The organism is Tenacibaculum aquimarinum (assembly GCF_022478115.1).
GTDB lineage: Bacteria > Bacteroidota > Bacteroidia > Flavobacteriales > Flavobacteriaceae > Polaribacter > Polaribacter aquimarinum_A.
Genome location: NZ_JAKGSC010000006.1, coordinates 1 through 57671, shown reverse-complemented (window position 1 = coordinate 57671; position 57671 = coordinate 1). Strand labels below are relative to the sequence as shown.

Sequence of the window (57671 nt, the reverse complement as noted above, 5' to 3'; positions counted from 1 at the left end):
ATAAAAAACATAAAATCAAACGGAACAAAAACTCAACATGCTTTTTCTAAATTATTATGATTGAGAAGAAATCCATATACTGAATTATTAAAATTTAAAAATAAATATGAATACATCAAATATAATTATTGGCTGCATGTCTTGGGGAGATTGGGGCAAAAAATTAACAACAGAAGAACAAGCCGAAATGATTTATTTTTGTGCAGAAAACGGCAATACAACCTTTGACCATGCAGATATTTATGGAGATTACACAACTGAAAGAAATTTTGGAAAGGCATTAAGAGAAAGTAAAATTCAAAGAGAAGAAATTCAACTTATTTCTAAATGTGGTATTCAATACGTTGGAAAAACCAGAAATAATAAAATAAAACATTACAATTATTCGAAAGATTATATTATTTGGAGTGCTGAGGAATCTTTAAAAAACCTAAATACTGATTATTTAGATGTTTTTTTACTACATAGACCAAGTCCTTTAATGCACCCAAATGAAATTGCTGAAGCAATTAATAAATTACAAGAAAGCGGAAAAATTAGAGAATTTGGAGTGTCAAATTTTACACCATCACAAGTAGATCTTATTTCTGATAAAATTAAGATTTCAGTAAACCAAATTGAATTTTCACTTACACAACATAAAGCAATGTTAAATGGAACTTTAGACCAAATGCTACAAAATAGCATTCAACCAATGAGCTGGAGTCCATTAGGAAATGTATTTAAAGAAGAAAATGAGCAAACTACAAGAATAAAAAACGTTTTAAAAACATTCTCGAAAAAATATAGTATTTCGGAAGATGCTATTCTTTTAAGTTGGATATTAAAACATCCTGCCAATATATCACCAGTAATTGGAACCACTAATAAAGAACGAATTAAAAATGCAAATAAAGCGTTAAGTATTCAGTTAGAATTAGAAGATTGGTTTACGCTTTTAACCGAATGCCAAGGTTATAAAGTTCCATAAACAAATAAAAGTAAAATGAGCTTTATTTCAGAAAACAAAAAACTCCTTTCTAAATTATAGAAAGGAGTTTTTTAATTTGATACGAATTAATAGTTACTTAAAAAATGAATCTACAAACTCGTGTTTGTTAAAAACTTGTAAATCGTCTATTCCTTCTCCTACACCAATATATTTTACAGGTATTTGAAATTGGTCTGAAATACCAATTACAACACCACCTTTTGCGGTTCCGTCTAATTTGGTTACCGCTAAAGAAGTTACTTCTGTTGCTTTAGTAAATTGTTTTGCTTGTTCAAATGCATTTTGTCCTGTTGAGCCGTCTAAAACTAATAATACATCGTGCGGAGCATCTGCTACCACTTTTTGCATTACACGTTTTATCTTTGTAAGCTCATTCATTAAGTTTACTTTATTGTGTAAACGACCTGCTGTGTCTATAATTACAACATCGGCATTTTGCGTTACTGCAGATTGCAAGGTATCAAACGCTACAGAAGCTGGATCAGACCCCATTTCTTGGCGTACAATTGGCACATCTACTCTGTCTGCCCAAACTTGTAATTGATCTATTGCTGCTGCTCTAAATGTATCTGCTGCTCCTAAAACAACTTTTAAGCCTTTCTTTTTAAATTGTGAAGCTAACTTACCAATAGTTGTAGTTTTACCTACTCCATTTACTCCAACAACCATTAATACATATGGTTTTTTATTTTCAGGAACTGTAAAATCTGTATCGTTACCAAGATTTGTTTCTGATAATAATCCGGCTATTTCTTCACGTAGAATTCTATTTAACTCGTCGGTTCCTAAATATTTATCTTTAGCAACTCTTGCTTCTATTCTATCAATAATTTTTAAGGTGGTATTTACACCAACGTCTGATGCTACCAGAACCTCTTCTAAATTATCTAAAACATCATCATCTACTTTAGATTTACCAGCTACGGCTTTAGACATTTTATTTAGGAAATTGGTTTTAGATTTCTCTAACCCTTTATCTAAGGTTTCCTTTTTATCTTTTGAAAATATGTTTTTAAAAAAACTCATGTGTTTGGTTTGTATTCTCTAATTATACCTTAAAAATTATGCCAAGACTTAAATTTGACACTTTGTCATTATAAATACGTGCGTTAGGGATTGAAACGGCATCCTTTTTTTTGATCTTATTCTTGCCTTCGCAAGAAATAACAGCGGAAAAAAGATATAGTGTAAAGCCCGACTTGGTCCTGAATGCCTTCAGAATAAAGTAACGCCCAACCTTTTGGCTACGCACTTAATGACAAAATGCAAGATATAAAAAAAAGCTACTCTCTATTTAAGAAAGTAGCTTTATATTTTATGTAAGTAAAATGTTTACTTTTTTGCTAAAAAGGCATCTACAGCAGATGGATCCATAATAGCTTCAACAAATGTGTAAGCTCCTGTTTTTGGAGATTTTACCATTTTAATTGCTTTACTTAATCTTTTTGCTCCTGTTTGTAACGATGCTACTGATTTCTTTGCCATCTTGTATAAATTTAAAGCCGTAGCTAATTATTTAATTTCTTTATGAACTGTCATTTTCTTTAAAATTGGGTTAAATTTCTTTAACTCAACTCTATCTGGAGTGTTCTTCTTGTTTTTTGTTGTAATATAACGAGAAGTTCCTGGTTGTCCTGTTGCTTTGTGCTCAGTACATTCTAAAATAACCTGTACTCTGTTTCCTTTTTTTGCCATTGTGCTAAAATTTTAATCCTAAAAAGGAATTATTTTGTTAAGAATCCTTTTGCTCTTGCTTCTTTAATAACAGCAGCAATTCCTTTTCTATTTATGTTTTTTAATGCAGAAGCAGATACTTTTAAGGTTACCCATTTATCTTCTTCTGGAATAAAGAAACGCTTAGTCATAAGATTAGCGTTAAATCTTCTTTTTGTTCTATTCATTGCATGGGAAACATTGTTTCCAACCATTGCTTTTTTACCTGTAAGTTCACAAACTCTAGACATCTTCTTGACAGTTTTATTTTGTTATCTCTAAACGAGGTGCAAAAATACGTCAATTTTTAAATAAGAACAAAACTATTTTAATTATTTTTTTAAAATTTTTTGCTGTAATAATTCAAATGCCTTAGTTACAGTTCTATTAATTACTTTTTCTCTTGGTTGCCCAAAATTAAATTGGTGTGCTTCTACTCCATTTTTATCTGCAATAGCAATAAAAACTACTCCTACACTTTTATCAGTTTTATCTGTTGTTGGTCCTGCATTTCCTGTTACAGCAATTGCATAATCTGTTTCTGTAATTTTTCTAGCATTTTTTGCCATAACTTCAGCTACTTGAGCACTTACTACAGAATGTGTTTCTATTAACTTAGATGGCACACTTAATAATTGCTGCTTTAATGCTGCTGAATAGGTTACAAAACTTCCTTTATAATATGCTGATGATCCTGCTACAGAAACTAATGTTGCTGCTATCTTTCCTCCTGTTAAACTTTCGGCTGTTGAAAGTGTTTTGCCTTGTTTTTTTAAAAGTAAGCCAATTCTCTTTTCAATAGTTTCTCCTTCATCAAAACCAGTTATAATATCAGGAATTAATTCTTGCAGTTCTTGCAATTGCTTTTCTAAGGCAGTTTCTAAAACTTTTTTATTATCGCCTTTGGCGGATAAACGCAATCTAACTTTACCAAATGATGGTAAATAGGCTAACTTTATAAAGCTTGGCAAATTATTTTCGAAATCTTCAATTATTTCTGCAATTGTACTTTCTCCTGTTCCATAAGTCATAATTGTTTTATGAATTATAAAAGGTAGCTTAAATTGTTGTTGTATTCTTGGTAAAACTTGATTGGTAATTAAACCTTTCATTTCATAAGGAACGCCTGGAAGCGAAACAAAAACTGTATTATTTTCATAAAACCACATTCCTGGTGCTGTTCCAAAATTATTCATTAACAGGGTTGCTTTTGAAGGCAACTGCGCTTGATAACGTTGAATCTCCTTAAACGGATGGTTTATCTTACTAAATAACTCTTTTATATGTGCTATAACTTCTGGATACTCAATAAAAATTTCATCTTTAAAATACTTAGCAATTGTTTTTTTTGTGATGTCGTCTTTTGTTGGCCCTAATCCGCCAGTTAAAATAACAATATCTACGCGTTCTTGTGCTTCTTTTAACGCATTTAATATATGTTGTTCTTCATCTTGGATTGAAGTTATCTGATACACAGAAACTCCTATTTTATTTAATTCTTTCCCAATAAATTGCGAATTTGTATCTACAATTTGACCGATAAGAATCTCGTCTCCAATTGTTATTATTTCTGCGTTCATTATTTTTATATTGAAACTTACTTCACTCTAATATTAAAAGCTTCTTTTCCTTCGATAACACCTTTTAAATTATCATTTTCGACAACTTTACCAACACCTGCTGGCGTTCCTGTAAAAATAATGTCTCCTTTTTTAAGGGTGAAGTATTGTGAAACATACGAAATTAATTCATCAGTTTTCCACAACATTGCATTTGTGTTTCCGTCCTGAACAAGTTCATCATTTTTATATAGTTGAAATTTTAGATTCTCTAAATCGAATTGTTCCTTCGGATAAAACTCTCCCACAACAGCACTTCCATCAAAAGATTTTGCTTTTTCCCAAGGCAAACCTTTTTCTTTACATTTTGCCTGAACGTCTCTTGCTGTTAAATCGATTCCTAAACCAATTTCATCATAATATTTATGCGCAAATTTAGATTGAATGTGTTTACCAACTTTATTAATCTTTACTAAAACCTCAACTTCATAATGAACATCATTAGAAAATGGTGGAATAAAAAATGGATTCTTTCTTGGTAAAATTGCCGAATCTGGCTTTAAAAAAACAACAGGGTTTTCTGGTCTTTCGTTTGCTAACTCTTCTATATGTTTTGCGTAATTGCGCCCAATACAAATTATTTTCATTCTTATTTATTGAAAAATTAAAAGATTAAAATTGAATCTAAAACCTTTATTTAATGCCAACTAAAAATTGATTTACTCTCCAGCTTCTGGAAACACAATTGCTCTATTTCCTGAAACTATAATTTGATGATTTAAATGATTTTTAACTGCTCTTGCCAACACTAACTTTTCTATATCTGCTCCAATTCTTTTTAATGTTGTTGGCGTACTTTCATGTGTTACAGGCTCTACATCTTGCTCAATAATTGGACCTTCATCTAAGTCTTCTGTAGCATAATGCGCCGTTGCTCCTATTAACTTTACACCTCTTTCATAAGCTTTTTTATATGGATTTGCTCCTTGAAAAGCTGGTAAAAACGAATGATGAATATTAATGATTTTTTCTGGATATTTATTAATGAAATTAGAAGACAATATTTGCATATATCTTGCCATAATTGTTAAATCAATATTATTAGAATCTAACAATTCCATAACCTGAGCTTCTTGTTCTTGTTTTGTTTCTTTTGTTACTGGCAAGTAATAATAAGGCACATTAAACATATCTGCAATGTGTCTTAATTTATTATGATTACTTATAACCAATTTAATATTACAAGCTAACAAACCTTCTTTATTACGAGATAATAAATCGTATAAATTATGACTTGTATGCGAAACCATAATTGCTACATTTTTAGTGTCGTCTCCATAATTTACAGACCAATTAAATTGCAAAGGTTCGGCTAATGTTGAAAAACTTTTTTCCAAATCTTCTTTAGAAACATTTGTGCCTTCAGCATTTAAACGAACACGCATAAAATAACTATCTTCAATAGCATTTACATATTGCTGACAGCTTAAAATATTGAATCCTTTTTCGTAAAAAAAACTAGTTATTTTGGCCACCAAACCTTTTTGATCTGGACATTTTATTAAAAAAGTAACTACTTGTGATTTCATTCTAATTAATTATGAATTATAAATTTCTAATTACTAATTATGACAATTCGTAATTAGAAATTATCAAATTAGTAATTGACTATGGTATCCAAACTTTAGGAAAATTAGGTTTTCTTTTTTCAAGAAACGCATCTCTTCCTTCTTTTGCTTCATCTGTCATATAAGCTAAACGTGTTGCTTCTCCTGCAAAAACTTGCTGACCTACCATTCCGTCATCTGTTAAATTCATTGCGAATTTTAGCATTTTTATTGACGTTGGAGATTTCTCTAAAATTTCTTGTGCCCAATCGTACGCAGTACTTTCTAATTCATCATGAGGAATTACGGCATTTACCATTCCCATTTCATAAGCCTCTTGAGCAGAATAATTCCTTCCTAAAAAGAAAATCTCTCTTGCTTTTTTCTGACCTACCATTTTTGCTAAATATGCTGATCCGTAACCTCCATCAAAAGAAGTTACATCTGCATCTGTTTGTTTAAAAATTGCGTGTTCTTTAGACGCTAATGTTAAATCGCAAACAACATGTAAACTGTGTCCGCCACCAACTGCCCAACCAGGAACAACACAAATAACAGCTTTTGGCATAAACCTAATTAAACGCTGTACTTCCAAAATATTTAATCTGTGGTAACCATCTTCTCCAACATAACCTTGATGTCCACGTGCTTTTTGATCTCCTCCAGAACAGAAAGAATAAACGCCGTCTTTTGTACTTGGTCCTTCCGCAGAAAGTAAAACTACACCAATTGATGTGTCTTCACCTGCATCATAAAAAGCATCGTATAATTCTGATGTTGTTTTAGGCCTAAAAGCATTACGTACATTTGGTCTGTTAAATGCTATTCTAGCTACACCGTTACATTTTTTATAAGTTATATCTTCATAAACTTTGGCAGTTTTCCAATCTGGATTTGTCATAATTTGTAAGTTTTTTCGTTAATTTGTCGTTGCACAAAAATAGCGCATTCGATTTTTGTAAGCTAATTTCCCCCGAAATAAAAATTAAAATACAACGTTTTTAAAGTAAACTACAATACATTATGAAAAACAATTGGGGAATCTTAATACTTCTTTTGGTGAGTTTATCATCATTTTCACAAGAATTTATTGATAAAAAATTTGAATCTAAGGAATTAAGGTCTACTAGAGATTTAAAAATTTATTTACCTGAAGGATATCAAACAGATTCAATTAACAATTACCCTTTAGCTATAATTATTGATGGCGAGCATCTTTTTGACACCTATGTTGCAAATTCTAAATTATTTGCAATGACAGATAAGGCGCCTAAACAAATTGTAGTTGGTATTCAAATAAACAAGACTAGAAACGAAGACACCTTTTTTGATGAGAACACCTATCAATTAACCGGTGGAAATGTTAAGTTTTTACGTTTTATTAAAAATGAAATTTTACCTTTCATGGAAGGTAGCTACAGAACCTCTCCATTTATATCAATTATTGGTCAAGGTTCTTCTGCAAATTTAGTTGCCCAATTTTTAAATGAAAAACCAGCCTTATTTAATGCTTACATAGCAATAAATCCTTTATTTGCACCAAATATTACTGCAAAAATAATGTCTTTTCAAGTTGATAAATTTGAAAAAGAAGACAATACATTTTACTTATACATAAATGAGGCTCCATTTTTTAGTAAAGAAAAAAAGAAGCCACTACCAGAATTAAAAACATATCTAACCTCTATAAGTGCTAAAAACTTTCATTTTAAATATGATGAAATGAACTCTGAAAGCTACATATCATCTTTAGGAGAAGCTATTCCTAGAGCTATGAATAAAATATTTGAAACTTACGGAAGTATAACTACAAAAGAGTTTGAAGAAAAAATTAAAGCCTTAGAACCATCTGATGCTATTGCTTACTTAGAAAATAAATATTTAGATATAGATTTCTTATTTGGCTCTAACTTAGGCATTAGAGAAAAAGATATTTATATTATTGAAGATGTAATTATCGACAAAGAAGATGGAAATTACTTACGTGATTTTGGCGAAATGATTTTAAACGTTTATCCAAGGTCTCATATTGGAGATTACTATGTTGGGTTGTATTTTGAAAAACAAGGTAAAATTTCTTTAGCTTTAGAAAGCTACAAAAATGGTTACGGTAAAATGAGTAACTCCGATCCTAATAAAGAGCTTTTTTACAGCAACATAGAAAGAATTAACGGAAAATAAAAGTTTGCTGTTTGCGAAATTGAAAATCGTAAGACTAATAAACTTAATTGTTTTAAATATTTTCGATTATTCTCCAGTAACTAACTCAATTCTGTCATCAGAAATTATAATTAGCTTTTGTCTGTATAAGTTACCAACAGCTTTCTTAAAAGCTTTTTTACTCATTTGTAGGTGGAATTTTATAGACTCTGGAGAACTTTTATCCGTTAAAAGTATAAAACCTTTTTCTTCTAGTTTTGTTAAAACCTTATCTACATCAGAATCAATAACAGCTCTAAAACCCTGTGGTCTTAAAGAAACATCAATCTTATTGTCTTCTCTAATTTTCTTAATATAACCTTCAGTTTCCATTCCTTCTTCTACGTCAGAAAAAATTTCGTTGCTATATAGTAAACCTTCAAATTCATCGTTAATTAAAACGATGTAACCCATTGGTGTTTGCTGTTCAATAATTAAATCTACTTTATCTCCTTCTTCGAAATCCATTATATACTTTTAAAATAGTTCTGCAAAATTACGTCGTTTAGTTCACTTGGCGTACAAATTTCAAGTATTTTTGGTTGATTTGACGCTAAATAGAAACCTGACAAACCTTTTTCTAAACTTTCTAAGTCTGTTGCTTGTTCATATTCAAAACCATACATTTTAGCCAAATGCTCTGCTGTTAAGCCGTGTGGCGTTTCAAAATAGTTTAATGCATTTGTTGATTTTGGCCCTGGAATAATCTTAAAGATTCCACCACCAGAATTGTTTACTAATATAATTCTGAAGTTTTTCGGAATATTGCTATTCCAAAGTGCGTTACTGTCATAGAAAAAACTAACATCACCAGTAATAAAGACAGTTTGTTTATCGCTTGCAAAAGCGGCTCCAATTGCAGTAGAAGTACTTCCGTCAATTCCACTTGTACCACGATTACAAAAGACTTGCAACGTTTTATTCAAGTTGAATAATTGCGCGTATCTTATTATTGAACTATTACTAATTTGTAACTGACAATTATTTGGTATACTTTCTAAAACTTGCTCAAATGCTTTAAAATCTGAATAAACACAATCTGCTAAAAACACCTTGTGATTTTCTTCTTTTTCATCTCTTTTAGAAAGCCATTTTTGTTGATAATTACTTTCGACATCTATAACCTCTTCAAATAATCCTTGAAGAAATACTGCTGGTTTTTCTTGTACAAATTCCGATAAACAAAAATAAGTGTCCATCGCTTTTTGTTCATCTATGTGCCAATGATGTTTTGGTTTGTATTTTCTTAAAAACTGCTTTATTTTTTTAGAAACCACCATTCCTCCAAAAGTTAATAAAACTTCTGGCTGTAAACTTTCTGACTCATTTTCATCTAACGAAAAAATAAGTTTATCAATTGAATTGATATGCTTCTTGTGATATAAATTAGAAGTTGTTTCTGTTAAAATTAAAACAGAATTATCTTCTGAAAAATGATTTATTAAATTCTGAACTACTTCATCCGGATAATTTACACCTACTAAAATCATTTTTTTAGTTGATGAATTCCAGGTTTTTGAAAACTCCTTATAATTTACAGATTGCTTCACTGCGTTTACAACAACATTTGGAAAATTAAAAGAAGTAAGTTCTTCTACAGTTTCATACAAAGGTTCGTCAAACGGAACATTAATATGAACTGGTCCTTTTTTAATTATTGAAGTTTGTAAAGCTTCCGAAACCAATTTTAAGTTTTCAGTTTTATTTATTGAATCATCAACCAAATTGGCAGAAAATAAAATATGATTTGCAAACACATTTTCTTGGCGAATTGTTTGTCCGTCACCAATATCAATTAAATGTTTTGGTCTATCTGCAGAAATAACTACTAAAGGAATATTGCTATAAAAAGCTTCTGCAATTGCAGGATAATAATTTAACAAAGCAGAACCCGATGTACAAACAATTACAACTGGTTTTTGCGTTTGTTGTGCAATTCCTAATGCAAAAAAAGCAGCACAACGCTCATCTACAACACTTAATGTTTCTATTTCAGGATGATTAGAAAAACCAACCGTTAATGGCGCATTTCGTGAACCTGGAGAAATAACAACAGTATCAATATTAAATTGATTACATGCTGAAATTACCAATTGAGCAAGTTCTTTTTTTGGATACATTCTTTTAATCTTAAAAAATGCCATTCCGAAATTATAATTCGAAATGACATTCTATATAAAAATCAACTTGGTTGATTAGTTTCCTTTCTTATAATCTGCTAAAAACTTAGCCAAACCACTATCTGTTAAAGGATGTCTTAACAAACCTTCAATGGCGCTTAAAGGCCCAGTCATAACATCAGAACCTAATTTTGCACAATCAATAATGTGCATTGTATGACGCACAGATGCTGCTAAAATTTCAGTTTCGAAACCATAATTATCATATATATGACGAATTTCTGCAATTAGGTTTAAACCATCTGTAGAAATATCATCTAAACGACCAATAAATGGCGACACATACGTTGCTCCTGCTTTTGCTGCCAATAATGCTTGACCTGCAGAAAACACTAACGTCACGTTTGTTTTTATTCCTTTAGAAGAAAAATATTTACACGCTTTTACACCGTCTTTTATCATTGGTAATTTTACCACAATTTGCGGATTTAAAGCAGCCAAAGCTTCACCTTCTTTTACCATTCCGTCGAAATCTGTAGAAATTACTTCTGCAGAAACATCTCCATCTACCAACTCACAAATTGCTTTGTAATGGTTAATAATGTTGGCTTCTCCAGTAATTCCTTCTTTTGCCATTAAAGACGGATTTGTAGTTACTCCATCTAAAATACCCATTGCTTGCGCTTCTTCAATTTGGGCTAAATTTGCTGTATCAATAAAAAATTTCATCTAAATATATTTAAAAGTTGTGTTTATTTTTTTGGGCGTTACCTAAAAAGGTCGGGCTTTTCGCTATATCTTTTGCTTTGTTCTCGATACAAATTTGCCAAAAAAAGCAAATTCACTCGAACTAACAGCAAAAGGATGCCGCTGCAATCCCTAACGCGGTGCTAATTTACAATTTATAATGATTCATCAATAATTTTTGATACCATTTATCTGGTAAAATTCTTTTTAAAACTATAGAGAATTTCTCCATAAACCCGCCTACTTTATAATGTACTTTCGGATTCTTGGTATTTATAATTTGTAATACTTTTTTTGCCATTACTATTGGATCCATTCCGCCAGAAACATGAGAATCCATTAAAGCTAGATTTTCTGCATATTTTTCTTTGTACGCAGAGTTTTCAAAAACAGGTGTATGATAACGTCCAGAAGCAATATTAGTTGCAAAATCTCCAGGAGCAACGTTTACAACATTAATTCCAAACTGATTTACTTCCATATTTGTAGCTTCGGTAATTAACTCTAAAGCACCTTTACTTGCTGAATAAATTCCGCGAAATGGCAAACCCATATAACCTGCAATAGAAGTTACGTTTAAAATTAAACCCGATTTCTGCTTTCGCATTTGTGGTAAAACAGCTTTCATAACTTCAATAGGTCCAAAGAAATTAGTATCAAAATTGGTTTTCATTTCTAAAGTTGGTGTGTCTTCAATAGCGCCTGTAATTCCTTTACCTGCGTTATTTATAAGAACATCTACTTTTCCTTCTTTAGCAATCACTTTTTCAACAGCACTTGTAATCGTTGCTGGTTTAGTAACATCTAACGCAACCAAATTAAAAGGAAATTTAGCTGCATTTGCTTCACTTCTACTTGTTCCGTAAACAGTAAATCCTTTACTTAATAAATAAATTGCTATTGCTTTTCCTATTCCAGAGGAAGCTCCTGTTATTAAAACTACTTTAGACATGTTGTGTAAATTATGCTTGGCAAATATCAATAAAACTAAATCAAGTACAAATTAACAAGCAATAAAACTTATTTTTACAAAAAGTGTCACAAATTAAATATTGATTTGTCTCTACTATAGAACTGATTAATTGAAAGCTCAAAATCAACATATAACCAAACTAATAGAGCGGTGTAAAAATTCAGATCAAACTGCACAAATGGAAGTGTATAACGGCTATTACAAAGCTATGTACAATACTTCATTACGTATTTTGAAAGATGAATTTGAAGCCGAAGATCTAATGCAAGAAGCGTTTTTAACTGCTTTTACAAAATTACACACATTTAAAGGTGAAGTAACTTTTGGAGCTTGGTTAAAGAGAATTGTTATCAATAAAAGTTTAACACAACTTAAAAAGAATAACAGATACGAAGATGTAAAAATGGAAATTGTTAGCGATAACAATGTAGAAGAAGAGCAAGTTAATTATTCTGCAGTTGATCCAAAAGAAGTTTTAAACTATATAAACTCTTTAAAAGATAATTACAGATTGGTTTTAACCCTAAATTTAATTGAAGGTTACGATTATGAAGAAATAGCAGAAATATTAAAGTATACCAACGAGAATGTACGAACCACCGTTTCTCGTGCCAAGAAAAAATTAAAGCAAGTTATACTTGCAAACACTAATAAAATTCAAGAATATGGAAGATAATTTAGATACTTTCTTCTCAGAAAATAAATTCGATTTTCATGAACCTCATTCTGGTCATGCAGAACGTTTTCAAAGAAAATTAAACAATCCAGGTAAAGTAAATAAAACTTCTTGGAAATGGCTAAGCGTTGCTGCATCAGTTGTTTTACTTGTAGGATTTTGGTTGGGCGCAAACCAACAACCAACACAATTAGATTTGGCAGATTTATCTCCAAAAATGGAAGAAACACAAAACTACTTTGTTGCTACAATTCATCACGAGTTAAAAGAATTAGAAAAACACAGAAACTTAGATACTGAGGTAATTATTGAAGATGCTTTAGAAGAATTAGAAAAGCTAGAAGATAGATACAAGTATTTTATAGACGAATTAAACCAAAATGGTTACGAAAAACGAATTGTCTATGAAATGATTAACAATTACCAACAGCGTTTAGAAATTTTAAACAACGTTATACAGCAAATAGAAGAAATTAAGAATACAAATACCATTCAAAAAGATGAAGCCTATATATAAAATTACATTTTTCTTATTATTAATACCCGCAATATTATTTGCAAATACTAATCCGAAGAAAAAGCACGAAAAAAGCAAAACCATTAATAAAGAGTTTAATGTTAATAGCGATGCTACATTAGACATTAGTAACAAATATGGAAACATAACTGTTACTACATGGAATGAAAACCGTGTGGAAATTGATGTAAAAATTACTGTAAAAGGAAATAATTTAGACAATGTTGAAGATAGACTAAACAGTATAAAAATTGAATTTGATGCTACTAAAAGTTTGGTTGAAGCTAGAACAATTTTAGGTAGTCAAAAATCTAGCTGGTCTTCTTGGTGGGGAAAAAGCAGCAACATGAGCTATCAAATTAATTATGTTGTTAAAATGCCAAGAACCAACAACGTAGATTTTAGCAATAAATATGGTAATATTATTCTTGGAGAACTAGAAGGAGAAGCTAATATTAGTTGCGATTATGGTAAAATCTTAATTGAAGAATTACACAATAAAAACAATACAATTGATTTAGACTACTGTTCTCAATCTACCATAAACTATATGAATTCTGGAGATGTTTCAATTGACTACTCTAAACTTTCAATAGAGAAAACTAACAAAATTAAAACAAATGCAGATTACTCTAACATACATATTGGAGAAGCAGATATTGTAGATTTTAATAGCGATTACGGAAGTATAACTATTGATGAAGCTAATGATATTAATGGAAATTCAGATTATGCAAGCATGAAGTTAGGAACCGTAAATAAGAACCTAACAATAGATACAGATTACGGAGGTTTACGCGTAAAAAACCTTGCAAAAGGATTTGAAAAAGTTACAATTGACGGAAGCTATGCAGGCATAAAAATTGGAACAAGTAGTACTAATAATTTCGATTTCACAATCGACTTAGGATATGCAAGTTTTAGCTATCCAGATGAAAAAATAAACATGCGAAAAAGCATTAAAAAAACATCTAAAAAATATTACGAAGGTTCTTTTGGAAAAGGGAGTAATTCTTCTAAAATACATATAAAATCTGGTTACGGTGGCGTATCCTTAAAACTAAACGACTAAAAATTTAAATCCTATTATCATGAAAAAAGCATATATAACAGTACTACTTTTAACAATAAGCTTAACAGCAAATGCCCAATGGTGGGGAAATTCAGAAAAAATTAAAGGAAACGGAAAAGTAACAACTGAAGTAAGAAAAGTTGGTGGTTTTGATAAAGTTACCGTTGGTGGTTCTTTTGATGTAATTCTTATTGCCGGAAAAGAAGGAAAAGTAACTTTAGAAGGCGAAGAAAATGTTTTAGAATACATTATAACTGAAGTAAATAACGGAAAACTAGAAATTAAGTTTAAAAACAACACTAACGTTCGTACTACTAAAAAATTAACCGCTACAGTTCCTTTTGAAGCTATTGAAGCAGTATCTTTAGGTGGTTCCGGTAATGTTTTTGTTAAAAAAACGATTAAATCTAACAGAGTTTCAGTAGCAATTGGTGGCTCTGGAAATATTGTTGCTGAAGTAGAAGCAGAAAATATTAGCGCATCTATTGGCGGCTCTGGAGATATTAAATTATCTGGTAAAGCAACTACTTTAAAATGTTCTATTGCTGGTTCTGGTAGCATTAAAGCTTACGAGTTAGAAACTGAAGATTTAAAAGCAAGTATTGCTGGTTCTGGTAGCGTAAAAACTCATGTAAACAACAAAATTAAAGCAAGTGTTGTTGGTTCTGGAAGTGTTTATTACAAAGGAAATCCTTCTAAAATCAACACTAGTTCTATTGGTTCTGGAGATGTAATTGACAGAAATTAAAAAGAACAACATTCATAAATTACTAAAGCTCAGTATTAACTGAGCTTTTTTTTATGCCTTATTTTTGCTTGTTTGTAAACTCCTTTTTGGGTAATTTTGCTAAACTTACTCCATTGAAATTTGGACATTTTTTTTACGACTACTAAAGTCTAATTACTCAGCAATAAGTAACATGAAAAACAACAAGAAAGTACAATATATTAAAAGCGTTTTAGACAATATGCCAACTAATTGGTTGAGTTTAACTACTCATAGATTAGATATTTATAATGAAGCGCTAGCAAAAACAGAATTCTTAGAACAATTTGAACTTCTATACAACAACGATAATGCAGAATTATCATCTTTAAATGAATTACCAACCGCTTACGATTATATTAGATTAGGACATCCTTTATCTTGTATATTAGAATGGACAATTGGTAATTTAAATAAATTAAAATCAGAAAATGTAATCAGTTTTGATTCTAAAACAATACCTGTTTTGGCTATTTTAAGAAAGAACTTGTTAGAAAATAGAAACACGCAAATAGTGTATTCTGGTGAGCTTCCTGAAAATTTTAATGCTGAAAAATTAAGAACTGTTTACGGTTATCAATTTGAATTAAAATCTGTTAAAAGTAGTACAGAAATTTCTGAATTTAACGGAAGTACAATTTACATCTCTCAAAACGATAAAATTGAAGCTTCAAATTTGAATTCAAATATTGACTTTTTTATCAGCTTACATGCTCACTTAGGAAGTATTTTACTTGTAAATGGCGAGCAAAATGAAAATTACATTTCAGACATTCAACATGTAAGAAGAAGAGAAACTATTGCAATGACACCAGCAAATTGTCTTGTTGCGCTAAAATCTTTAATTTCTGAAACAACAATTAAGAACAAACCTTTAAACGAAGCTAATAAAGCTAGTGTCTTAAATTCTATCAAAAAAATTACAGGAACTATTACAAAACCTTTAGTTTCTTCAAGCGGATTATCTATTCAATACGCCATTTTAATGGGCTTAATTGATGACGCTCAAGAAAAAAATCCTGGCAAAGCCATAAAAATTATTGTTCCTCCAAATTGTTATGGTGGTACAAACGACCAAGCAAGACGAGTTGCAGCCTGCATAAAAAATGTAGCAATAGTAGATTTACCTGTAGATGGCGATAATGATATGGTAAAAAGTATCGACATGGTTTTAACTAAAATTGCTGATGAAGATGCAATTCCATATATAATTGCAGAAATACCTACAAATCCAAGAGTTGAAGTTCCAAATCTTATCGATTTAAGAACCGTACTTATTAAAGAACGTACTACTTCAACAGGAAATATTGCAATTGATCCAGTTTTTATTTTAGACCAAACTTTTTGTCCTAATGTTCGTTTTTTAGGTGAAAATGATATCCTTTCAACTGTTAGAACTATTTCTTTTGCAAGTGGCTCTAAATTTCCAAGTGGTGGAAAATGTACTGCCGGTTATTGTGTAGGAAACAAAAAAACTTCCGCTTTAATGGAAAAAATAGCTTTACACCTAACACTTTGTGATAATGAAGCTACAGATCTTCAATATGAAATATTAGCAGAACAATTACCTTCTATGAATAAACGAATTGCAGATGCTTATAAAAACACTCGCGAGTTCGTAAATTTCATCCACAAAACTTTACCAGAAGCTAAAATTAATTTTGTTTCTGAAGAATTAGCACAACAAGGTTTTACGCCTTCAGTTTTCTCATTAGATCTTCCTACAAAAGGAAATACAGCTGAAGAAAAGGAAACGTATAAAAGAACTTTGAATCATAAATTAATCAATTTAATGATTACCAAAATCCCTACTGAAAGCAAGTATTGCGTAAGTTATGGACAATTAAAAGGATGCTACTGGACAATTCCTGCAACTTCTACGCAAGGAACAACTAAAGAAGGAGACAAAGATTATATTGCTCGTGTGGCGCTCTCTGCAAATATGGATTTAGAGCTTCATAAAAAAGTATTTTCAACGTTTGTTGAGAGTATTTAACAGCAATTAATTGACAAATAATTTTCATGAAATTTTACACAATTAAAGCCGCCAAAATAATTGGTTTACATATTTTTTGCGGCTTATTTCTTTTCTGTTCTTTACCAGTAAAAGCACAAGAAGCGTTTAAACCTCTACCTTTAATTATTGATGCTGACACAGCTAATGAAGTAGATGATTTATTTGCAATTGTTAGAGCTATTTTAGAACCTAATTTTAATTTAATAGGTATAAATTCTGCTCAGTTTCATACTTCTCCTTTGGCCTCAGAAAACACCGTTGAAGAAAGCCAACAGATTAATGAAGAAATTCTAAAATTAATGAACGTTAAAGGTATTTCTTTACCATTGGGCAGTAATTCTCCTTTAACAGAATACGGAAAGCCTGTTTCCTCTGAAGCTTCTAAGTTTATTATTGAAACTGCTCATCAAATGAAAAAGGGTGAAAAATTGAATATAATAATCTTAGGTTCTTGTACAAATGTAGCTTCAGCAATTTTAGAAGATCCTTCTATTATATCTAAAATAAAAGTACACTATCTTGGGTTCTGGCACACTGTAGCAACAAATACTTATAATAAAAAAGAATTTAATTCTGGAAATGATCCTATTGCTGTAGAGGTTTTACTGAATACCAAAACTCTAGACCTTAATGTAATGACAGCTACAACTAGTCAAAATTTAGTATTTACAAAACAAGAAGTAGATCGTCAACTAAAAAATAAAAAAGGTGTTGCTAACTACTTGATAAAACGTTGGGAAACTTACGAGCGTTGGTGGACTAAAGAAGATCCTGAAAAAGAAAAATGGATTATGTGGGATGTTGCAATTATTGAAGCATTAGCACAACCAAAATGGTCTACTGTAAAAGGTTTTTTAACTCCTCCAGAAAACACACAGCGTACAATTGGTATTCACACAAATATAAATACTGATAAAATGAAGCATAACTTTTGGAGTGCTTTAGAAAAATTATAATCCCACTTTTTATGTTTATTGATCAACAAACTTCTTTAGAAGAAATTAAAAAATTATTACAAAAAATTGATTTTTTTACAGATAATAACGAAAACATAATTAAAGTAACAAAACCTGGAGAAGGTAATATGAATGTAGTGTTACGAGTTAAAACTAATCTACGTTCATTTATTGTAAAGCAATCTCGTCCTTTTGTTCAAAAATATAAAAGCATTGATGCACCTATTGAACGTATTGATATTGAATATCAGTTTTACAAAACAATAGCTAACAATGCTATTCTAAACAAATATCTTCCAAAAATACTACAGTACAATGCTGAGAATCATTTATTAATTTTAGAAGATTTAGGAGAATGTGAAGACATGACTAATTTGTATAATTCAGATAAAATTGAAATACAACAACTAGAATTACTTATTAATGTTATTGCTAATATTCACAATTCAAAAACAACTAAAAATTACCCAGAAAACAAAGGTTTACGCGTATTAAATCATCAACATATTTTTGAACTTCCTTTTATAGAAAACAATGGTTTTTCTTTAAATGAAATCCAACCAGGACTAGAAGAACTTTCCATTCCGTATAAAAAAGACATCTTATTAAAAGAAAGAATTAAAGAAGTTGGTAATAGATATTTATCTGAAGGAAAAACCTTATTACATGGAGATTATTACCCAGGAAGCTGGATGCGCAAAGACAATGATATTTATATTATTGATCCAGAATTTAGTTTTTTAGGTTTTGCTGAATTTGATTTAGGAGTTCTTGCAGCGCATGCTATTTTAATTTCACAAAATAAAACTGTCTTTTCAGTTATTGAGAAAAATTATCCAAATAAAATAGATAGTAAACTTTTAAATCAAGTAGCAGGAATTGAAATAATGCGTAGACTAATTGGATTAGCACAATTACCTATTTCCTTAACTATTAAAGAAAAAGAAGAACTATTAAAAACAGCTTATTCTTTAGTAATGGATTAGTTGATTGAACTAAGAATCTTATAAGCTTTCTTTCACCAAATTATATTCAGCAATAATTTCTTCTAAAACTTGTTTAGCTGGTTTTATCTCATGAATTAATCCTGCAATTTGACCAATTTCTAATTCGCCATCATCTAAATCACCTTCAAACATTCCACGTTTTGCACGTGCACGTCCTAAAAGCTCTTTAATTTGTTCTACAGATGGATTTTGCTTGTATAATTCCTGAACTTCTTGAAAAAACTTATTTTTAACCAAACGAACTGGCGCTAATTCTTTCAATGTAAGTTGCGTATCTCCATCTTTAACATTCACAATAGTTTGCTTAAAATTATCATGTGCAGAAGACTCTAATGTTGCAGCAAATCTACTTCCTATCTGCACGCCATCTGCTCCTAAAACCATTGCTGCTAACATTCCACGACCAGTTCCAATTCCACCAGCTGCAATTACAGGAATTTTAACCTGTTCTTTTACCATTGGAATTAATGTAAACGTAGTAGTTTCTTCTCTCCCATTGTGTCCGCCAGCTTCAAAACCTTCACAAACAACAGCATCAACTCCAGCAGCTTCTGCTTTTAATGCAAACTTTACAGAGCTTACAACGTGTACAACTGTAATTCCTTTTTCCTTCAGAAAAGCTGTCCATGTTTTTGGATTTCCTGCAGAAGTAAAAACGATTTTCACACCTTCTTCCACAATAATTTTCATTATTTCGTCAATCTGTGGATATAACATTGGCACGTTTACACCAAAAGGTTTGTCGGTTGCTTTTTTACATTTCTGAATGTGTTCTCGCAACACATCTGGATACATAGAACCTGCACCTATTAAACCTAAACCTCCAGCATTTGAAACTGCAGATGCTAATTTATAACCAGAAACCCAAATCATTCCTCCTTGAATAATTGGATGTTGTATATTGAAAAGTTGTGTGATTTTGTTGTTTTTCATAAAAAATAGATTCCTGCCAACGCAAGAATGACAGTATTATTAATTAATGTAAATCTAAGAAATTACTCCCGAACCTAAAAGTTCTTCATTTTTATACCAAGCAACAAATTGTCCTTCTTGAATTGCAGATTGCGGATTTTCAAACTCTACAAACAACCCACTTTCAACCTTATAAAGATTGGCTTTTTCTAATGCTTGACGATAACGAATTCTTCCTTCAACTTGCATAGATTCACCTGTTTTTAAAGCTAAATCTTCACGAACCCAATGTAATTCTTCATTTGAAACAAATAATACATTTCTATATAAACCTTGATGTGTTTTTCCTTCACCTGTATAAATCACATTCTCATTAACATCAGTTTCTATAACGTACAGCGCTTCTTTTGTTCCTCCTACATTTAATCCTTTTCGTTGTCCTTTTGTAAAATAATGAGCGCCGTTGTGTTTACCAACTACTTTACCATCTTCTTTTTTGTAAGAAAACTTAGTTGAAAAATAAGCTAATTCAGCTTCCTTGTTTTCAAACTTAGGAACTGGTTTTGTATATTGCTCAAAGTCTGAAGGAATTTGTACAATCACGCCATTTTTAGGTTGTAATTTTTGTTGTAAAAAATCAGGTAATCTAACTTTTCCGATAAAACATAAACCTTGGGAATCTTTCTTTTCGGCAGTAATTAAATCGGCTTTTTTAGCAATTTCTCTAACTTCTGGCTTTGTAAGTTCGCCAATAGGAAACATTGCTTTTTCTAATTGTTTTTGAGATAATTGACATAAAAAATAAGATTGATCTTTATTACCATCTTTTCCTGCTAATAATTTATAAACAGATTTGCCATCAATTTCTTCCTCACCTTTTCTGCAATAATGTCCAGTTGCAACATAATCTGCACCTAAATCTAAGGCGATGTCCATAAAAACATCGAATTTTATTTCTCTATTACAAAGTATATCTGGATTTGGTGTGCGACCTTTTTCGTATTCATTAAACATATAATCTACAATGCGTTCTTTGTATTGTTCGCTTAAGTCTACTGTTTGAAAAGGGATTCCTAATTTTTCTGCAACTAACATTGCATCGTTGCTATCTTCTAACCACGGACATTCATCTGAAATTGTTACAGAATCATCGTGCCAGTTTTTCATAAACAAACCAATAACTTCGTAACCTTGTTCTTTTAACAAATATGCAGTAACACTACTATCTACGCCGCCAGAAAGACCAACAATAACTCTTTTCATCTTAAAAAAATATTTAAGCGAGAATACATAAATCTACATATTCTGTAAATAGAAAATAACTTCTATTTTTCAAATTCCGCTTAGCGGACAAATTTACAACTTTGTAATGTATTATTTTATGGAAAGAATTGATATATCAATCAACAAAAACTATTGTTTTGGAATTGAATGTGTTTTTCTATTGTGTTTATCTTTTTTAGAAACAGCTTCTCCATCAACAAAAAACTCCCATCTTCCTTCTCTTTTTCCGTTTTTATAGTTTCCTGTTTCTTTCAAATTTCCTTTTAAATCGTAGAATTTTGCTATTCCGTGTGGTTTATTAGCTTTATAATTTACTTCTTCAAGTAAAGTTCCTTCATCTGTATATTTTTTTGAAATGCCATTTTTCAATCCATTTTTGTAATAGGTTTCTTCTGTAATTTTTCCATCTGGATAATAATTTACCAACAAACCATCTAACTTTCCGTTTACATAGTTTTCTTCAGATAAAACTTTTCCGCTTGGAAAAAAATATTTCCACTTTCCTACTCTATTTCTTCCGTCCATATTTCCCATGCTTTTTAGAACACCTTTTGTTGTTTGATGTTCTACTTTAGCAATGTTAGAGCTTTCAGAAAACATTTTAATTATGGTTGGTTGATCGGAATTTGTCATATCAAAATACATAAAAACGCCAACTTCTTTACCATTTTTAAAGTTTCCTGTATAACGAAGTCTTCCGTTTTTATAGTACTTTTTCCAATTTCCATGACGTTTTCCATCTTTATCAACTGCATTAACTTTATCGCCAACTTTTTGCGAAAACCCTTCAACAGAGAAAAAAAGGAAGAAAAATAAACTTAAAATAGAGAGACTTTTTATCTTTATCATTTTATTACTTAATTTACACGTAAATATACATAAACCATACCAAAATGAGTATTAATTTTCTAACAACACAACTCAATAACATGGAAAACCCTAAAAGGGAAAACCGCCAAAGAGTAGCAAATATTGTGTTAGATGATAAAGACTTATTTAAAGACTTGGTTACTATAACTTTTGATGTAGAAAATAAAGTTTCTATAAAAGCTGCTTGGATATTAGAATGGATTTGCACACATCATCACTTAAATTGGATTTTACCACATTTAGATAATTTTACTACAAATATTGCGAAACTAAAATTTGACAGCGCAATTAGACCTTGCGCAAAAATCTGTGAACATTTAGCAACAGCTTACTACTCTAAAAAAGAAAATGAAGTTCAAAAACACTTAACAACAACACATAAAGATGCAATTATTGAAACAGGTTTCGATTGGTTAATTACGCCTCAAAAAATTGCAGTAAGAGCATACACAATGAATTCTTTATACTTTTTTGGATTAGAAAAAGATTGGATTCATCCAGAACTAGCAAACCTAATTAGCACAAAAATAATACACGAAAGCAAAGGCTGTAAAGCGCGCGGGAAATTTATTTTAAATTTGATTGAAAAACATCGAAAATGAGTACCATAAATGTATTGAAATAGCTATTTTTGTAGCTAGCAACACAACAACATGAATCTTACACAATTAAACGCAATCTCACCTATTGATGGTAGATACAGAAGTAAAGTAGCAGAACTTACCAATTATTTTTCTGAAGAAGCACTTATAAAATACCGTGTTAAAGTAGAAATTGAATATTTTATTGCACTTTGCGAAATCCCTTTACCACAATTAGCCGATTTTAACACAGATCTTTACGAAGATTTGCGAAATATATACATCTCTTTTTCTTCGGAAGATGCGCAGAGCATAAAAGACATTGAAAAGGTAACAAACCACGATGTAAAAGCGGTTGAATATTTTATCAAAGAAAAATTTGACGGTTTAAACTTACAGAAATACAAAGAGTTTATTCACTTTGGCTTAACTTCTCAAGACATTAATAATACGGCAATTCCATTATCTATAAAAGATGCTATGGAAGAAGTTTATTACGGTTCTTTAGATCAATTAACGTCTAAATTAACAGCGCTTTCTGAAGATTGGGCAGAAATTCCAATGTTGGCAAGAACGCATGGACAACCTGCGTCTCCAACACGTTTAGGTAAAGAGTTTTTTGTTTTTGTTGAAAGAACTTTACAACAAGTTTGGTTTTTACAAAACGTACCACATGCAGCTAAGTTTGGTGGCGCAACAGGAAATTATAACGCACACAAAGTTGCATATCCAGATATTGATTGGAAAGCTTTTGGAACAAATTTTGTTGAAGAAATTTTAGGTTTACACCACTCTTTTCCTACAACTCAAATAGAACATTACGATCACATGGCAAGCTTATTTGATGCCATGAAACGTGTTAACACTATTTTAATTGATTTAAATAGAGATGTTTGGACGTATGTTTCTATGGACTATTTTAAACAAAAAATTAAAGAAGGTGAAGTTGGTTCTTCAGCAATGCCACACAAAGTAAATCCTATTGATTTTGAAAATTCTGAAGGAAATTTAGGACTTGCAAATGCAATTTTCGAACACCTTTCAGCAAAATTACCAGTTTCTCGTTTACAACGCGATTTAACGGATAGTACTGTTTTACGTAATGTTGGTGTTCCTTTTGGACATACATTAATCGGATTTTCTTCAACTTTAAAAGGTTTAAATAAATTATTGTTGAATAAAGAAAAGTTTGAACAAGATTTAGAAAACAATTGGGCGGTTGTTGCAGAAGCAATTCAAACAATTTTACGTAGAGAAGCGTATCCAAATCCGTACGAAGCTTTAAAAGGTTTAACACGAACAAACGAGAAAATTAATCAAAAATCAATTGCTAATTTTATTGACACTTTAGAAGTTTCTTCAACCATAAAAGAAGAACTAAAAGCAATAACTCCAAGTAATTATACAGGAATATAATATGTTTAGATTATCTTTTTTAATAATTGTTTTATTGTTAATTTCATCATGTTCACCAGAAAAAAATGTTGACGCGTCAAGATTTAAATATGGTGTTTTCGAAATTCCTGCTGGAGATGGTTATGGAAAAACTACTATTATTAGAAAAGATAGTTTACAAATTGAACAATACATTAAGAAAGTTAGTGTTTCTAATGATAGTACTTCTTTTGAAAAAGAAACAAAACACATTGACACCTTGTATATTAAATGGAAAAATAGTTTCTTCTATACGTTAAAAATGAAATCTCCAAAGAGCGATTTAGATAAAGATCCTATATTTGTTCAAATAACAAAAGTAACTGATACTACTTATAATTTTACTGCAAAAATTGGATTCAGTAATTTTAAACAAGACGGTACCGTTTTTAAAGTAAAATAAGATTAAGACAGTAAAAAAACATATTGCAGTTATATTTATTTTTGCATTGCTAATACCTTTAGCAATACAAGCTGCGCATGCTATAGAAAATCATGAACACACAATTTGTAAATCTATTACAGATCATCATGTACATGAAAAAGACTTAGATTGTTCTGATCTTCATCAAATTTTAGAAACATATTCAAGCGGAAATACTACAGATTATACGGTAATTCCAACTCATTTTTATTCTCAAGATTATAACGAACAACCGCAACAAATTACTGTTGTTTTTATTTCTAAAAAGACTTCTCGAGGACCACCAAATTTTACTGTTTAAACGCTACGAAAAAGAACTCTTTTTTTTAATAAACAGTAAAATAATTTACAATGAAATTTTATATAAAACTCCTATTTTTAATAGGATTTACAAGTGCGTACGCACAAAACACAGTATCAGGGAAAATAACAGATAAAAACAATAATCCTTTATTGGGGGTGGAAGTTTATGCTACAGAATTGCATAAAGGAACTACCTCTTTAGAAGACGGAACGTATCTTTTTAAAAATATTCCTAATGGAAAAATAACAATAAACTTTAGTTATTTAGGTTTTAAAACAGTTTCAAAAAACTTTGTATTTTCATCTGAAAATAAAACTTTTGACATACAGTTAGAGGAAGCCGTTTTTATGATGGATGAAATTATAGTTTCAACACCATTTAATAAATTGCAATCGGAAAACGTTATGAAAGTTGAACGTTTATCAGCAAAAGCAATTCAAAAAACTGGCGCAACCACTTTATCTGAAGGAATTACAAATATTGCTGGTGTTTCTCAAATATCTACAGGAACTTCTATTGGAAAGCCTGTAATTAGAGGTTTAAGCGGCAATAGAGTTCTGGTGTATACACAAGGAATTCGTTTAGAGAATCAACAATTTGGAGATGAACACGGTTTAGGAATTAGCGATAATGGTGTAGAAAGTGTTGAAGTTATAAAAGGACCGGCTTCTCTACTCTATGGTTCAGATGCTTTAGGTGGAGTTTTATATATTAATCCAGAAAAATTTGCCAAAGGTAATGACACACAAGTATTAGCAAGTCAGCGTTATTTTAGCAATACATTGGGTAGTAATAGTTCTTTAGCTTTAAAAACTTCAACTGATAATTGGAAATTTTTAGCGCGTGGAACCTATGCTTTTCACTCAGATTATAAAATACCAACAAGCCAAAGAGTTACCAATACTCGTTTTAAAGAAAAAGATTTAAAATTAGGAGTTGGTTATAATAAGACTTCTTTTTCTTCAGAATTACGCTATAATTTTAACAATTCTAAATTAGGTATTCCAGAGGAAGGAATCATGGAACAATCTACAAGTACAAATCCACTTGAACCGTTTCAAGAAATTGATAATCATATTATAAGTTTACACAATCACTTTTTCTTCGGAAATTCTAAGTTAGATATCGATTTAGGTTACACTTTCAATGATAGAAAAGAATTTGAAGAACACCATGATGAGCATGAAGAAGATCATGATGAGCACGAAGATGAAGACGAACATGAAGATGAGCATGATGACGAACATGGTGAACATGAAGAAGCAGCTTTACACATGAAACTGAAAACGTTTAGTTATAATGCAAAATATTACTTACCAAAATTAGGTGAAGTAGAACTATTAATTGGTGTACAAGGTTTAAACCAAACAAACACAAATTTTGGTGAAGAGTTATTAATTCCGAATGCTACAATTAATGATTTTGGTGTATTTACTACAGCTAATTATAGTTGGAATAGCAATACAATACAAGCCGGAATTCGTTTTGATAATAGAGCAATTACTACAGAATATCACGAAGTTGCCCATGAAGATGAAGTTCACATTTTTAACGCAATTGATAAATCTTACGATAGCTTTACAGGTTCTTTAGGATTTAAAACATCGCTTTCTGATAATTTTACTGCAAGAATTAATGTAGCTTCTGGATTTAGAGCACCAAATTTAGCAGAATTAACATCTAACGGAGTGCATCATGGAACTAACCGTTTTGAAATTGGAAACAATGATTTAATAAACGAGAAAAATACACAAGTAGATATTGCTTTAGAATACTCTACAGAACACTTTGAATTGTTTACAAACGGATTTTACAATCAATTAAACGATTATATTTATTTAAATCCTACTGGAGAAATTGAAGATGGAGCGCCAGTTTATACCTACATTCAAGAAGACGCTAAATTATATGGAGCAGAAATTGGTTTTCATTTACATCCACATCCTTTAGATTGGCTGCATTTAGAAAGTACTTTTGAAACCGTAATTGGTAAACAAGATAATGGAGATTATTTACCGTTAATTCCTGCAAATACTTGGAAAAATACATTTAGGACTGAGTTCAATTTAAACAATTGGTTGCAACAAGGGTATGCTTCATTAAGTTTACATAGCACATTTGCGCAAGAAAATGTAAGTCAGTTTGAAACTTCTACAGGTGCGTATAGTTTATTAAACTTAGCATTTGGTGGCGATGTTTCTCTTGGTAAAACGAAATTTAACACTTCTATTTCTGTAAATAACCTGCTTGATAAAGAATATACAAACCACTTATCTCGTTTAAAACAAGACGGAATTTTAAACGCTGGAAGAAACGTTGTTGTTGGTGTTCAGTTTGAGATATAATTAAACTTTATATTTTATTATAAAAAAAGCTAACCAAATTATATAATTTGGTTAGCTTTTTTAAATTAAGGTTACTTAGACAAAACAACCTAAAAAAGGAGCTATTCCTTGTAGGTATTTTTATTATATTACAAATCTGAATTAAATTAATAAAAATTATGAAAGAATTTAAAAAAGTATTGCTTGTAATTACATTCGTTTTTGGAACTGTAATTTATACAAATGCGCAAACCAAAGTAGCGCATATTAATACACAAGAACTTATTTCCGCGATGCCAGAAATGAAAGTTGCAAAAGCTCAATTTGACAAACTTCAACAATCTTTAGGAAATAACATACAAGCTTCAGTTACTAAATACAGAAATAAGTTAACACAATATACAAACGAAGCAGCAACTAAAACTGCATCAGAAAACGATGCTAGAAAAAAAGAACTTGCTGAATTAGAAACAAGAATACAAGAAGAACAAGCAGCTGCACAAAAAACAGCAGAAAGTAAATATATAGATTTAACAAAACCGATACAAGAAAAAGCATTGGCTGTCATACAAAAAGTAGCTAGAGCTCAAGGTTTTTTATATGTACTAGATGAAACGCCAGGTTCTGGATTGCTATTAGCCGATGGTACAAATTTAATGAGTGCAGTTAAAAGAGAATTAGGCATTTAATATACCAATGGTTTTTTACTGCCTATTTAATTAATATCTACAATTAACGTTGTGGATATTTTTATATATTGACATTCTTAACAAGAAAACAATTATGCCTAAAATTTTAAAACAAACCTTTACCCTACTTATATTTTCTATAGTATTAATCAGTTGTAACAGTAATCAAAAAAAAGGACGCTTTTCAATTAAAACAAGGCGATTTACTATTTCAAAATACAGGAACTGGCGAAGTTGATACTGCAATTAAAGATGTAACGGCAACTTCCGTTTCTAAAAACTATTCGCATGTTGGAATGGCAATGCAAAAAGAAGGAAAATGGTTTGTTGTAGAAGCAATACCAAAAGAAGGAATTTGCCAAACTCCTTTAAAAAAGTTTTTAAATAGGAATAAAAATAAATTCGATAAATCTCAAACTACAGTTGCAAGATTAGATAACTATTACCAACCTTATTTTTCTAAAGCAATTGCGTATGGATTAGAAAGAATAAACACGCCTTATGATGAGATTTTTTTATGGGACGACACTTCTTATTATTGCTCGGAATTAGTTTATAAAATGTTTTCTACGCAAGATTTACCTAAAGATGCTATTCCTTTTCTTACACATCCAATGACTTTTAATGACAGCACAGGAAAACCAATGCCAAGTTGGGTTACATATTACAAAACACGTAACCAACCAATACCAGAAGGAATTGAAGGAACAAACCCTAATTTAATGGCAAGTAGCACAAAAATTACGTTTGTGCATAATTATGAGAAGGAGTAATATTTAGTTTGATTCTAAGCTTATTTTTAAATAACTTAGCTAAAGTTGAATATAAATTATTAAAACGACGCATATTCAGGATAACATTAGGCAACATTTGAAATGAACATTTTCAATCGAAAGATAAAACAGAAACACCTTGAACTATTTGCGATTAAAATTGCCGAATTGTTAGAGACTGAATTGCCTCAATTGAAAAAGGCAATCGGAATTTCCAGAATTGCTGGAATTAGTTTTATGCAAAAACCAAGTGCAATTTTCATTTTGAGAGGTTATAATCCAAAAGAGTTCGAAGAAATTAATCGGAATCACAAAACCTGCTTTAATCTGACCGGAATTTCAGTTTGGAATCGTAAGACAGAAAATTTTGAACTATTGAAATTAAATTATCAGCACGATACTTTAACTAAAATTGAAATCGCAAATCCAGAGTATTTTCATAAAACATTTGACTTGAACCGAATTCAGAAAAGCGAAATTAAACTTGACCATCTGAAAATGGAAAATCCTGACCAAAAAATTGCTGAAAAAGCTCTAAAAACTCTGACAAAGGAACAACTCAAACTCTTGGAATTGGATTACACTTTTGAAATTGAACTTGACGAAAAGCTGTTCTATACGATTTTAGATATGGAAGATGGAAACTATGTTGCAGTAGATAAAAAAGGGAAAATATATCGTCTCAATCACGACCATGAAGAAAGAGTAAAATTAATATCAAATAAGCCAACTGACTTCTTCAAAATTTATAACGGAGAAAAAGATGAATTGGAAAATATAATGAACTAATAAAAACGTTGCCTAACAAAGTGTATAATTAATTGCTTTGGCAAGTGATTATTTGGAAAATTCCTTCGGAATTTTCTCGCGTTCGTTTTTGTTTACTAAATTAGTTGCTTAAACACGCAACAAACCATATACAAACACGTTAGCGAATCATAAAAATAAACATTAAATACGCTTATAGTTTTGCTTGAAATTAGCAAACAAGTTTAGCCCTGATTGAAACGGCATCCTTTTTTGAGGAACGAAAAAAAGATACAGTGAAAAGCAGGAAATAGCTTCTAATAAAAAGAATACAATTTTAAGTATAAAAAAAGCCTCTCAAATTTGAGAGGCTTTTTTAGTTAGGCTAATTTCTTAGCATTTTTAACTTTTTGCTTTGTAAGTGCAACGTCTATTACTTGGTGCATTTCGGTTACATAATGGAACTTCATGCCTTTTAAATAACTTGCTTTAATTTCTTCTATGTCTTTTTTGTTTTCTTCGCACAGAATAATTTCTTTAATATTTGCGCGCTTTGCAGCTAATATTTTTTCTTTAATTCCGCCAACAGGCAACACTTTTCCACGTAGGGTAATTTCTCCTGTCATTGCCAATTTGTTCTTTACTTTACGTTGCGTAAACACAGAAACTAAAGAGGTTAACATAGTAATACCTGCACTAGGCCCGTCTTTTGGCGTTGCACCTTCTGGCACGTGAATATGCACATCGTACTTTTCTAAAATCTCAGGTTTTATTCCAAAAACCTCAGCATTTGCCTTAATATATTTCATGGCAATGGTAGAAGATTCTTTCATTACTTTACCCAAATTACCTGTTATAGAAAGGTTTCCTTTTCCTTTAGATAAAATTGATTCTATAAATAAAATATCGCCTCCAACGCTTGTCCACGCTAAACCTGTTACAACTCCTGCAACATCGTTATTCTCGTATTTGTCGCGCTCTAAACGTGCTGCTCCTAAAATTTTCTCGATGTCTTCATTGGTTAAAGAAACATCATATTCTTCTTCTAAAGCAATAGATTTTGCGGCAAAACGCACCACTTTGGCTATTTGTTTTTCTAAACCTCTTACTCCAGATTCTCTTGTATAACCTTCTACAACTTTTTCTATTTGTGCTTTCCCTAACTTTAAATGATCGGTAGTTAAACCGTGTTCTTTTAATTGTTTTGGTAACAAATATTTTTTAGCAATTTCTATTTTTTCTTCAATTGTATAACCGGTAACATTTATAAGCTCCATTCTGTCGCGTAATGCCCATGGAATTTGACCTAAATTGTTTGCCGTTGCTATAAATAACACTTTAGAAAGATCGTAACCAACTTCTAAATAATTGTCGTAAAAAGATTCGTTTTGTTCTGGGTCTAAGACTTCTAACATTGCTGAAGAAGGATCTCCTTGATGACTGTTACTTAACTTGTCTATTTCATCTAACACAAAAACTGGATTAGAAGTTCCTGCTTTTTTCAAATTCTGAATTAAACGTCCTGGCATTGCACCAATGTAGGTTTTTCTGTGTCCGCGAATTTCAGCTTCATCTCTTAAACCACCTAAAGACATTCTAACGTATTTACGTCCAAGTGCTTCTGCAACCGATTTTCCTAACGAAGTTTTACCAACTCCTGGAGGTCCGTATAAACAGATAATTGGCGATTTCATATCTCCACGAAGCTTTAAAACCGCTAAGTGTTCTATAATTCTGTCTTTTACTTTTTCTAAACCAAAGTGATCTCTATCAAGAATTTTTTGTCCTCTTTTAAGGTCGAATTTATCTTCGGAATAAACTCCCCAAGGTAAATCTAACATCAATTCTAAATAGTTTCTTTGCACGCCGTATTCCGCCATTTGCGGATTCATACGTTTTAATCTATTTATTTCTTTCTCAAAAGTTTCAGCAACTTCTTTTTTCCATTTCTTAGTTTTCCCTTTAGCGCGCATTTCTTCAATCTCTTGATCGTTAGAAACACCTCCTAATTCGTCTTGAATGGTTTTTAACTGCTGATTTAAATAATACTCACGTTGTTGTTGGTCTAAATCCGAACGTGTTTTAGACTGAATATCATTTTTTAATTGCAATTTCTGCAACTCTTTGTTTAAGTTTTTAAGTGTTAATAATGCACGTTCTTTTAAGTTATCTTTTTCTAGAATAACTTGTTTTTGCGCTACACTTAAATCCATATTTGATGAAATAAAATTCACTAAAAACGAATCGCTTTTAATGTTTTTTATAGCAAATGAAGCTTCTGAAGGCAACATTGGGTTTTCTTCAATAACTTTTAAAGATTGCTCTTTTATGGCATCTAAAATTGCTCTAAATTCTTTTTTATCATCAACTTCGCGTTCTTCAACAGCTTCTTTTACAACTGCTTTTAAATACGGTTCTTCTTGAATTATATTTTCAATTTCGAAACGTTTTTTACCTTGAATAATAACTGTTGTGTTACCATCTGGCATTTTTAAAACTCTAAGAATTTGCGCTACAACTCCAGTTGTATGAATGTCTTTTCCTGTTGGGCTTTCTACCTCTTCATTCTTTTGCGCTACAACTCCAATAATTTTATTGCCTTTGTTTGCTTCTTTTATAAGTTGAATAGATTTATCTCTACCTGCTGTAATTGGAATTACAACTCCTGGAAATAAAACAGTATTTCTTAACGGAAGAATTGGTAAAATTTCTGGTACTTCTTCTTTGTTGATTATCTCTTCGTCTTCTGGCGTCATTAACGGAATTAATTCCGAATCTTCATTCATCATATCTTGAAGCGACAAACTGTCTAAATGTATTATTTTCGATTTACTCATCTGTATATTTTGCTGTCAATCTGACATTGAATTTCAAGAAAAATTTCTTGAAATTTAATTATTATTTTTATAAAATTCTGAATACTAGTTTTTTAGCAAATAGTTAAAGAACTAATTCACTTATAGAAGTCAATTGTTATGCCAATTTTTTAGTTTTCCAAAACTAAACCATCATAAGCTAAGAAAACATTTTCTGGAAGTTCTTTTTCTGCATCTGCGTGAAAACCTAAAGGTTCACTAATGTGCGTTAAATATGCTTTTTTAGGTTTTAATTCTTCGATAAAAGCTAATGCTTCGTCTATATTAAAATGAGAAAAATGAAGTTCTTTTCGTAAACCAGTAACCACAAGAAAGTCAAGATTTTTAAGTTTACTTTTCTCTTTTTTACTTATTGTTTTAATATCTGTTATGTACGCAATATTTCCAAATCGATATCCTAAAATTGGTAAATTTCCGTGCATTACTTCAATAGGTATTACTTCTACTCCATCCAACATAAAATTCTCTTTATGAGAAATAATAATTGGTTTTACTTTTGCTGCACTTGGATATCTATTTTCGGTTGCAAAAATATAATCGTATCGTTTTTTTAATGAATTTAAAACTCTTTCTGTTAAGTACAAAGGCACTTCTCCTATTTGAAAACCGTAAGGACGAACTTCCTCAAAACCAGCAACATGATCCGAATGCTCGTGTGTAAACAAAACTCCGTTAATAGATTCAACGTTTTCACGTAACATTTGCTGTCTAAAATCTGGTCCTGTATCAATTACATAATTAATATTATCCCAAGAAATTAAGACAGAAGAACGTAAACGTTTATCTCTAGGATCTTTAGATTTTGCTACAGGATGTTTACTCGCTATCATTGGAACTCCTGTAGAAGTTCCTGTGCCTAAAAAAGTTAATTTCATTATTACAAAAATAAGATAAAAATTGACTGATACCTTGTAATTTTAGTACATTTGTTATTATAACAGACAAACATAATGGCAATAATATTAAAAGGAGATCAAGAAATTAATAGTGTACCAAGTACAAAGAGCAAAGCGCTTCGTATTAATTTAAATGCTAATATCTACGGAACCTTTGCAGAAATTGGTGCAGGACAAGAAACTGTTCGTAATTTCTTTAGAGCTGGTGGCGCTTCTGGTACAATTGCAAAAGCAATGAGTGCTTATGATAAAGACTTCTCTGATGCTATTTATGGAGTTGGTAAAAACGGAAGATATGTTACCGAAACTCGTTTAAAAAAGATGTTAATTCATGAAATTGAATTAATTGAAGATCGTTTAAGCCGTAACAAACATCCAGATAAATTATTTTTCAGTTATGCCAATACTGTTGCAACCATTAATTTTTCTAAGAAATTTAAAGGTCATGGTTGGGTTGGATTTCGTTTTCAATTAGATCCATTAGAAGATTATAATGAAATTGTTTTACACATTCGTTTTAAAGAAACTGATGCTCGTTTACAACAAGAAACACTAGGTATTTTAGGTGTAAACTTAATTTACGGTGCTTTTTACATGAATGATAATCCTAAGGAATTAGTAAAATCTTTCTATGATAATTTAGATAAAGATCAGTTAGAAATTGATATGATTAATTTCTCTGGACCTCGTTTTATGTATGTAGACAACCGTTTAATGAGTTTACAATTAGTAAAAAACGGAATGACTAACGCAGTAATGTTTGGACCTGACGGAAACAACTTATTACCTGCTCAAGTTCTTTACAAAAAGAATATTTTGGCAATGCGTGGTAGTTTTAGACCTGTTACAAAAGTGAATATGGATATGTACGAAAAATCCAAAGCACTATTTTTTAAAGAAAAAAAGGTTGATCCCGATAATACACAAATTATTTTTGAAATTACCTTAAGTAACCTACGTGCCGAAGGTAAAATTAACGAAAGAGATTTCTTAGACAGAGCAGAACTACTTTGTTCTTTAGGGCAAAATGTAATGATTACAAACTACCAAGAATACTTTAAATTGGTAGAATATTTTAGTGAATTTACTAAAGAAAGAATGGCACTTGGAATGGGTGTTTACAACTTAATTCAAATTTTTGACGAAAAATATTACCGCCATTTAAGTGGTGGAATTTTAGAAGCTTTTGGAAAACTTTTTTACAGAGATTTAAAAGTATATATGTATCCATATCACGATCAAGAGTCGGGAGATTATATTACTAGTGAAAACCTAAAAGTACATCCACGTATGAAAGAACTTTATAAGTTCTTTAAAAACAATGGAAAACTTATTAATATAGATGATTTTGATCCTAAAATTTTAGATATTTTTTCTCGCGAGGTTTTAAGAATGATAAAATGCGATGAAGATGGTTGGGAAAAAATGTTACCTGAAGGGGTTTCTGAAATGATTAAAACAAATCGATTATTTGGCTTTACACGTAAAAAACTTAAAAAATAAGTTATACTTAATTTAAACCTTTTATCTTTTTTGTCGTCTAATTAAAAACAACTCTGATTGACAGAAGAAATTACACTTGTTAAAGAATTACAGAATACTCAAAGCAAAGAACGTGCTTTTCGTGTACTTATATCTCAATATAAAGAACGCTTATATTGGCATATAAGAAAGATTGTAATATCTCATGATGATGCAGATGATGTTTTGCAAAACACTTTTATAAAGATTTTTAGGAATATCGATAAATTTAAGGCAGATAGTAAATTATACTCTTGGATGTATAGAATTGCCACAAATGAAGCTATTACTTTTATAAATAAAAGAGCAAAAGAAAACAATGTTGATATTGAGGAGTGGCAACAAGAAAATGCATCTAGCATTGTAAATGACACTAATTTTAGTGGAGAAGAAATTCAAGTAATTTTACAAAAAGCTATTGCAACTTTACCACAAAAACAACAACTAGTTTTTAACATGAAATATTTTGATGACTTAAAATATACAGAGATATCTGAAATTCTAGAAACTTCTGTTGGAGGCCTCAAAGCATCCTATCATCATGCAGTAAAAAAAATTGAAGAATATATAAAATCAATCGTAGATTAAACCTTTTTAAAAAACGGAAGTCTAAATAACAGATGAATAACAATTTAGAACATAGCGAAGAATTTATCCGAAGTAAAGTAGGATTGAAAAATGGTCTTTCTACACCCGAAAATTATTTTGAAGGTTTCGAAGATTCATTTTTTGCTACGCTTTCATCTGAAATAATTCCTAACGAACACAAACTAGAAGTTCCTAGCAATTACTTTGAAACATTAGAAGATAGAATTTTAGCCAAAGTTTCAAAAGAAAAGAAAGAAACCAAAGTAATTTCTTTAAGAGAAAGAATGTTACAAATTATACCAACTGCTGCAGCTGCATCTGTTCTATTATTTATTGGACTTACTTACTTTTCTAATTCAACGGTTACTTTTGATGATATTACAACTACAGATATTGATTCTTGGTACGATAACAACCCAGACAATATTAATTCTTCTGATTTAGCAATGGTTTTTGAAGCATCTGATTTTGATGACAATATTTTATTAGAAAATAGCATAGAAGAAGAAAGTTTAGAAGAATATTTAAATGCCGTTGATCCTTCAACTTTATTAAACGAAATAAAATGATAAAAAAAATAACACTAACAGTTGCCTTTTTGTTTTTAGCAATTTCTGCTAATGCGCAATTAAAAAAAGGTAGTAAAGAAAAAATTAAAGCACTAAAAATTGCTTTTATTACAGAACAATTAGCATTAACAGAAACTGAAGCTGAAAAGTTTTGGCCTTTATATAATAAGTATGATAATGAAAAAATGGACATACATATTAAGGAAAGATATGCTTTAAAGAAAAAATTAAAAGAATTAGGCGGCATTGAAATAATTAAAGAAAAAGAAGCAAAAGAAATTACTGAAAAAATTATAGCTTTGGATAAGGCTGCTTACCAAAACAAACAAGATTTTTTCGACGAAGTAACTCAAGTATTATCTTATAAAAAAATGCTTAGATTGGAAATTGCTGAAAAGGAATTTCACCGAAAGTTACTAAGAAAGTATAGAGGAAAAAAAGAGAAAACTAAATAAAAAAAGACCGCAATTGCGGTCTTTTTTTTTATTTCTTTATTAATGCCATACAAATATACAACTCTGGTTTATTTGAAGTAAACTGTTGCAACCAAATGGTTAATTCTTTTACTTCGTAGGGTAATAATCTTTGTAAAGCCTTTTCTAATTCTTTGCAAAATAAGTCTGAATTAAAACTTACTTTTTTAAGTACCGTTTTGGTATACTCGAACATTGCTCTTGCCATTATTAAGATGTATTAATTACAAACTATTTATTAAACGAAATAGCTTATTTATTATTGTATAAATATAAAAAAATCCGACCTTTAAATAAAGATCGGATTGTTAAAAAATTTATAAATAATTATTTATAAACCGTTTACTTTAGCTATTAAAGCGTTAGCTTTTGTTTCTAACTCTGCTCCTACAGCTTTATAATGTGCTTTTTTATTTTCTACACCTTTAGCGTGAACCTTTGCTATTAAACTATCGAAAGTTTCAATTGCTTCGTCTATAATTGCATTTCCTTTTTCTGTCTCATTTTTTAAAATTGAAACATCTAAAGTATAATCAATAATATCTCCTAATGTATAATTAATATCTTTTTTTAAATTTTTTATGCTTGCCATAATATGTTTTATTTATAAGTTGCAAATTTAGTTGAAATTATCTAACTCTTCTTGAAATTTATTAAAAAATAAACCAATATGATATCCGTCTACTAAAGCATGATTTACATTTACTGCAATTGGCATTAAAATTTTGTTTTCTTCTTCTATAATTTTACCAAACGCTAATTGAGGCACACTATTATCTTTGTTTCCAGAAAACGGTTCTTTATGCGCAGTAAAATTTACCCAAGGCAAAGCTGAACAATGTATACAGCCTAAAGAATATTCATTTGGAAATAAAGCTGTTGAGTTTTCAATTCTTTCTTTTTCGTCTAAAAAACTAGTGTAAAACTCGTTTATATTTTCAGAAAATTTAATGTAAGAAAATCCAAAAGTATTATCTTTTCTAGCTATTGTTGCAGATGCATTAATGGTATTATATATAGCTATTTTATCTCCTTCTATTCTGTATTTAAAGTTTTCAACAGCATTAATCGCCTTCATACAAGCGTGTAAATAGAGAATAAAAAAAGAATAATCGGAACTTTTAGAATAGCTAAAAGCATTGGTAACATCTACATTAACAACTAAAGAAAAAGTTGGATCTGCTAAGGTTCTAAAATGTTCAAAATGTTGTTTTCTATTCCAACTTTCAATATCTAAATATTTCATATAATTTTTAAAATATCAGTAATTTTTATCGCTGTTCTATAATCTTCAGATTTTTCTTCTTCTAAAACCTCTTCATGTGCCCAAGTTGTATGAAAAGGTACATGAATTGCTGAAGCTCCTACTTTCACCAAAGGTAAAACATCGGATTTTAAAGAATTTCCTATCATTAGTAATTCCGAAGAATCAATATCTAAATGCTTGATTAGTTTTACATAATCGGCTTCTTTCTTATCACTCATTACTTCAATATGGTGAAAATATTTTAGCAGATTAGATTTTTCTAACTTTCGTTCTTGGTCTAATAAATCTCCTTTAGTAGCAACAATTAACTTATATTTTCCTTGTAATTTTTGGAGCACCTCTTCTACTCCATCTAATAATTCAATAGGTTTCTCTAACATATCTTTACCTATCTTTAAAATTTTATCAATTGTAGTTTGATTAATTTTATAGTTAGATAATTCTAAGGCGCATTCTATCATAGAAAGCACAAAACCTTTAACTCCGTAACCATATATTGAAAGGTTCTCTATCTCTTTCTTAAAAAGCTCTTGATCTATTTTATTCTCAGTTTCATATTTAGAAAGTAATTTTGCAAACTCATGTTCTGCATCTCTAAAATAAGTTTCATTTACCCAAAGTGTATCATCTGCGTCAAAAGCAATTACTTTAATGTCTTTATACATCTTAGAAAAGTTTTTTAGCTTTTTCTAAATCTTCTGGTGTATCAATTCCTATAGATTCTACAGAAGTTTCAATCATTTTTATCTTTTTACCAACTTCTAAATAGCGAATAGCTTCTATTTTTTCAGCAGCTTCTAAAGGCGTCATTGGAGTTGTATAAAAATCTAACAATGCTTTTTTTCTAAAAGCATAAACGCCTTTGTGTTTAAAGTATTTTACTTTTATTTCTTTATCTCTATGAAATGGAATAACGCTTCTAGAAAAGTAAATAGCAAAATTATTTACGTCTGTTATTACCTTAACATTATTAGGATTTTCAACTTCTAATGTATCTGTAAGTTCAACTTTCAATGATGCTAAATCAATTTCTTTTTTCACATCATTTTTAAAAGCATTTATTAATTTTTGAAGAGAAACTTCATCAATAAACGGTTCGTCTCCTTGTACATTTACAACAATGTCTACATCAATATTTTCAACAGCTTCTGCAATTCTGTCTGAACCGCATTCGTGTTCTTTTGTACTCATTATTACTTTTCCGCCTGCATTGGTAATTTCAGAAAAGATAATATCAGAATCTGTTACAACAAAAACTTCATCAAATAAATTTGTTTTTACAGCACTTTCATAGGTTCTAACAATTACAGATTTTCCTCCTAAATCTTTCATTAATTTTCCTGGAAATCTAGACGCTTGATAACGCGCAGGAATCATGGCAATAATTTTCATAAAGAATGATAAAAAATTAGACTCAAAGATACATATTTATAAATTCTGATTTTACCCAAAATAAAGTCAATTATGCAGCAATGTATATTAATACGTTAATGGAAAAATTAGAGGTAAGAAGCTATAAATAATTACTTTATAAAAACTTCCAACAATTCAGATTTTATTTCTGATTGAATAACAAGTTCTTTAATACAAGCTGGTACAAGTAAAGTTTCACCCATTTTTAGGTTTTCAGATTTATTATCTACTAAAAACTCAACGGCACCTTCAACACACATATAAATTACAAAACTATCTTTATCTATATGATTTAAAGCAAGTTTAGTCTGCTCTTTTAACGAAATAATATTTGTTGTAAAAAACGGACAAGAAACCAACTCTTTGGCTTCATTATCTTTCTTTTTATATTTAGTTTTATAAGGTTTTTGAGAAGTGTAATCTATAGCGTCTAATGCCTGTTCTGTATGTAAATCTCTATATTTTCCTGCTTCATCCTTTCTATCCCAATCATAAACTCGATAAGTAATATCCGAAGTTTGTTGTACTTCAGCTAATAAAACGCCTGCTCCAATTGCATGTACTCTACCAGTTGGAATAAAATATACATCGCCTTTTTTAACTTCATCTACATTTAAAATACTTAAAAGCGATTTATTTTTGAGGTGATATAAATACTTTTCTTTATTTGTGTCTTTTTTAAAACCAACAACTAAATTCCCAAATTTATCGGCTTGCATTATGTACCACATTTCTGTTTTACCAAAAGAATTATGACGTTCTTTTGCAAGTTTATCATTTGGGTGTAATTGTATACTTAATGCTTCTTTAGCATCAATAAATTTTATTAGAAGCGGAAATTTTTCTCCAAATTGATTATAAACTTTATTTCCAACTAAATCTCCTTTAAACTTAACTATTAAGTCTTTTAAACTCTCTCCTTTAAAAGCCCCATTAGCAACAACAGAAACATCTTCTTCTACATCAGAAATTTCCCAACTTTCTCCAATGTTTTTTTTATCAGAAACTTTGTTGAGCATAGAAATTAATTTTTCTCCTCCCCAAATTTTTTCTTTAAGAATTGGTGTAAATTTTAATAGTTGATTAATACCTGTCATTTATTCTCCCTTATAGCTTACAAAGTTTCTTTGAGTTTCATACAATGTAATTTCGATCTTTAAATTTGTAGGTAAGTGTTTCTTCAACTTATTATAAATTACAACAGAAATATTCTCTGCTGTTGGGTTTAAGTCTTTAAACTCTGCTACTTCTATGTTTAAATTTTTATGATCTAAAGAGTCTTCAACTTCTTTCTTAATAAGTTCTCTAAGTTTACCTAAATCGTACACAAAACCTGTTTCTTGGTCTATTTCTCCGGTTAAAGAAACAATTAATTCATAATTGTGCCCATGAAAATTAGGATTGCTACACTTGCCAAAAACCTCATTATTTTTAGCGTCAGACCAATCTTTTCTATACAGCCTATGCGCAGCATTAAAATGTGCTTTTCTATGTACAGTAACTTTAGGCATATTGTGTTAATTTATTGTAAGATTTTTCAAAAATAATTTTAAACCAAGCTGTGTATTCTTGTGGATTTTCTTCCATATCTTTTTTAACAGCTTCTAAAGTCATCCATTTATAAGCTTGAACTTCTTCTTTATTTATAATTGGTTTGTCGTTATAACTACCAATCATTACATGATCTAATTCGTGTTCCGTTAAACCATTATCAAACGGTGCTTTATAAATGAATGAAAAAATCTCTTTTAATTCACAAACAAAACCCATTTCTTCTTGTAAACGACGTTTCCCTGCTTCCAAATTTGTTTCTCCATCTCGTTGATGAGAGCAACATGTATTTGTCCATAATAAAGGCGAATGGTATTTTTCTGCAGCTCTTTGTTGCAAAAGTAATTCTCCTTTATCATTAAAAGTAAAAACTGAAAATGCTCTATGTAATAACGCTTTTTCGTGCGCTTCCATCTTTGGCATTAATCCAATTTGATTATCGTCTTTATCTACTAAAATTACCTGTTCTTCTTGCATACTAAAATATGAAACGCAAACTTACAAAAATCAGTCCATAGTTATTTATATTTGCCTATCGAAATTGTAGCTTATCTTTTATATGAAATTATTAAAACTTATACTTCTTTTATTAATCATTGTAGTATCAACAAGTTGTAGCAGTGAGAAAAAAACTGAAAAAGAGAGCGAAACTAAAACGATAGTATTACCTAAAAAAGAAACAAAGAGAGTTCTTGAGGTTGAAGAAAAATCGTGGGATTCTCTAAACAGAAAAAATACCGAACAATTTTTAACAGCCTACGGAAACCAAAATAAAGAAACTAAAGTTTTAATAAAAACCAGTTTTGGTAATATTAAATTACAGCTTTACAACGATACTCCTATACACAGAGCAAGTTTTATTTTCTTAACAAAAATTGGTTATTTTGATAATACAGTGTTTTATAGAGTTGCCAAAGACTTTGTTATTCAAGGAGGTGATTCTGAAGATTTTAAAAAATCGAAAACTCGTTATAAATACGAAAACTACTTATTAAAACCTGAATTCAGAAAAAACAGAAGGCATAGATATGGCGCTTTAGCTTCTGCCAGAGAATGGGATGACAATCCAAATAAACTCTCTACTCCATTTGAATTTTATATAGTTCAGAACAGAAATGGAGCACATCATTTAAATAATGAACATACTGTTTTTGGACACGTTATTTCCGGGTTTTCTACAATAAATAAAATTGCAAATGTAGAAGTTGGTCCTGGAGAATGGCCAGAAGATGACATTCCTATGAAAGTTGAGATTTTAGATTGATAATTGCACTTGTAAATCGTATCTTTGCACACTAATTTTTATACATGTCTTTTTTACAAGAAATACAAAAACGAAGAACTTTCGGAATTATCTCTCACCCAGATGCTGGTAAAACTACTTTAACAGAAAAATTATTACTTTTTGGTGGTGCCATTCAGGAAGCAGGAGCCGTAAAAAACAATAAAATTAAAAAAGGAGCAACTTCCGATTTTATGGAAATTGAGCGTCAGCGTGGAATTTCTGTTGCTACTTCGGTATTAGCTTTTATCTATAAAGACAAAAAAATTAACATTCTAGATACGCCTGGTCACAAAGATTTTGCTGAAGATACATTTAGAACTTTAACTGCTGTAGATAGTGTTATTGTTGTAATTGATGTTGCTAAAGGTGTAGAACCACAAACCGAAAAATTGGTGGAAGTTTGTAGAATGCGTAAAATTCCAATGCTTGTTTTTATCAATAAATTAGATAGAGAAGGAAAAGATGCCTTTGATTTACTGGATGAAGTTGAGCAAAAGTTAGGCTTAACAGTTACGCCAATGAGTTTTCCTATTGGAATGGGTTACGACTTTAAAGGAATTTATAATATTTGGGAAAAGAAACTAAATCTTTTTTCTGCTGAAAACAAACAAACCATATCTGAAGGAATTGAGTTTAACGATCTTTCTAACCCAGAATTAGATAAAATTGTCGGTGAAACTGCTGCAAATACTTTACGAGAAGAAATAGAATTAATTGAGGAAGTTTATCCTGATTTTAACCAAGATGAATATTTAACAGGAGATTTACAACCTGTATTTTTTGGTTCAGCTTTAAACAATTTTGGTGTAAAAGAATTATTGGATGCATTTATAGAAATTGCACCAACGCCGCAACCTAAAAAAGCAGAAGAACGCTTAGTAGATTCTAAAGAAGAAAAACTTACAGGATTTGTTTTTAAGATTCACGCAAATATGGATCCTAAACACAGAGACCGTTTAGCGTTTGTAAAAATTGTATCGGGAACTTTTAAAAGAAATGCTCCATATTTACATGTTAGAAATGGTAAAAAAGTAAAATTTTCTAGTCCAAATGCTTTCTTTGCTGAAAAGAAAGAGATTGTAGACGAATCTTTTCCAGGAGATATTGTTGGTTTACACGATACTGGAAACTTTAAAATTGGTGATACTTTAACTGAAGGAGAACAATTAAACTTTAAAGGAATTCCAAGTTTTTCTCCAGAACACTTCCGTTATGTAAACAACGCAGATCCAATGAAGGCTAAACAATTGTATAAAGGTTTAGATCAATTAATGGATGAAGGTGTAGCGCAATTATTTACCATGGATATGAACGGTAGAAAAATTGTTGGTACTGTTGGAGCGCTTCAATATGAAGTAATACAATATAGATTAGAACATGAATATGGTGCAAAATGTACCTATGAAAACATTTCTGTTCACAAAGCTTGTTGGGTACAACCAGAAGATCCTAAAAACGAAGAATTTAAAGAATTTAAGCGTGTTAAACAGCGTTATTTAGCAAAAGATAAAGAAGGTAAGTTGGTCTTTTTAGCTGATTCTGCTTTTACTATCCAAATGACACAAAGTAAATATCCAACGGTAAAACTACATTTTACAAGTGAATTTGAATAGCAAAACAAAAGATATAAGAAACAAAAGGCAAGAAACAAGAAAGAAGTATTTTATTACCTCTCTTCTCTTTTTTCTCTTTTCTTTTTTCTCTTTTGGGCAAGATTTGTCAACTTTAAAAGGTACAGAATTTAACAATAAAGTACGTATAAACTTTATTCCGGTTGAAATGCCTACTGAAAAATTTCCAGGTTTAGATGGAACTATGGGATTAATGGGTTTGCATTATCAAATTCCGTTTAACAATTGGTTGTATGGTGGTGTTGCATTTCATGCCGCAATTACTGGAGATCAAGGTGGTTTATTTACTTTGGGAGCAGAATTAGGAGTAAATAAACAATTGTATAAAAACTTATATTTTGATGCTAACTTCCATTTTGGTGGCGGTGGCGGTTATAGATATTTAATAAATGATGGTGGTTTTATAAATCCAAATATTGGTTTACAGTATAAGAAAAACAACTACTCTTTCGGAATACAATACAGCCATATAAATTTTTATTCAGGAGAAATAAAAAGTAATTCGGTTTCCTTTTTTGTTGAAATACCAAGTGTTTTACGTTTTACCGATTATGACAAAGCACAACAAACTTTTATAACAAATAACATTTCTTCGGATAACTTCTGGAGTAAACCTACAATTAAAAATGCACAACAAGTACGTTTCGATTTCTTTTTTCCTAGAGGAAATTCTAAAAAAGATAACGGAGATCCTTTAACTGAAACATTGTACGTTTTAGGCTTTGAATATCAAAAGTATGTAAGTGATAATACTTTTATTTTTGCACATACAGATGCTATTTACAAAGGGTTACGTGCCGGATTTATGGATTTATTTTTAGGTGCTGGTTATCATCCTTATCAATCTGAAAGACTAAATGTTTTTGGAAAATTAGCAATTGGTGCTGCTGGTGGACGTGTTGCTCCAGAAGGCGGATTAATGATTTACCCTTCTGCAGGATTTGATTTAAAACTAAGTAAAAATTTAGCGTTTAGCGCTCACGGTGGTTATTACAGAGCCATTGCTGGTGATTTAGAAGCTTACACTTTAGGTGGCGGTATAAAATATTATGGCTTAAACGGCGGTACAAACTCAAAAGAAGAAACTACTTTTTCTACACAAGGAATACGTTTAGAAATTCAAAATCAGAGTTATTTTGGTGTTGCCAAAACTGATGATGTTTTTAACGCCACAGCAATAGATTTACAACTGATTGCCTTAAAAGGAAGTTTCGATTTTAATAAATGGCTGTACGTAACTGGTGAAGCTAGTTTTGCTTACAGTGGTCGTTCTGGTGGTTATGCACACGGAATGGTTGGTTTAGGAGTTTACAGTCCTAGATTTTTAGATGCTAAAATGCGTGCTTTTGCTGAATTTATGGCTGGAGCTGGTGGAGGCGCAGGTATAGATACAGATGAAGGTATAATTGTTAAACCTGCAATTGGTTTAAGTTATGATGTAAATAATAGGATTTCAATTTTAGCTTCTGGTGGTAAATATTATTCGCCATTTGGAAATGTGAATTCTAATATGATAAGTGTTGGTTTAAGTTTTAACCTATCTACTTTAAAAGTAAAGAACTAAATTTGCGCTAGGGATTGAAGTGGCATCCTTTTACGAAGAATGAGTAAAAGATATAACGAAAAGCCCGCTCGAGCGCCCAAAATACTGAAACAAGTTCAGCACAAGAAAATAAAATAAATAGTAAATAAGAGAACAATGAATAACGGAATCTACGCAAAATTTATCACATCTAAAGGTGATATTTTAGTAAAATTAGAAGAAGAAAAAACTCCTGGAACGGTTGGTAACTTTGTTGCCTTGGCGGAAGGAAACTTAGAAAATGATGCAAAACCTCAAGGAACTCCTTATTATAACGGATTAAAATTTCATAGAGTAATTCCGGATTTTATGATTCAAGGTGGTTGTCCACAAGGAACTGGAACAGGAAATCCTGGTTATAAATTTGATGATGAAATTCATGCTGATTTAAAACACGATGCGCCTGGAAAATTATCTATGGCAAATGCAGGACCTGGAACAAATGGTTCTCAGTTTTTTATTACCCACATTGCAACTCCTTGGTTAGACGGTAAACATACTGTTTTTGGAAGTGTTGTTGAAGGACAAGATATTGTTGATGCTGTTGCTCAAGGTGATGACATGAGTGTTGAAATTATTAGAGTTGGTAGCGATGCTGAAGCGTTTAATGCTGTTGAAGCATTTAGAACTTTTGAAGGATCTCGTGAAAAACGTGAAGCTGAAGAGAAAGCGAAACAGAAAGAATTATTAGACTCTGTTGCTGCTGGTTATGAAGAAACTAAAAGTGGTTTACGTTACCAAATTTTACAAAAAGGTGAAGGAAAACAAGCTACAAAAGGTGCTGGTGTTTCTGTACATTATAAAGGTCAATTATTAGACGGTACTGTTTTTGATTCTTCTTACAAACGTAAGCAACCAATTGATTTTAATGTTGGTGTTGGTCAAGTAATTTCTGGTTGGGATGAAGGAATTCAATTATTACAAGTTGGAGATAAAGCTCGTTTTGTAATCCCTTCTAATTTAGCATACGGAGAAACTGGTGCTGGTGGTGTTATACCTCCAAATGCAACACTTATTTTTGATGTTGAATTAATGGATGTTAAGTAATTTGAATTACTAGATAATTAGACTTCTGGATTATTAGATATTCAGAAAATTGATTTATAAAAAAACTCGCAACGTTTGTTGCGAGTTTTTTTATGCTTTATAATTTTATAGTCTTATTCAACATACTTAGTTTTTTTCATTGTACTTAAAATAATAAACGATGCTAAAAAGAAAATTGCCATACACAATACAGACCATTGCATAGAATTAGTTAGTGAATATAAAAATCCATATACAAAAGTTCCTAAGACAATTGCTATTTTTTCTGTTACATCGTAAAAACTAAAATACGTTGCATGATCTTCTGTTTCTGGTAATAATTTAGAATAGGTAGAACGTGTTAAAGATTGTATTGCTCCTTGAACTAAGCCTAGTAAAACTCCTAATCCATAAAAATACATTTCTACATTTTCTTGGTTTTTATCTAACATAAAAGCTGCAAAGCAAACCAACATCCAAGTTGCAATGGTAACTTTTAAAGCTGTTATATTTCCCCATTTTTCTGAAAATCTTGAGAAAATAAATGCACCAGCTATAGCAACAATTTGCACTAATAAAATTGTAATAATTAAATTCATAGCTGGCAAACCTAATTCTGATGAACCAAAGATTGCTGCCATTAAAATTATAGTTTGTACCCCAATACTTAATAAGAAAAATGAAATTAAGAACTTTTTTAAAGTAGGATAATTCATTGCTTCTTTAGCAACGATTTTTAACTCTCTAAAACCTTTCCAAATATAATCGTTGTCCGGTTGTTTGTTATAAATATCATCTGGCAAACGTTTAAAAGTAATTTGCGCAAAACCAATCCACCAAAGACCTACCATTACAAAAGAAATACGAGAAGCCATACCAGCTGTTATTCCAAAAGTTTCTGGCATTTGTATTAGAATTAAATTGATAATCAATAAAATTATAGAACCAGCATATCCATAAATAAAACCTTTTGCACTTGCTCTATCTTGTTGCTCTGGAAGCGCTACTTCGGGTAAATAGGCATTATAAAAAACTAAACTTGCCCAAAAACCAATACTTGCTAAAATGGTGAAAATTATACCAACCCAAACAGTATCTATTCCATCAAAAAAGTACAAACTCATTACAGATAAACCGCCCATCCAACAGAAAAACTTCATGAATTTTTTCTTACTTCCTGTATAGTCTGCAATACCAGATAAAATTGGAGAAATAAGTGCTACAATTAAAAATGAAAATGACAGTGCATAACTATATAAACTATCTGGATGCTCCCACTCTATTCCGAAAAACCATACTTTTTCTCCTTCCGTAATAGCTGTATAATACAAAGGAAAAACAGCTGTGCTAATAACTAAAGAGTACACAGAATTGGCCCAATCATAAAAGGCCCAACCATTAATTAATTTTTTATCACCTATTTTAAACATAAAAGGAAAGTAGTTAATTGTGTTACAATAATCTATTTATAAAAAAAACCATTCTTAACTTAGTTAAGAATGGTTTGCAATATAGTAATTCTATTTTTCTAACTTAATTAGTTGTATTTGTATTACCAGCAGTACCTTGTTTGTTAAACTTTTCTGCATATGCTCTTGCTTTTGGTAAATAAGCTCTTAAGTCTTTTATTCTTGACTCATTAGAAGGGTGCGTACTCATAAATTCTGGTGGTGCTTGTCCACTTCCAGCTCTTTCACTCATTCTTACCCAAACTTCAGCAGCTTCTGGCCCATCATAACCAGCCATAATCATAAAAACTAAACCTAATCTATCTGCTTCTGTTTCGTGTGTTCTACTAAAAGCTAACATTCCAAGTTGAGAACCAACTCCATAAATCATATTCCACATTTCAGATTTTTTATTTCCATTTGTTCCAATAGCTACAGCTAAACCACCTAATTGTTGAATTTGTGATGATGACATACGTTCTTGACCATGTTTTGCAAAAGCATGTGCAACCTCGTGCCCCATTACAGCTGCAACACCATTTGTATTATCACAAATTGGTAATATTCCTGTATAAAAAACTACTTTTCCTCCTGGCATACACCAAGCATTAACAGTTTCATCTTCAATTAAGTTAAATTCCCAACGGTATGCATTTGCTTCTGCTTGCATTCCATTTGCTCGCATAAATCTATCTACGGCGGCAGAAATATTTCTTCCTACAGTTTTTATTTCATTAGTCATAGCTGCATCTGTAGATAATTTATTTTCTTCTAGAAACCCTGCATATTGTGCAAAACTTGAAGGTAAGATCTGAGCATCACTTACAAAATTTATACGTTGTCTTCCTGTAATAGGTACCGTACTACATTCAATAAATAAGATTGAAATAAAGGCTAAGGCTATTAATTTTTTCATTTATTTTGATTTTAAGTTGTTAGAACATCTATATTATTATGACCTATATTTTTTAAAAAAGTCACTCATAAAATTCGATTTATAAAGTTACAAATTCTATTTTTACCTGAAAAATTTTTATCAATGAGTATTTTAAAAGATACAAACACCTTTTCTCCAAGTATTGAAATTCCAAAAACAATAAAAACAATTGTAAAAATTTCAGAATTAATTTCCACTAAATTAACTACCTGGTTAGTTTCAAAACTATTTACAACTCCAATAACCTATAAAACTCCTAAAAGAGAAATGGCTATGGAAAAAAGCGCGCAAAAAAAGAAAATTTATATCAACTCAATACAAAAAGAAGTTCATATTTTATCTTATGGTTATTCTAAAAAGAAGGTTTTACTAGCGCATGGTTGGGCTGGTAGAAGTACTCAATTATTTATGGTTGCTGATAAATTATTAGAAAAAGGCTATATGGTTATTTCTTTTGATGCTCCTGCGCATGGAAAATCAACTGGAAAAACTACAAATATGATTGAGTATATAGAAACAATTAAAGAAATTAATAACACGTTTGGTCCTTTTGAAGCTGCAGTAGGTCATTCTTTTGGCGGAATGGCAATACTTAACACCCAAGCCGAAAAAAAAATATTTAAAACCTTGGTTACTATTGGTGCAGCAGATTTAATTACCAATATTACACAACGTTTTGTACAAAGTTTAGAGTTAAAACCTCTTATTGCTTTAAAAATGACACAAAGCTTTAATAAGAAATTAAATATAAATTTAAATGATTATTCAGCAAACTATGCCGCTAAAAAAGTTTTAGCACCAACATTAGTTATTCATGATAGTAAAGATGGTGATGTTCCTGTAAGTTGTGCACATAATATTCGTCAAAATTTAAAGAAAGGCTCTTTGCTTATTACTAATGGTCTTGGACATACCAAGATTTTACGTGATAAAGAAACAATGAATTATGCCGTAAATTTTATTATAAAAAACAACTTATGAGAAATAGCATCCTATTAATTACACTTAGTTTATTTTTAAACTGTACGCTAAATGGACAAAATAAATCTGATAAAAAAACTCAGTATAAAATAACTAAAACTGATGCTGAATGGAAAAACTCTTTAACAAAAATGCAATATTATGTTTTAAGAGAAGCTGGTACAGAAAGAGCATTTTCTAGTTCATTGGATAAAAATTATACAGATGGAACTTATAATTGTGCTGCTTGTAATACTCCTTTATATAAATCTCAAAATAAATTTGATTCAGGTTCTGGATGGCCATCTTTTGATAGAGCTGTTAAAGGAAATGTAGCATTAGATGTAGATTATAAATTAGGTTATGCAAGAACTGAATTAAAATGTAATACTTGTGGTGGACATTTAGGGCACTCATTTAATGATGGCCCGCAAAAAACTACTGGAAAAAGACATTGTATAAATGGTGTTGCACTTAATTTTATTCCGAAGTAATAAAAATAACCTTAATTAAATTTATCTATCTTTAGATTTCCAATACTCATTTATATGAAAAAAGAATCTATTATAAATTTATTAGAGAATAAGCACCAACAACTTTTTAATTGGTTAAATGAACAACCTGAAGATACTTTTAAAAAAGGTCCTGAAGGAAAATGGACAACTGGACAACATATTGAACACCTAGTTAACTCAATTCAACAACTAAACAATGCTTTAAGTTTTCCTTCATTTTTATTGAAATATAAATTTGGAACTTCAAACAGGGAGGTTAGAACTTATGATGAAGTTGTAAAAAAATACCAAGATAAATTAATTGTAAATCAAGAAAGAGCAAGAACGTTTAATATTAATGTTAAAACTCCTTCAGAAAAAAAATACAATCAATTACTTTCTACTTTAGAAATTCAGAATAAAAAACTACAATACAAAACTCAAAAATTAAAAGATAAAAACTTAGATACATTAATACTTCCACATCCATTAATGGGTAAAATGCCATTGCGAGAAATTATAATGTGGACTGCTTACCACACGGAGCATCATGCTACAATATTGGAAGAAAAACATTCATCTTTATAGATGAAAAAAATAGTAGAAAAACCACATTTATTTTTCTTCGGATTAGTTCCAATCAGTATTATCTTAGCATTAGTTTTCAAAAACAATTCTTTGAATATAGCCTATTATGGTGGATTTTTTTCGGTAAATTATTGGAACTTATTTTTTGTTATGTCTTTTTTATTCAGTTTAATGGGCTTAAATTATTTTGCTTTAAATTGGGTAAAAAAAGGACTAAAAAAATGGTTAACTATTCTTCATATAATATCACAAGCCTTTTCATTAGTGTTATTTGTTATTTACATACTTAAAATTGATAATGTAAAAACTGAAAATGAAACCGATATTATTAATATAATTTTATTCTGTAGTCTCCTTTTATTAGTAATTTCAGTATTTGTTCATCTTATAAACTTTTTTATAAGCTTAATTTCTAAAGAAGATTAACAAAAAACTACATCTTACATTCTTAAAACTTAGTACTAAGTAGTATATTTGTGTTTCCAAAAAAGAACACAAGTTTATGTTTAATAATTTAAGCGAAAAGTTAGATAAAGCCTTACACACCCTTAAAGGGCACGGTAAAATTACAGAAGTAAACGTTGCAGAAACTTTAAAAGAAGTTCGTAGAGCACTTTTAGATGCCGATGTTAACTTTAAAATTGCCAAAGAATTCACTAAAAAAGTACAAACTCAAGCCTTAGGCCAAGATGTATTAACTACATTAAACCCAGGACAATTAATGGTAAAGTTGGTAAAAGACGAACTTACTTTATTAATGGGTGGAGATACTGTTGGTATTAATTTAGGTGGTTCGCCAACTGTAATATTAATGTCTGGTTTACAAGGTTCTGGTAAAACAACTTTTTCAGGAAAATTAGCAAACTATTTAAAGACTAAAAAAGCAAAACAAGTTTTATTAGTTGGTTGTGATGTATATAGACCAGCCGCAATTAATCAATTACAAGTTGTTGGAGAACAAATTGGTGTAGATGTTTATGCAGAAGTTGGTAACAACGATCCTGTAGAAATTTCTAAAAATGCTATTGCTCATGCAAAAGCAAATAGCAAAAATGTAGTAATTATAGATACCGCAGGTCGTTTAGCTGTAGATGAAGCTTTAATGACTGAGATTTCTAATATTCATAAAGCTGTAAACCCGCAAGAAACTTTATTTGTTGTAGATTCTATGACAGGTCAAGATGCTGTAAACACTGCAAAAGCATTTAATGATTTATTAAATTTTGATGGGGTTGTATTAACCAAATTAGATGGTGATACTCGTGGTGGAGCAGCATTAACAATAAAATCTGTGGTAGATAAACCAATAAAATTTATTGGTACTGGAGAAAAAATGGAAGCAATTGATGTTTTTCATCCAGATCGTATGGCAGAAAGAATTTTGGGAATGGGAGATGTTATTTCTCTTGTTGAACGTGCCCAAGATCAATTTGATGAAGAAGAAGCTAGAAAACTTCAAAAGAAAATTGCTAAAAATCAGTTTGGTTTTGATGATTTCTTAAAACAAATTCAACAAATTAAAAAAATGGGGTCTATGAAAGATCTTGTTGGAATGATTCCTGGAGCTGGAAAAGCAATGAAAGATGTAGATATTGATGATGATGCTTTTAAAGGTATTGAAGCAATAATACATTCAATGACTCCAAAAGAAAGAAGCGAGCCAACTACCATAAATGCAAGTAGAAAAAAGAGAATTGCAAAAGGTTCTGGTACAAGTGTACAAGAAGTTAATCAACTAATGAAACAGTTTACTCAAATGAGTAAAATGATGAAAATGATGCAAGGCGGCGGCGGAAAGAAAATGATGCAAATGATGCAAGGAATGAAATAAAAAAGAGAAGCTACGGCTTCTTTTTTGTTTTATAAACATAACAATATTAAAAAATGACATTATTAGACGGTAAAAAAACTTCAGCAGATATTAAAGAAGAGATTGCTTTAGAAGTTTCTGAATTAAAAAGAAGAGAACAAAAAACACCACATCTTGCAGCTGTTATAGTTGGTAATGATGGAGCAAGCTTAACTTATGTAAATGCAAAAGTAAAAGCATGTGAAAGAGTAGGATTTGAATCTACTTTAATAAGATTACCTGAAAATACTTCTGAAGATGATTTATTAAATGAGATAAACATTTTAAATATTGATAAAGATATTGATGGGTTTATAGTTCAGTTACCATTACCAAAACATATTAATGAACAGAAGATTTTAATGGCTATTAATCCAGATAAAGATGTTGACGGATTTCATCCAACTAATGTTGGAAAAATGGCCTTAAACTTACCAACTTTCATCTCAGCAACTCCTTTCGGTATCTTAGAGTTATTAGATCGTTATAATGTAGAAACTTCTGGAAAAAGCGTAGTTGTATTAGGAAGAAGTCATATTGTTGGAAGCCCAATGAGTATTTTGTTATCTCAAAAACGTAAAGTTGGTAATGCTACAGTTACACTTTGCCATAGTAGAACTAAAGATTTAGCTGAAATTACAAAAACAGCTGATATTATAGTTGCTGCTCTTGGTATTCCTGAATTCTTAAAATCGGATATGGTAAAAGATGATGTAACAGTAATTGATGTAGGTATTACTCGAGTAGCTGACTCTAATAAAAAAAGCGGTTTTAGATTAGTTGGAGATGTCGATTTTGAAGGTGTTTCTAAGAAAGCTGCCTTTATTACACCTGTTCCAGGTGGTGTTGGTCCAATGACAATTGCAATGTTACTTAAGAATACATTATTAGCATGTAGTAGAAAGTTTTAATATTTTACAATAATCAAATTAAAAAAGCCTGATAAAAATAGAAGTTATTTTTGTCAGGCTTTTCTTTGCTCTTTAAAAATAAAAAAACTCCAACATTTCTGTTGGAGTTATATAAGTGAAAAAATAGGAGGGAATTATTTCACTCAAATTGTATTTAATATCTTCCTGGTTTTGGATCAACCTTCTTTAAAGGAACCGCATTTGGATCATTTACTTTTACATTATTTGTGTTTCCACTAACAATTATAAACTTAGATCTACGGTTTCTTTGATGTTCTGCTTCAGAACATTTATTAATGTTTGCATCATCACAATCATTTAATAATTGACTTTCACCGTAACCAATAGCACTTTCTATTCTATTAGAAGCAATACCTCTTGAAATAATATAATCTCTAGTAGATTTTGCTCTATTTGTTGATAATCTTCTATTATAAGCTTTTGTAGCTCTACTATCTGTATGAGATTCAATCTTAATAATCATATCAGGATTATTCTTTAAAACAGATACAATTTTTTCTAATTCATAGGCAGCTTCATCTCTTATATCAAACTTATCAAAATCAAAGAAAATAGGGTTAATTACTATCTCGTTTCCAATAATCAATGCTTCTAAACTTAAATCAGCTTTTAAGACCTTACCATCTTCTTTTGTTCCGGTAACAGAGTTTCTATCAGACTTATAGTTTTTCTTTTCACCTAATACGGTATAAGCAGATTCACATGGGATTTGAGTAAAACTATAAGCTCCTTGTGCATCAGACTGTTTAGTTGCAATAACTTTACCTACAGTATCTATAAGTTTTACGGTTGCAAATGGTAATATATTACCTGTTATAGTTTCTGTTACTATACCATTAAGACTCTGCATACAAGGTTTTATTGGTTTAGGTGAAATAATAAAACTATAAATATCATCGTCTCCTTTACCTCCTTCTCTATTTGAAGAGAAAAAACCTTTATTTTTTTCTTTATTTATAATAAAAGCAAAATCATCCATTTTACTATTAAACGGGGCTTCTATATTTTTTACTTTAGAAAAAGAATTATCAACAATTTTACTTTCAAAAATATCTAACGCTCCTAAACCTAAATGCCCATCTGATGAAAAATAGAAGACATTATCTTCACTAATAAAAGGAAACATTTCTCTTCCTTCTGTATTAATTCCTTTTCCTAGGTTTGTAGGTTCTCCGTAATTTTCTCCATCAACAGAAACACTATAAATATCGGTTGCCCCTATTCCTCCTGGCATATCAGAAACAAAATACAATGTTTTTTCATCTACACTTAATGCTGGGTGGCCAATAGAATAATTTTCACTATTAAAAGGTAACTCTTCTACATTAGACCATTTACCATTTTTTAAAGTAGATTTATAAAGTTTTAAATGAGTTTCACGGTTTTTATCTTTTCCACGACGTCTACCATCATAATTATCTCTAGTGAAATACATTGTTTGAGAATCTTTAGTGAAAATTGCATTTGCTTCATGGTAACGTGTATTAATGTTATCATTAAGAATATCTTTATCAGATAACTCTAAAACTGATTCCTTAGTAATATCTTCTAATTCTTGAACGTCAATACTAGCTTTATAAATATCTAAAAAAGGTTGACTATTCCATTTATACAATCTATTTCTAGAAGAAGCTTTTGGTGAAGAAGATGCAAAATAAAACTCTTCATTATCTATAAATCCACCGAAATCTGAATACTGCGTATTAATAGATACATTATGTATGTTAATTAACTCTTCATTATTATCACTATAAGCAGACACATAATCTGGTGTTGATGCTAAATCTTCACTTCTTGTATCATCAGAATTAAGACTGCGAAATTTTTTCATAATTTCATCAGACTTTTCATAATTACCATTACTTTTTAATGCTTGTGCATAACGAAAATAATATTCTGGTAAAACTTCAGATCCATAATTATTAATTAACTTACTATACCATAACTCTGATTCTAATGCTTGAGTATTGTAATAATAAGAATCTCCTAAACGCTCTAAAACTAATTTAGAACTATCTCCTTTCATAAAAATTTCTTTATATAAATCTGCAGATTTAGTATAAGCGTATTCTTTAAAATATTGATCAGCAGCATATTTACGTTGTCCAAAACTCTGAACTGTAAAGGCTAACATTAATATATATAATAGTTTTGTTTTCATAAAATAAGGGTTAAAAGAATCTTGGTGATTTAACTGGTCCTTCTCTAAATATCTCATAACGTAACATTACCTCATGAGTTCCTGAGTTATAATTACTGTAGTTTGATGTTGTTAAATCATAGGCATAACCAATGTTTAATCCATCACTTACTTGAAAGCCTAATAATGCACTTATTGAATCGTCCCATCTCCAAGCTAATCCTGCTCTAAACTTTTCATTAAACAAAAAGTTTGCTGAAATATCTAATGATAATGGTGCACCTTGTACTCCTTTTAATAATGCGGCTGGTTTAAACTTAATGCTTTCATTTAAATCAAAAACATAACCTGTTATTAAGAAAAAGTGCAAACGCTCTACAGCTACACTTTCTATATTATCATCGTAATGATCTGTTCTTATAAAGTTTGGTACCGCTAATCCTACATACCACTTTGGTTTGTGGTAATAAACTCCAGCTCCTAATGTTGGTAAAAACTTGTTGTTTATATTGGTGTTAAATCTTGGCTCTGGACTCTGAAAAGTTCCTCTACTCCAATCTACATTTAACAAACGGCCTCCTATTTTTAGACCTAAAGCTAAATTCCCTTCATTTCCAGTACGAATAGTATAAGATATATTAGCATCTAAATAAGTCTCATGAGATGGTCCTAATTTATCATTTACTAAGTTAATTCCTAATCCAACTCCAGAATAGCCTAAAGGTGTATCATAACTTAATGTTTGAGTATCTGGTGCTCCATCAAAACCAACCCATTGAGTTCTTCCCAAAGCGGTTATTGTTGTATGACCGCGAGATCCTGCATAGGCAGGATTCACGCTCATTGTATTATACATATACTGTGTAAACTGTGGATCTTGTTGTGAAAATCCTTCTACTGATATGAATAGTAGTAACAGTGATAGTTTTAAAAAATTACGCATCTTATATAAAGTTTTGTATTGGTTTTATATTTATTAATGTACTATTTGTAACCAGCTCTTAATTACTGGACTACCATTTTTAAGATCAATTACATAGTAATATGTTCCTGTTGGCAACTTCTCTCCCGCACTAATTGTAGCTCTTCCATTTGAAGTTCCATCCCAATCGTTCTTATAATCAGTTGCTGTATAAACTGTATTACCCCATCTGTTAAAGATACTTATTGTAGCTCCAGGATAGTTTTCAATACAATCGATTCTGAAATAATCATTAGTACCATCTCCGTTTGGACTGAATACATTATAAACAGTTAAACAAATTGGAGTTAATGTTACGGTAAAGTCATTGTCAGAAACTTCAGTATCCAATTGATCAGAACTTTGAATTTCAACAGTATTAGAGTAATCTAAATCACCACTAGCATTATCATTTACAATTACAGTTATTAATAACGTTACTGTTGAATTAGCAGGTACTGTACCTACTGTCCATTCACCATTTACATGATCATAATCACCTAACTCTGCAACATCAGATACATATGTAAATCCAGATTGTAATTCTTCACTTACAACTACATTAGTTGCATCAAAATTACTATGATTTGTAAGTGTAATTGTAAACATCACTTCAGTAGTACCATTAGGCATTGGTGAAAGATTATCTACAGTTTTTTCAACTTCTAAATTAACTTCAACTGGGTTATTAATTATAGTAACCATTCCTTGTGGATCTACATTAGTTGTGTTTCCTGAAGTTACATCTCCATTTACAACAAATGTTTCTGTCTCTTCATTCAATGTATCATCTAAAATTGGTACTGACACAACAACCATAGTTTCTCCTGCTGGTATTGTTACAACTACTGTTGTTTCAACAAAATCGTCTGTTCCTGCTGTTCCTGTTGATGTAGTTATTGTTATTACAACATCTTCATCACTTGGATTACTTAACGTTACTGGTACATCTGCTGTTGCATCAGTTCCTTCAGTTACCGTTACATCTCCAATTGTTACAGTTGGTACATCCGTTGGATCATCTAAGATTGTTACAACTCCTGTTTCACTTGGATTTGCATTATCTGCTGTTCCGTTGATTGTAAACGTCTCTGTTGCTTCATCAATATTATCATTTACAATAGTTATTACAACTTCACCCTCAGTCTCTCCTGCTGGTATCGTTACTGATACTACTGTCTCAACATAATCATCCGTGCCGGCTGTTCCTGATGTTACAGTTACTTCTACAACAACATCTTCATCACTTGGATTACTTAATGTTACTGGAATTACTGCTACTGGATCAGTCCCTTCTGTTACAGTTACATCGCCTAACTCAATCGTTGGTACATCTGTTGGATCGTCTAAGATTGTTACAACTCCTGTTTCACTTGGATTTGCATTATCTGCTGTTCCGTTGATTGTAAACGTCTCTGTTGC

The 57671-nt window shown here is 30.5% G+C and carries 62 protein-coding genes (1 of these 62 running past the window's edge); 32 read left to right on the top strand and 30 right to left on the bottom strand.

All coding sequences use genetic code 11. The annotated features are described in order from the left end of the window. Together L1S33_RS13245 and L1S33_RS11255 are read left to right on the top strand one after the other, a co-directional pair. A protein-coding gene (locus tag L1S33_RS13245) for a DUF4269 domain-containing protein (protein ID WP_394801774.1) crosses the window boundary here: on the top strand, nucleotides 1–60 show its 3' portion. It extends 96 nt beyond the left edge of the window; only the last 60 of its 156 coding nucleotides appear in the window; its start codon lies beyond the left edge, outside the window; it ends in the stop codon at nucleotides 58–60. Between the two features lie 46 nt (nucleotides 61–106). Continuing rightward, on the top strand, nucleotides 107–970 hold the full coding sequence (locus L1S33_RS11255) for an aldo/keto reductase (RefSeq protein WP_240552588.1): 864 nt from the start codon (nucleotides 107–109) through the stop codon (nucleotides 968–970). A gap of 93 nt (nucleotides 971–1063) precedes the next feature. Here the strand turns inward: L1S33_RS11255 and ftsY are convergent, their stop codons facing one another. The 8 genes from ftsY to L1S33_RS11215 form a co-directional block, all read right to left on the bottom strand. Continuing rightward, nucleotides 1064–2017, bottom strand: coding sequence for a signal recognition particle-docking protein FtsY (ftsY, locus tag L1S33_RS11250; protein WP_240552589.1), 954 nt, complete (start codon nucleotides 2015–2017; stop codon nucleotides 1064–1066). A 306-nt stretch (nucleotides 2018–2323) separates the two neighbouring features. Then, the gene (locus L1S33_RS11245) at nucleotides 2324–2476 is read right to left on the bottom strand and encodes a DUF4295 domain-containing protein (protein ID WP_072554599.1); all 153 of its coding nucleotides are present in this window, start codon (nucleotides 2474–2476) and stop codon (nucleotides 2324–2326) included. Between the two features lie 27 nt (nucleotides 2477–2503). Then, on the bottom strand, nucleotides 2504–2686 hold the full coding sequence (gene rpmG / locus L1S33_RS11240; RefSeq protein ID WP_072554598.1) for a 50S ribosomal protein L33: 183 nt from the start codon (nucleotides 2684–2686) through the stop codon (nucleotides 2504–2506). A gap of 29 nt (nucleotides 2687–2715) precedes the next feature. After that, nucleotides 2716–2955, bottom strand: coding sequence for a 50S ribosomal protein L28 (gene rpmB, locus L1S33_RS11235; protein WP_240552590.1), 240 nt, complete (start codon nucleotides 2953–2955; stop codon nucleotides 2716–2718). A gap of 81 nt (nucleotides 2956–3036) precedes the next feature. Then, on the bottom strand, nucleotides 3037–4284 hold the full coding sequence (locus L1S33_RS11230) for a competence/damage-inducible protein A (protein WP_240562399.1): 1248 nt from the start codon (nucleotides 4282–4284) through the stop codon (nucleotides 3037–3039). Nucleotides 4285–4301: 17 nt separating this feature from the next. Continuing rightward, a complete protein-coding gene (locus L1S33_RS11225; protein WP_240562398.1) occupies nucleotides 4302–4910 on the bottom strand; it encodes a fumarylacetoacetate hydrolase family protein in 609 nt (202 codons plus the stop codon). A 72-nt stretch (nucleotides 4911–4982) separates the two neighbouring features. Then, nucleotides 4983–5852: a formyltetrahydrofolate deformylase gene (purU, locus tag L1S33_RS11220; protein WP_240562397.1), complete on the bottom strand. Its 870-nt coding sequence runs from the start codon at nucleotides 5850–5852 to the stop codon at nucleotides 4983–4985. A 79-nt stretch (nucleotides 5853–5931) separates the two neighbouring features. Continuing rightward, on the bottom strand, nucleotides 5932–6771 hold the full coding sequence (locus tag L1S33_RS11215) for a 1,4-dihydroxy-2-naphthoyl-CoA synthase (RefSeq protein WP_240552594.1): 840 nt from the start codon (nucleotides 6769–6771) through the stop codon (nucleotides 5932–5934). A gap of 122 nt (nucleotides 6772–6893) precedes the next feature. On the opposite strand from L1S33_RS11215, the gene L1S33_RS11210 reads away from it, so the two are divergent. Further along, nucleotides 6894–8051, top strand: coding sequence for an alpha/beta hydrolase (locus L1S33_RS11210; protein ID WP_240552595.1), 1158 nt, complete (start codon nucleotides 6894–6896; stop codon nucleotides 8049–8051). Nucleotides 8052–8117: 66 nt separating this feature from the next. Here the strand turns inward: L1S33_RS11210 and L1S33_RS13205 are convergent, their stop codons facing one another. The 4 genes from L1S33_RS13205 to L1S33_RS11190 form a co-directional block, all read right to left on the bottom strand. Beyond that, nucleotides 8118–8537, bottom strand: a complete 420-nt coding sequence (locus L1S33_RS13205; RefSeq protein WP_303435616.1) for a S1 RNA-binding domain-containing protein — start codon at nucleotides 8535–8537, stop codon at nucleotides 8118–8120. Further along, on the bottom strand, nucleotides 8537–10213 hold the full coding sequence (gene menD / locus L1S33_RS11200; RefSeq protein WP_394801773.1) for a 2-succinyl-5-enolpyruvyl-6-hydroxy-3-cyclohexene-1-carboxylic-acid synthase: 1677 nt from the start codon (nucleotides 10211–10213) through the stop codon (nucleotides 8537–8539). The genes L1S33_RS13205 and menD overlap by 1 nt, the downstream gene beginning before the upstream one ends. 51 nt (nucleotides 10214–10264) lie before the next feature. Beyond that, complete coding sequence (gene fsa / locus L1S33_RS11195) at nucleotides 10265–10918, bottom strand: fructose-6-phosphate aldolase (protein WP_072554590.1); 654 nt, start codon at nucleotides 10916–10918, stop codon at nucleotides 10265–10267. A gap of 166 nt (nucleotides 10919–11084) precedes the next feature. Beyond that, entirely contained in the window at nucleotides 11085–11888 is an 804-nt protein-coding gene (locus tag L1S33_RS11190; RefSeq protein ID WP_240562396.1) for an SDR family oxidoreductase, read from the bottom strand. Between the two features lie 130 nt (nucleotides 11889–12018). Here L1S33_RS11190 and L1S33_RS11185 point away from each other — a divergent pair, with 130 nt between their 5' ends. The 7 genes from L1S33_RS11185 (at nucleotide 12019) to L1S33_RS11155 (ending at nucleotide 18899) form a co-directional block, all read left to right on the top strand. Next, nucleotides 12019–12585: an RNA polymerase sigma factor gene (locus tag L1S33_RS11185; protein ID WP_240562395.1), complete on the top strand. Its 567-nt coding sequence runs from the start codon at nucleotides 12019–12021 to the stop codon at nucleotides 12583–12585. Continuing rightward, nucleotides 12575–13102: a hypothetical protein gene (locus tag L1S33_RS11180; RefSeq protein WP_240562394.1), complete on the top strand. Its 528-nt coding sequence runs from the start codon at nucleotides 12575–12577 to the stop codon at nucleotides 13100–13102. The genes L1S33_RS11185 and L1S33_RS11180 overlap by 11 nt, the downstream gene beginning before the upstream one ends. Next, nucleotides 13086–14174, top strand: a complete 1089-nt coding sequence (locus L1S33_RS11175) for a hypothetical protein (protein ID WP_240562393.1) — start codon at nucleotides 13086–13088, stop codon at nucleotides 14172–14174. Before L1S33_RS11180 ends, L1S33_RS11175 begins: the two co-directional genes overlap by 17 nt. A 19-nt stretch (nucleotides 14175–14193) precedes the next feature. Then, nucleotides 14194–14922: a head GIN domain-containing protein gene (locus L1S33_RS11170; protein ID WP_240562392.1), complete on the top strand. Its 729-nt coding sequence runs from the start codon at nucleotides 14194–14196 to the stop codon at nucleotides 14920–14922. Nucleotides 14923–15094: 172 nt separating this feature from the next. Beyond that, nucleotides 15095–16936, top strand: a complete 1842-nt coding sequence (locus L1S33_RS11165) for a PLP-dependent aminotransferase family protein (RefSeq protein WP_240562391.1) — start codon at nucleotides 15095–15097, stop codon at nucleotides 16934–16936. Nucleotides 16937–16962: 26 nt separating this feature from the next. Then, complete coding sequence (locus tag L1S33_RS11160) at nucleotides 16963–17913, top strand: nucleoside hydrolase (RefSeq protein WP_240562390.1); 951 nt, start codon at nucleotides 16963–16965, stop codon at nucleotides 17911–17913. A gap of 11 nt (nucleotides 17914–17924) precedes the next feature. Next, entirely contained in the window at nucleotides 17925–18899 is a 975-nt protein-coding gene (locus tag L1S33_RS11155) for a phosphotransferase (RefSeq protein WP_240562389.1), read from the top strand. Between the two features lie 18 nt (nucleotides 18900–18917). Here the strand turns inward: L1S33_RS11155 and L1S33_RS11150 are convergent, their stop codons facing one another. The 3 genes from L1S33_RS11150 to L1S33_RS11140 form a co-directional block, all read right to left on the bottom strand. After that, entirely contained in the window at nucleotides 18918–19853 is a 936-nt protein-coding gene (locus L1S33_RS11150) for an NAD(P)H-dependent flavin oxidoreductase (protein WP_240562388.1), read from the bottom strand. A gap of 54 nt (nucleotides 19854–19907) precedes the next feature. Then, the gene (gene mnmA / locus L1S33_RS11145) at nucleotides 19908–21095 is read right to left on the bottom strand and encodes a tRNA 2-thiouridine(34) synthase MnmA (RefSeq protein WP_240562387.1); all 1188 of its coding nucleotides are present in this window, start codon (nucleotides 21093–21095) and stop codon (nucleotides 19908–19910) included. Between the two features lie 150 nt (nucleotides 21096–21245). Next, nucleotides 21246–21965, bottom strand: a complete 720-nt coding sequence (locus L1S33_RS11140) for a toxin-antitoxin system YwqK family antitoxin (RefSeq protein WP_240562386.1) — start codon at nucleotides 21963–21965, stop codon at nucleotides 21246–21248. Nucleotides 21966–22009: 44 nt separating this feature from the next. Here L1S33_RS11140 and L1S33_RS11135 point away from each other — a divergent pair, with 44 nt between their 5' ends. From L1S33_RS11135 to L1S33_RS11100, 8 genes are all read left to right on the top strand, one after another. Continuing rightward, nucleotides 22010–22588 carry an adenylosuccinate lyase gene (locus L1S33_RS11135; RefSeq protein ID WP_240562385.1) on the top strand — a complete coding sequence of 193 codons (579 nt, stop codon included), beginning with the start codon at nucleotides 22010–22012 and terminating at the stop codon, nucleotides 22586–22588. Nucleotides 22589–22639: 51 nt separating this feature from the next. After that, on the top strand, nucleotides 22640–23983 hold the full coding sequence (purB, locus tag L1S33_RS11130; RefSeq protein ID WP_240562384.1) for an adenylosuccinate lyase: 1344 nt from the start codon (nucleotides 22640–22642) through the stop codon (nucleotides 23981–23983). Nucleotide 23984: 1 nt separating this feature from the next. Continuing rightward, entirely contained in the window at nucleotides 23985–24404 is a 420-nt protein-coding gene (locus tag L1S33_RS11125; protein ID WP_240562383.1) for a hypothetical protein, read from the top strand. Between the two features lie 46 nt (nucleotides 24405–24450). Then, nucleotides 24451–24726, top strand: coding sequence for a hypothetical protein (locus L1S33_RS11120; protein ID WP_240562382.1), 276 nt, complete (start codon nucleotides 24451–24453; stop codon nucleotides 24724–24726). A gap of 50 nt (nucleotides 24727–24776) precedes the next feature. Next, a complete protein-coding gene (locus L1S33_RS11115) occupies nucleotides 24777–27074 on the top strand; it encodes a TonB-dependent receptor (RefSeq protein ID WP_240562381.1) in 2298 nt (765 codons plus the stop codon). A 158-nt stretch (nucleotides 27075–27232) separates the two neighbouring features. After that, complete coding sequence (locus L1S33_RS11110) at nucleotides 27233–27742, top strand: OmpH family outer membrane protein (RefSeq protein WP_240562380.1); 510 nt, start codon at nucleotides 27233–27235, stop codon at nucleotides 27740–27742. A gap of 164 nt (nucleotides 27743–27906) precedes the next feature. Then, on the top strand, nucleotides 27907–28515 hold the full coding sequence (locus L1S33_RS11105) for a YiiX/YebB-like N1pC/P60 family cysteine hydrolase (RefSeq protein WP_317208782.1): 609 nt from the start codon (nucleotides 27907–27909) through the stop codon (nucleotides 28513–28515). 102 nt (nucleotides 28516–28617) lie between these two features. Beyond that, nucleotides 28618–29304 carry a hypothetical protein gene (locus L1S33_RS11100; protein WP_240562379.1) on the top strand — a complete coding sequence of 229 codons (687 nt, stop codon included), beginning with the start codon at nucleotides 28618–28620 and terminating at the stop codon, nucleotides 29302–29304. A gap of 338 nt (nucleotides 29305–29642) precedes the next feature. On the opposite strand, the gene lon is transcribed toward L1S33_RS11100, so the two are convergent. Together lon and L1S33_RS11090 are read right to left on the bottom strand one after the other, a co-directional pair. Further along, the gene (gene lon, locus L1S33_RS11095; protein WP_240562378.1) at nucleotides 29643–32099 is read right to left on the bottom strand and encodes an endopeptidase La; all 2457 of its coding nucleotides are present in this window, start codon (nucleotides 32097–32099) and stop codon (nucleotides 29643–29645) included. A 149-nt stretch (nucleotides 32100–32248) separates the two neighbouring features. Continuing rightward, complete coding sequence (locus L1S33_RS11090; protein ID WP_240552616.1) at nucleotides 32249–33013, bottom strand: MBL fold metallo-hydrolase; 765 nt, start codon at nucleotides 33011–33013, stop codon at nucleotides 32249–32251. A 75-nt stretch (nucleotides 33014–33088) separates the two neighbouring features. On the opposite strand from L1S33_RS11090, the gene L1S33_RS11085 reads away from it, so the two are divergent. The 4 genes from L1S33_RS11085 to L1S33_RS11070 are packed head-to-tail and all read left to right on the top strand — an operon-like array spanning nucleotide 33089 to nucleotide 36167. Then, a complete protein-coding gene (locus tag L1S33_RS11085) occupies nucleotides 33089–34537 on the top strand; it encodes a TonB-dependent receptor (protein ID WP_240552617.1) in 1449 nt (482 codons plus the stop codon). A gap of 57 nt (nucleotides 34538–34594) precedes the next feature. Continuing rightward, a complete protein-coding gene (locus L1S33_RS11080; RefSeq protein WP_240552618.1) occupies nucleotides 34595–35143 on the top strand; it encodes an RNA polymerase sigma factor in 549 nt (182 codons plus the stop codon). A 32-nt stretch (nucleotides 35144–35175) separates the two neighbouring features. Then, nucleotides 35176–35712 carry a hypothetical protein gene (locus L1S33_RS11075; RefSeq protein ID WP_240562377.1) on the top strand — a complete coding sequence of 179 codons (537 nt, stop codon included), beginning with the start codon at nucleotides 35176–35178 and terminating at the stop codon, nucleotides 35710–35712. Continuing rightward, the gene (locus tag L1S33_RS11070) at nucleotides 35709–36167 is read left to right on the top strand and encodes a hypothetical protein (protein WP_240562376.1); all 459 of its coding nucleotides are present in this window, start codon (nucleotides 35709–35711) and stop codon (nucleotides 36165–36167) included. Before L1S33_RS11075 ends, L1S33_RS11070 begins: the two co-directional genes overlap by 4 nt. Nucleotides 36168–36195: 28 nt before the next feature. Here L1S33_RS11070 and L1S33_RS11065 read toward each other — a convergent pair whose 3' ends face one another. The 8 genes from L1S33_RS11065 to idi all read right to left on the bottom strand — a co-directional run bounded on the left by L1S33_RS11065 (nucleotide 36196) and on the right by idi (nucleotide 40893). Next, on the bottom strand, nucleotides 36196–36393 hold the full coding sequence (locus L1S33_RS11065) for a hypothetical protein (RefSeq protein ID WP_072554563.1): 198 nt from the start codon (nucleotides 36391–36393) through the stop codon (nucleotides 36196–36198). A 123-nt stretch (nucleotides 36394–36516) separates the two neighbouring features. Beyond that, nucleotides 36517–36777: a hypothetical protein gene (locus L1S33_RS11060; RefSeq protein WP_240552621.1), complete on the bottom strand. Its 261-nt coding sequence runs from the start codon at nucleotides 36775–36777 to the stop codon at nucleotides 36517–36519. A 27-nt stretch (nucleotides 36778–36804) separates the two neighbouring features. Then, on the bottom strand, nucleotides 36805–37431 hold the full coding sequence (locus tag L1S33_RS11055) for a chloramphenicol acetyltransferase (RefSeq protein ID WP_240562375.1): 627 nt from the start codon (nucleotides 37429–37431) through the stop codon (nucleotides 36805–36807). After that, nucleotides 37428–38117: an HAD family hydrolase gene (locus L1S33_RS11050; RefSeq protein WP_240562374.1), complete on the bottom strand. Its 690-nt coding sequence runs from the start codon at nucleotides 38115–38117 to the stop codon at nucleotides 37428–37430. The genes L1S33_RS11055 and L1S33_RS11050 overlap by 4 nt, the downstream gene beginning before the upstream one ends. Before the next feature lies 1 nt (nucleotide 38118). Next, complete coding sequence (gene kdsB / locus L1S33_RS11045) at nucleotides 38119–38844, bottom strand: 3-deoxy-manno-octulosonate cytidylyltransferase (protein WP_240562373.1); 726 nt, start codon at nucleotides 38842–38844, stop codon at nucleotides 38119–38121. Between the two features lie 131 nt (nucleotides 38845–38975). Next, nucleotides 38976–39962 carry a type I phosphomannose isomerase catalytic subunit gene (locus tag L1S33_RS11040; protein WP_240562372.1) on the bottom strand — a complete coding sequence of 329 codons (987 nt, stop codon included), beginning with the start codon at nucleotides 39960–39962 and terminating at the stop codon, nucleotides 38976–38978. Further along, entirely contained in the window at nucleotides 39963–40376 is a 414-nt protein-coding gene (locus tag L1S33_RS11035) for a 6-pyruvoyl trahydropterin synthase family protein (protein ID WP_240562371.1), read from the bottom strand. It lies immediately after the preceding gene. Further along, on the bottom strand, nucleotides 40369–40893 hold the full coding sequence (idi, locus tag L1S33_RS11030; RefSeq protein WP_240562370.1) for an isopentenyl-diphosphate Delta-isomerase: 525 nt from the start codon (nucleotides 40891–40893) through the stop codon (nucleotides 40369–40371). Before idi ends, L1S33_RS11035 begins: the two co-directional genes overlap by 8 nt. 82 nt (nucleotides 40894–40975) lie before the next feature. Here idi and L1S33_RS11025 point away from each other — a divergent pair, with 82 nt between their 5' ends. The 4 genes from L1S33_RS11025 (at nucleotide 40976) to L1S33_RS11010 (ending at nucleotide 45961) form a co-directional block, all read left to right on the top strand. Continuing rightward, on the top strand, nucleotides 40976–41680 hold the full coding sequence (locus L1S33_RS11025) for a peptidylprolyl isomerase (RefSeq protein WP_240562369.1): 705 nt from the start codon (nucleotides 40976–40978) through the stop codon (nucleotides 41678–41680). A gap of 44 nt (nucleotides 41681–41724) precedes the next feature. Further along, nucleotides 41725–43314 carry a peptide chain release factor 3 gene (locus L1S33_RS11020; RefSeq protein WP_240552629.1) on the top strand — a complete coding sequence of 530 codons (1590 nt, stop codon included), beginning with the start codon at nucleotides 41725–41727 and terminating at the stop codon, nucleotides 43312–43314. Next, a complete protein-coding gene (locus L1S33_RS11015; protein WP_240562368.1) occupies nucleotides 43307–44896 on the top strand; it encodes a hypothetical protein in 1590 nt (529 codons plus the stop codon). Before L1S33_RS11020 ends, L1S33_RS11015 begins: the two co-directional genes overlap by 8 nt. Before the next feature lie 135 nt (nucleotides 44897–45031). Then, entirely contained in the window at nucleotides 45032–45961 is a 930-nt protein-coding gene (locus L1S33_RS11010; protein ID WP_240562367.1) for a peptidylprolyl isomerase, read from the top strand. A gap of 113 nt (nucleotides 45962–46074) precedes the next feature. Here L1S33_RS11010 and L1S33_RS11005 read toward each other — a convergent pair whose 3' ends face one another. Further along, nucleotides 46075–47370, bottom strand: a complete 1296-nt coding sequence (locus L1S33_RS11005; protein ID WP_240552632.1) for an MFS transporter — start codon at nucleotides 47368–47370, stop codon at nucleotides 46075–46077. Between the two features lie 103 nt (nucleotides 47371–47473). Further along, nucleotides 47474–48304, bottom strand: a complete 831-nt coding sequence (locus L1S33_RS11000; protein WP_240562366.1) for a M48 family metallopeptidase — start codon at nucleotides 48302–48304, stop codon at nucleotides 47474–47476. A gap of 123 nt (nucleotides 48305–48427) precedes the next feature. Here L1S33_RS11000 and L1S33_RS10995 point away from each other — a divergent pair, with 123 nt between their 5' ends. The 6 genes from L1S33_RS10995 (at nucleotide 48428) to folD (ending at nucleotide 53127) form a co-directional block, all read left to right on the top strand. Then, a complete protein-coding gene (locus tag L1S33_RS10995; RefSeq protein WP_240562365.1) occupies nucleotides 48428–49306 on the top strand; it encodes an alpha/beta fold hydrolase in 879 nt (292 codons plus the stop codon). Beyond that, the gene (gene msrB, locus L1S33_RS10990) at nucleotides 49303–49779 is read left to right on the top strand and encodes a peptide-methionine (R)-S-oxide reductase MsrB (protein WP_240562364.1); all 477 of its coding nucleotides are present in this window, start codon (nucleotides 49303–49305) and stop codon (nucleotides 49777–49779) included. The genes L1S33_RS10995 and msrB overlap by 4 nt, the downstream gene beginning before the upstream one ends. Nucleotides 49780–49833: 54 nt before the next feature. Then, entirely contained in the window at nucleotides 49834–50367 is a 534-nt protein-coding gene (locus L1S33_RS10985) for a DinB family protein (protein WP_240552636.1), read from the top strand. Next, nucleotides 50368–50793 (top strand): hypothetical protein, encoded by a 426-nt coding sequence (locus L1S33_RS10980; protein ID WP_240562363.1) that lies wholly within the window; start codon nucleotides 50368–50370, stop codon nucleotides 50791–50793. Between the two features lie 76 nt (nucleotides 50794–50869). Then, the gene (gene ffh, locus L1S33_RS10975; RefSeq protein ID WP_072554547.1) at nucleotides 50870–52198 is read left to right on the top strand and encodes a signal recognition particle protein; all 1329 of its coding nucleotides are present in this window, start codon (nucleotides 50870–50872) and stop codon (nucleotides 52196–52198) included. Nucleotides 52199–52251: 53 nt separating this feature from the next. Beyond that, nucleotides 52252–53127 carry a bifunctional methylenetetrahydrofolate dehydrogenase/methenyltetrahydrofolate cyclohydrolase FolD gene (folD, locus tag L1S33_RS10970; RefSeq protein ID WP_240562362.1) on the top strand — a complete coding sequence of 292 codons (876 nt, stop codon included), beginning with the start codon at nucleotides 52252–52254 and terminating at the stop codon, nucleotides 53125–53127. 154 nt (nucleotides 53128–53281) lie between these two features. Here the strand turns inward: folD and L1S33_RS10965 are convergent, their stop codons facing one another. The 3 genes from L1S33_RS10965 to L1S33_RS10955 all read right to left on the bottom strand — a co-directional run. Continuing rightward, nucleotides 53282–55309 (bottom strand): OmpA family protein, encoded by a 2028-nt coding sequence (locus L1S33_RS10965; protein WP_240562361.1) that lies wholly within the window; start codon nucleotides 55307–55309, stop codon nucleotides 53282–53284. 10 nt (nucleotides 55310–55319) lie between these two features. Continuing rightward, nucleotides 55320–56231 carry a PorP/SprF family type IX secretion system membrane protein gene (locus L1S33_RS10960; RefSeq protein WP_240562360.1) on the bottom strand — a complete coding sequence of 304 codons (912 nt, stop codon included), beginning with the start codon at nucleotides 56229–56231 and terminating at the stop codon, nucleotides 55320–55322. A 33-nt stretch (nucleotides 56232–56264) separates the two neighbouring features. Beyond that, on the bottom strand, nucleotides 56265–57671 hold a 1407-nt coding region (locus tag L1S33_RS10955), incomplete at its 5' end, for a T9SS type B sorting domain-containing protein (protein WP_240562359.1).

Coding starts and splice junctions, on each gene's coding strand:
- L1S33_RS11255 (WP_240552588.1), top strand. CDS start 107: ATGAATACATCAAATATAATTATTGGCTGCATGTCTTGGGGAGATTGG.
- ftsY (WP_240552589.1), bottom strand. CDS start 2,017: ATGAGTTTTTTTAAAAACATATTTTCAAAAGATAAAAAGGAAACCTTA.
- L1S33_RS11245 (WP_072554599.1), bottom strand. CDS start 2,476: ATGGCAAAGAAATCAGTAGCATCGTTACAAACAGGAGCAAAAAGATTA.
- rpmG (WP_072554598.1), bottom strand. CDS start 2,686: ATGGCAAAAAAAGGAAACAGAGTACAGGTTATTTTAGAATGTACTGAG.
- rpmB (WP_240552590.1), bottom strand. CDS start 2,955: ATGTCTAGAGTTTGTGAACTTACAGGTAAAAAAGCAATGGTTGGAAAC.
- L1S33_RS11230 (WP_240562399.1), bottom strand. CDS start 4,284: ATGAACGCAGAAATAATAACAATTGGAGACGAGATTCTTATCGGTCAA.
- L1S33_RS11225 (WP_240562398.1), bottom strand. CDS start 4,910: ATGAAAATAATTTGTATTGGGCGCAATTACGCAAAACATATAGAAGAG.
- purU (WP_240562397.1), bottom strand. CDS start 5,852: ATGAAATCACAAGTAGTTACTTTTTTAATAAAATGTCCAGATCAAAAA.
- L1S33_RS11215 (WP_240552594.1), bottom strand. CDS start 6,771: ATGACAAATCCAGATTGGAAAACTGCCAAAGTTTATGAAGATATAACT.
- L1S33_RS11210 (WP_240552595.1), top strand. CDS start 6,894: ATGAAAAACAATTGGGGAATCTTAATACTTCTTTTGGTGAGTTTATCA.
- L1S33_RS13205 (WP_303435616.1), bottom strand. CDS start 8,537: ATGGATTTCGAAGAAGGAGATAAAGTAGATTTAATTATTGAACAGCAA.
- menD (WP_394801773.1), bottom strand. CDS start 10,213: ATGGCATTTTTTAAGATTAAAAGAATGTATCCAAAAAAAGAACTTGCT.
- fsa (WP_072554590.1), bottom strand. CDS start 10,918: ATGAAATTTTTTATTGATACAGCAAATTTAGCCCAAATTGAAGAAGCG.
- L1S33_RS11190 (WP_240562396.1), bottom strand. CDS start 11,888: ATGTCTAAAGTAGTTTTAATAACAGGAGCTTCCTCTGGAATAGGAAAA.
- L1S33_RS11180 (WP_240562394.1), top strand. CDS start 12,575: ATGGAAGATAATTTAGATACTTTCTTCTCAGAAAATAAATTCGATTTT.
- L1S33_RS11175 (WP_240562393.1), top strand. CDS start 13,086: ATGAAGCCTATATATAAAATTACATTTTTCTTATTATTAATACCCGCA.
- L1S33_RS11170 (WP_240562392.1), top strand. CDS start 14,194: ATGAAAAAAGCATATATAACAGTACTACTTTTAACAATAAGCTTAACA.
- L1S33_RS11165 (WP_240562391.1), top strand. CDS start 15,095: ATGAAAAACAACAAGAAAGTACAATATATTAAAAGCGTTTTAGACAAT.
- L1S33_RS11160 (WP_240562390.1), top strand. CDS start 16,963: ATGAAATTTTACACAATTAAAGCCGCCAAAATAATTGGTTTACATATT.
- L1S33_RS11155 (WP_240562389.1), top strand. CDS start 17,925: ATGTTTATTGATCAACAAACTTCTTTAGAAGAAATTAAAAAATTATTA.
- L1S33_RS11150 (WP_240562388.1), bottom strand. CDS start 19,853: ATGAAAAACAACAAAATCACACAACTTTTCAATATACAACATCCAATT.
- mnmA (WP_240562387.1), bottom strand. CDS start 21,095: ATGAAAAGAGTTATTGTTGGTCTTTCTGGCGGCGTAGATAGTAGTGTT.
- L1S33_RS11140 (WP_240562386.1), bottom strand. CDS start 21,965: ATGATAAAGATAAAAAGTCTCTCTATTTTAAGTTTATTTTTCTTCCTT.
- L1S33_RS11135 (WP_240562385.1), top strand. CDS start 22,010: ATGAGTATTAATTTTCTAACAACACAACTCAATAACATGGAAAACCCT.
- purB (WP_240562384.1), top strand. CDS start 22,640: ATGAATCTTACACAATTAAACGCAATCTCACCTATTGATGGTAGATAC.
- L1S33_RS11125 (WP_240562383.1), top strand. CDS start 23,985: ATGTTTAGATTATCTTTTTTAATAATTGTTTTATTGTTAATTTCATCA.
- L1S33_RS11115 (WP_240562381.1), top strand. CDS start 24,777: ATGAAATTTTATATAAAACTCCTATTTTTAATAGGATTTACAAGTGCG.
- L1S33_RS11110 (WP_240562380.1), top strand. CDS start 27,233: ATGAAAGAATTTAAAAAAGTATTGCTTGTAATTACATTCGTTTTTGGA.
- L1S33_RS11100 (WP_240562379.1), top strand. CDS start 28,618: ATGAACATTTTCAATCGAAAGATAAAACAGAAACACCTTGAACTATTT.
- lon (WP_240562378.1), bottom strand. CDS start 32,099: ATGAGTAAATCGAAAATAATACATTTAGACAGTTTGTCGCTTCAAGAT.
- L1S33_RS11090 (WP_240552616.1), bottom strand. CDS start 33,013: ATGAAATTAACTTTTTTAGGCACAGGAACTTCTACAGGAGTTCCAATG.
- L1S33_RS11085 (WP_240552617.1), top strand. CDS start 33,089: ATGGCAATAATATTAAAAGGAGATCAAGAAATTAATAGTGTACCAAGT.
- L1S33_RS11075 (WP_240562377.1), top strand. CDS start 35,176: ATGAATAACAATTTAGAACATAGCGAAGAATTTATCCGAAGTAAAGTA.
- L1S33_RS11070 (WP_240562376.1), top strand. CDS start 35,709: ATGATAAAAAAAATAACACTAACAGTTGCCTTTTTGTTTTTAGCAATT.
- L1S33_RS11065 (WP_072554563.1), bottom strand. CDS start 36,393: ATGGCAAGAGCAATGTTCGAGTATACCAAAACGGTACTTAAAAAAGTA.
- L1S33_RS11060 (WP_240552621.1), bottom strand. CDS start 36,777: ATGGCAAGCATAAAAAATTTAAAAAAAGATATTAATTATACATTAGGA.
- L1S33_RS11055 (WP_240562375.1), bottom strand. CDS start 37,431: ATGAAATATTTAGATATTGAAAGTTGGAATAGAAAACAACATTTTGAA.
- L1S33_RS11050 (WP_240562374.1), bottom strand. CDS start 38,117: ATGTATAAAGACATTAAAGTAATTGCTTTTGACGCAGATGATACACTT.
- kdsB (WP_240562373.1), bottom strand. CDS start 38,844: ATGAAAATTATTGCCATGATTCCTGCGCGTTATCAAGCGTCTAGATTT.
- L1S33_RS11040 (WP_240562372.1), bottom strand. CDS start 39,962: ATGACAGGTATTAATCAACTATTAAAATTTACACCAATTCTTAAAGAA.
- L1S33_RS11035 (WP_240562371.1), bottom strand. CDS start 40,376: ATGCCTAAAGTTACTGTACATAGAAAAGCACATTTTAATGCTGCGCAT.
- idi (WP_240562370.1), bottom strand. CDS start 40,893: ATGCAAGAAGAACAGGTAATTTTAGTAGATAAAGACGATAATCAAATT.
- L1S33_RS11025 (WP_240562369.1), top strand. CDS start 40,976: ATGAAATTATTAAAACTTATACTTCTTTTATTAATCATTGTAGTATCA.
- L1S33_RS11020 (WP_240552629.1), top strand. CDS start 41,725: ATGTCTTTTTTACAAGAAATACAAAAACGAAGAACTTTCGGAATTATC.
- L1S33_RS11010 (WP_240562367.1), top strand. CDS start 45,032: ATGAATAACGGAATCTACGCAAAATTTATCACATCTAAAGGTGATATT.
- L1S33_RS11005 (WP_240552632.1), bottom strand. CDS start 47,370: ATGTTTAAAATAGGTGATAAAAAATTAATTAATGGTTGGGCCTTTTAT.
- L1S33_RS11000 (WP_240562366.1), bottom strand. CDS start 48,304: ATGAAAAAATTAATAGCCTTAGCCTTTATTTCAATCTTATTTATTGAA.
- L1S33_RS10995 (WP_240562365.1), top strand. CDS start 48,428: ATGAGTATTTTAAAAGATACAAACACCTTTTCTCCAAGTATTGAAATT.
- msrB (WP_240562364.1), top strand. CDS start 49,303: ATGAGAAATAGCATCCTATTAATTACACTTAGTTTATTTTTAAACTGT.
- L1S33_RS10985 (WP_240552636.1), top strand. CDS start 49,834: ATGAAAAAAGAATCTATTATAAATTTATTAGAGAATAAGCACCAACAA.
- L1S33_RS10980 (WP_240562363.1), top strand. CDS start 50,368: ATGAAAAAAATAGTAGAAAAACCACATTTATTTTTCTTCGGATTAGTT.
- ffh (WP_072554547.1), top strand. CDS start 50,870: ATGTTTAATAATTTAAGCGAAAAGTTAGATAAAGCCTTACACACCCTT.
- folD (WP_240562362.1), top strand. CDS start 52,252: ATGACATTATTAGACGGTAAAAAAACTTCAGCAGATATTAAAGAAGAG.
- L1S33_RS10965 (WP_240562361.1), bottom strand. CDS start 55,309: ATGAAAACAAAACTATTATATATATTAATGTTAGCCTTTACAGTTCAG.
- L1S33_RS10960 (WP_240562360.1), bottom strand. CDS start 56,231: ATGCGTAATTTTTTAAAACTATCACTGTTACTACTATTCATATCAGTA.